This window comes from Bacillus sp. SRI_025 (assembly GCF_057592095.1).
The window spans coordinates 1-56,617 of the sequence record NZ_JBYEGB010000002.1; the positions used below are offsets into that span (position 1 = coordinate 1).

61 protein-coding genes, 6 tRNA genes, 2 pseudogenes, 1 riboswitch and 1 other annotated feature (1 of these 71 cut by a window edge) are annotated in these 56,617 nt (G+C 41.5%); of the genes and pseudogenes, 45 read left to right on the forward strand and 24 right to left on the reverse strand.

Annotated elements, in window-relative coordinates:
• Positions 1-24: 24 nt before the first annotated feature.
• The 6 genes from AC20OE_RS04800 to AC20OE_RS04825 all read left to right on the forward strand — a co-directional run bounded on the left by AC20OE_RS04800 (position 25) and on the right by AC20OE_RS04825 (position 535).
• Positions 25-100, forward strand: a tRNA-His gene (locus AC20OE_RS04800).
• A gap of 11 nt (positions 101-111) precedes the next feature.
• Positions 112-185: transfer RNA gene (locus tag AC20OE_RS04805), tRNA-Gly, on the forward strand.
• Positions 186-202: 17 nt separating this feature from the next.
• Positions 203-279 (forward strand) — tRNA-Ile (locus AC20OE_RS04810).
• 6 nt (positions 280-285) lie between these two features.
• Positions 286-360: transfer RNA gene (locus AC20OE_RS04815), tRNA-Asn, on the forward strand.
• A 3-nt stretch (positions 361-363) separates the two neighbouring features.
• Positions 364-454 (forward strand) — tRNA-Ser (locus tag AC20OE_RS04820).
• A 9-nt stretch (positions 455-463) separates the two neighbouring features.
• A tRNA-Glu gene (locus AC20OE_RS04825) sits at positions 464-535 on the forward strand.
• Positions 536-612: 77 nt separating this feature from the next.
• On the opposite strand, the gene AC20OE_RS04830 is transcribed toward AC20OE_RS04825, so the two are convergent.
• The 3 genes from AC20OE_RS04830 to AC20OE_RS04840 all read right to left on the reverse strand — a co-directional run bounded on the left by AC20OE_RS04830 (position 613) and on the right by AC20OE_RS04840 (position 2,966).
• The gene (locus AC20OE_RS04830) at positions 613-1,089 is read right to left on the reverse strand and encodes a TspO/MBR family protein (protein WP_024424942.1); all 477 of its coding nucleotides are present in this window, start codon (positions 1,087-1,089) and stop codon (positions 613-615) included.
• A gap of 86 nt (positions 1,090-1,175) precedes the next feature.
• A complete protein-coding gene (locus tag AC20OE_RS04835) occupies positions 1,176-1,910 on the reverse strand; it encodes a TraR/DksA C4-type zinc finger protein (protein WP_372555976.1) in 735 nt (244 codons plus the stop codon).
• 117 nt (positions 1,911-2,027) lie between these two features.
• Positions 2,028-2,966: a 1,4-dihydroxy-2-naphthoate polyprenyltransferase gene (locus AC20OE_RS04840; protein WP_039183276.1), complete on the reverse strand. Its 939-nt coding sequence runs from the start codon at positions 2,964-2,966 to the stop codon at positions 2,028-2,030.
• 378 nt (positions 2,967-3,344) lie between these two features.
• On the opposite strand from AC20OE_RS04840, the gene AC20OE_RS04845 reads away from it, so the two are divergent.
• From AC20OE_RS04845 to menC, 6 genes and pseudogenes are all read left to right on the forward strand, one after another.
• Entirely contained in the window at positions 3,345-4,763 is a 1,419-nt protein-coding gene (locus tag AC20OE_RS04845; protein ID WP_372555977.1) for an isochorismate synthase, read from the forward strand.
• A complete protein-coding gene (gene menD, locus AC20OE_RS04850; RefSeq protein WP_487268582.1) occupies positions 4,756-6,501 on the forward strand; it encodes a 2-succinyl-5-enolpyruvyl-6-hydroxy-3-cyclohexene-1-carboxylic-acid synthase in 1,746 nt (581 codons plus the stop codon). Before AC20OE_RS04845 ends, menD begins: the two co-directional genes overlap by 8 nt.
• Positions 6,483-7,310 (forward strand): annotated as a pseudogene (gene menH / locus AC20OE_RS04855) (2-succinyl-6-hydroxy-2,4-cyclohexadiene-1-carboxylate synthase). Before menD ends, menH begins: the two are co-directional and overlap by 19 nt.
• A gap of 14 nt (positions 7,311-7,324) precedes the next feature.
• Positions 7,325-8,143, forward strand: a complete 819-nt coding sequence (menB, locus tag AC20OE_RS04860; protein ID WP_039180914.1) for a 1,4-dihydroxy-2-naphthoyl-CoA synthase — start codon at positions 7,325-7,327, stop codon at positions 8,141-8,143.
• 73 nt (positions 8,144-8,216) lie between these two features.
• Complete coding sequence (locus AC20OE_RS04865; RefSeq protein WP_059375213.1) at positions 8,217-9,677, forward strand: o-succinylbenzoate--CoA ligase; 1,461 nt, start codon at positions 8,217-8,219, stop codon at positions 9,675-9,677.
• Positions 9,664-10,788 (forward strand): o-succinylbenzoate synthase, encoded by a 1,125-nt coding sequence (gene menC, locus AC20OE_RS04870; RefSeq protein ID WP_099663582.1) that lies wholly within the window; start codon positions 9,664-9,666, stop codon positions 10,786-10,788. Before AC20OE_RS04865 ends, menC begins: the two co-directional genes overlap by 14 nt.
• Positions 10,789-10,893: 105 nt before the next feature.
• Here menC and AC20OE_RS04875 read toward each other — a convergent pair whose 3' ends face one another.
• The 4 genes from AC20OE_RS04875 to AC20OE_RS04890 all read right to left on the reverse strand — a co-directional run bounded on the left by AC20OE_RS04875 (position 10,894) and on the right by AC20OE_RS04890 (position 13,738).
• Complete coding sequence (locus AC20OE_RS04875) at positions 10,894-11,085, reverse strand: hypothetical protein (RefSeq protein WP_041086813.1); 192 nt, start codon at positions 11,083-11,085, stop codon at positions 10,894-10,896.
• 25 nt (positions 11,086-11,110) lie between these two features.
• On the reverse strand, positions 11,111-11,269 hold the full coding sequence (locus AC20OE_RS04880; protein WP_008342921.1) for a DUF1540 domain-containing protein: 159 nt from the start codon (positions 11,267-11,269) through the stop codon (positions 11,111-11,113).
• A gap of 68 nt (positions 11,270-11,337) precedes the next feature.
• Positions 11,338-12,384 carry a cytochrome d ubiquinol oxidase subunit II gene (locus AC20OE_RS04885; RefSeq protein ID WP_169510868.1) on the reverse strand — a complete coding sequence of 349 codons (1,047 nt, stop codon included), beginning with the start codon at positions 12,382-12,384 and terminating at the stop codon, positions 11,338-11,340.
• A 22-nt stretch (positions 12,385-12,406) separates the two neighbouring features.
• Positions 12,407-13,738 carry a cytochrome ubiquinol oxidase subunit I gene (locus tag AC20OE_RS04890; RefSeq protein WP_039180899.1) on the reverse strand — a complete coding sequence of 444 codons (1,332 nt, stop codon included), beginning with the start codon at positions 13,736-13,738 and terminating at the stop codon, positions 12,407-12,409.
• Positions 13,739-13,914: 176 nt separating this feature from the next.
• Here AC20OE_RS04890 and AC20OE_RS04895 point away from each other — a divergent pair, with 176 nt between their 5' ends.
• The gene (locus AC20OE_RS04895; protein WP_034665302.1) at positions 13,915-14,157 is read left to right on the forward strand and encodes a type B 50S ribosomal protein L31; all 243 of its coding nucleotides are present in this window, start codon (positions 13,915-13,917) and stop codon (positions 14,155-14,157) included.
• Positions 14,158-14,234: 77 nt separating this feature from the next.
• On the opposite strand, the gene AC20OE_RS04900 is transcribed toward AC20OE_RS04895, so the two are convergent.
• Positions 14,235-15,218, reverse strand: a complete 984-nt coding sequence (locus AC20OE_RS04900; RefSeq protein ID WP_047203536.1) for a metal ABC transporter solute-binding protein, Zn/Mn family — start codon at positions 15,216-15,218, stop codon at positions 14,235-14,237.
• 214 nt (positions 15,219-15,432) lie between these two features.
• Here AC20OE_RS04900 and AC20OE_RS04905 point away from each other — a divergent pair, with 214 nt between their 5' ends.
• A complete protein-coding gene (locus tag AC20OE_RS04905) occupies positions 15,433-15,999 on the forward strand; it encodes a beta-class carbonic anhydrase (RefSeq protein ID WP_024424929.1) in 567 nt (188 codons plus the stop codon).
• Between the two features lies 1 nt (position 16,000).
• On the opposite strand, the gene yidD is transcribed toward AC20OE_RS04905, so the two are convergent.
• Positions 16,001-16,225 carry a membrane protein insertion efficiency factor YidD gene (gene yidD / locus AC20OE_RS04910; RefSeq protein ID WP_041107381.1) on the reverse strand — a complete coding sequence of 75 codons (225 nt, stop codon included), beginning with the start codon at positions 16,223-16,225 and terminating at the stop codon, positions 16,001-16,003.
• A 126-nt stretch (positions 16,226-16,351) separates the two neighbouring features.
• Here yidD and AC20OE_RS04915 point away from each other — a divergent pair, with 126 nt between their 5' ends.
• Together AC20OE_RS04915 and AC20OE_RS04920 are read left to right on the forward strand one after the other, a co-directional pair.
• Positions 16,352-16,825 carry an S-ribosylhomocysteine lyase gene (locus AC20OE_RS04915; RefSeq protein WP_003217624.1) on the forward strand — a complete coding sequence of 158 codons (474 nt, stop codon included), beginning with the start codon at positions 16,352-16,354 and terminating at the stop codon, positions 16,823-16,825.
• A gap of 118 nt (positions 16,826-16,943) precedes the next feature.
• Complete coding sequence (locus tag AC20OE_RS04920; protein ID WP_059375222.1) at positions 16,944-17,381, forward strand: FixH family protein; 438 nt, start codon at positions 16,944-16,946, stop codon at positions 17,379-17,381.
• An 8-nt stretch (positions 17,382-17,389) separates the two neighbouring features.
• Here the strand turns inward: AC20OE_RS04920 and ytzI are convergent, their stop codons facing one another.
• On the reverse strand, positions 17,390-17,536 hold the full coding sequence (gene ytzI, locus AC20OE_RS04925; RefSeq protein WP_059375225.1) for a YtzI protein: 147 nt from the start codon (positions 17,534-17,536) through the stop codon (positions 17,390-17,392).
• Positions 17,537-17,667: 131 nt separating this feature from the next.
• Between ytzI and AC20OE_RS04930 the strand changes: the two genes are divergently transcribed.
• From AC20OE_RS04930 to AC20OE_RS04945, 4 genes are all read left to right on the forward strand, one after another.
• Positions 17,668-18,105 carry a Dps family protein gene (locus AC20OE_RS04930; protein WP_039180885.1) on the forward strand — a complete coding sequence of 146 codons (438 nt, stop codon included), beginning with the start codon at positions 17,668-17,670 and terminating at the stop codon, positions 18,103-18,105.
• Positions 18,106-18,232: 127 nt separating this feature from the next.
• Positions 18,233-18,424: a hypothetical protein gene (locus tag AC20OE_RS04935; RefSeq protein ID WP_024424925.1), complete on the forward strand. Its 192-nt coding sequence runs from the start codon at positions 18,233-18,235 to the stop codon at positions 18,422-18,424.
• 135 nt (positions 18,425-18,559) lie between these two features.
• On the forward strand, positions 18,560-18,964 hold the full coding sequence (locus tag AC20OE_RS04940) for a phage holin family protein (RefSeq protein WP_034279395.1): 405 nt from the start codon (positions 18,560-18,562) through the stop codon (positions 18,962-18,964).
• Positions 18,965-19,007: 43 nt separating this feature from the next.
• Positions 19,008-19,316, forward strand: coding sequence for a hypothetical protein (locus AC20OE_RS04945; protein ID WP_024425787.1), 309 nt, complete (start codon positions 19,008-19,010; stop codon positions 19,314-19,316).
• A gap of 28 nt (positions 19,317-19,344) precedes the next feature.
• On the opposite strand, the gene AC20OE_RS04950 is transcribed toward AC20OE_RS04945, so the two are convergent.
• Both AC20OE_RS04950 and AC20OE_RS04955 read right to left on the reverse strand, forming a co-directional pair.
• Positions 19,345-20,130: an AIM24 family protein gene (locus tag AC20OE_RS04950; RefSeq protein ID WP_099663581.1), complete on the reverse strand. Its 786-nt coding sequence runs from the start codon at positions 20,128-20,130 to the stop codon at positions 19,345-19,347.
• A gap of 22 nt (positions 20,131-20,152) precedes the next feature.
• Positions 20,153-20,764, reverse strand: a complete 612-nt coding sequence (locus AC20OE_RS04955; RefSeq protein WP_257218409.1) for a TerD family protein — start codon at positions 20,762-20,764, stop codon at positions 20,153-20,155.
• A gap of 248 nt (positions 20,765-21,012) precedes the next feature.
• Between AC20OE_RS04955 and ytkD the strand changes: the two genes are divergently transcribed.
• Complete coding sequence (gene ytkD / locus AC20OE_RS04960) at positions 21,013-21,489, forward strand: RNA deprotection pyrophosphohydrolase (protein WP_039180876.1); 477 nt, start codon at positions 21,013-21,015, stop codon at positions 21,487-21,489.
• Positions 21,490-21,521: 32 nt separating this feature from the next.
• Here ytkD and AC20OE_RS04965 read toward each other — a convergent pair whose 3' ends face one another.
• Genes AC20OE_RS04965 through AC20OE_RS04975 form a run of 3 tightly spaced genes read right to left on the reverse strand, consistent with a single transcriptional unit; the run spans position 21,522 to position 24,090 of the window.
• Positions 21,522-22,268: an ABC transporter permease gene (locus AC20OE_RS04965; RefSeq protein WP_369810477.1), complete on the reverse strand. Its 747-nt coding sequence runs from the start codon at positions 22,266-22,268 to the stop codon at positions 21,522-21,524.
• Positions 22,269-22,302: 34 nt separating this feature from the next.
• A complete protein-coding gene (locus AC20OE_RS04970) occupies positions 22,303-23,073 on the reverse strand; it encodes an ABC transporter ATP-binding protein (protein WP_039180871.1) in 771 nt (256 codons plus the stop codon).
• A gap of 15 nt (positions 23,074-23,088) precedes the next feature.
• Positions 23,089-24,090, reverse strand: a complete 1,002-nt coding sequence (locus AC20OE_RS04975) for an ABC transporter substrate-binding protein (RefSeq protein WP_099663579.1) — start codon at positions 24,088-24,090, stop codon at positions 23,089-23,091.
• Positions 24,091-24,264: 174 nt separating this feature from the next.
• Between AC20OE_RS04975 and AC20OE_RS04980 the strand changes: the two genes are divergently transcribed.
• From AC20OE_RS04980 to AC20OE_RS05005, 6 genes are read left to right on the forward strand one after another with little or no spacing between them, the layout of a single operon-like run.
• Positions 24,265-24,993, forward strand: a complete 729-nt coding sequence (locus AC20OE_RS04980; protein ID WP_251180626.1) for a carotenoid biosynthesis protein — start codon at positions 24,265-24,267, stop codon at positions 24,991-24,993.
• Complete coding sequence (locus tag AC20OE_RS04985; protein ID WP_487268593.1) at positions 24,962-25,708, forward strand: lysophospholipid acyltransferase family protein; 747 nt, start codon at positions 24,962-24,964, stop codon at positions 25,706-25,708. Before AC20OE_RS04980 ends, AC20OE_RS04985 begins: the two co-directional genes overlap by 32 nt.
• Complete coding sequence (locus tag AC20OE_RS04990) at positions 25,693-26,820, forward strand: glycosyltransferase family 2 protein (protein WP_487268595.1); 1,128 nt, start codon at positions 25,693-25,695, stop codon at positions 26,818-26,820. The genes AC20OE_RS04985 and AC20OE_RS04990 overlap by 16 nt, the downstream gene beginning before the upstream one ends.
• Complete coding sequence (locus tag AC20OE_RS04995) at positions 26,817-28,298, forward strand: phytoene desaturase family protein (RefSeq protein WP_487268597.1); 1,482 nt, start codon at positions 26,817-26,819, stop codon at positions 28,296-28,298. The genes AC20OE_RS04990 and AC20OE_RS04995 overlap by 4 nt, the downstream gene beginning before the upstream one ends.
• A 26-nt stretch (positions 28,299-28,324) precedes the next feature.
• Positions 28,325-29,119 (forward strand): alpha/beta hydrolase family protein, encoded by a 795-nt coding sequence (locus tag AC20OE_RS05000; protein ID WP_064497790.1) that lies wholly within the window; start codon positions 28,325-28,327, stop codon positions 29,117-29,119.
• Between the two features lie 39 nt (positions 29,120-29,158).
• Complete coding sequence (locus AC20OE_RS05005; RefSeq protein ID WP_025092385.1) at positions 29,159-29,401, forward strand: DUF2584 domain-containing protein; 243 nt, start codon at positions 29,159-29,161, stop codon at positions 29,399-29,401.
• A 41-nt stretch (positions 29,402-29,442) separates the two neighbouring features.
• Here AC20OE_RS05005 and pckA read toward each other — a convergent pair whose 3' ends face one another.
• Entirely contained in the window at positions 29,443-31,029 is a 1,587-nt protein-coding gene (gene pckA, locus AC20OE_RS05010; protein WP_039180849.1) for a phosphoenolpyruvate carboxykinase (ATP), read from the reverse strand.
• A 226-nt stretch (positions 31,030-31,255) separates the two neighbouring features.
• A riboswitch (SAM riboswitch) is annotated at positions 31,256-31,390 on the forward strand.
• A 195-nt stretch (positions 31,391-31,585) separates the two neighbouring features.
• Here pckA and metK point away from each other — a divergent pair.
• Together metK and asnB are read left to right on the forward strand one after the other, a co-directional pair.
• Positions 31,586-32,788, forward strand: coding sequence for a methionine adenosyltransferase (metK, locus tag AC20OE_RS05015; RefSeq protein ID WP_039180847.1), 1,203 nt, complete (start codon positions 31,586-31,588; stop codon positions 32,786-32,788).
• Between the two features lie 148 nt (positions 32,789-32,936).
• Positions 32,937-34,835, forward strand: coding sequence for an asparagine synthase (glutamine-hydrolyzing) (gene asnB, locus AC20OE_RS05020; RefSeq protein ID WP_039180844.1), 1,899 nt, complete (start codon positions 32,937-32,939; stop codon positions 34,833-34,835).
• Between the two features lie 142 nt (positions 34,836-34,977).
• On the opposite strand, the gene AC20OE_RS05025 is transcribed toward asnB, so the two are convergent.
• A complete protein-coding gene (locus AC20OE_RS05025) occupies positions 34,978-35,493 on the reverse strand; it encodes a gamma carbonic anhydrase (protein WP_487268601.1) in 516 nt (171 codons plus the stop codon).
• Positions 35,494-35,538: 45 nt separating this feature from the next.
• On the opposite strand from AC20OE_RS05025, the gene AC20OE_RS05030 reads away from it, so the two are divergent.
• Both AC20OE_RS05030 and AC20OE_RS05035 read left to right on the forward strand, forming a co-directional pair.
• Positions 35,539-36,318: an alpha/beta hydrolase gene (locus tag AC20OE_RS05030; RefSeq protein WP_372555981.1), complete on the forward strand. Its 780-nt coding sequence runs from the start codon at positions 35,539-35,541 to the stop codon at positions 36,316-36,318.
• 30 nt (positions 36,319-36,348) lie between these two features.
• A complete protein-coding gene (locus AC20OE_RS05035; protein WP_058838193.1) occupies positions 36,349-37,428 on the forward strand; it encodes a tetraprenyl-beta-curcumene synthase family protein in 1,080 nt (359 codons plus the stop codon).
• 114 nt (positions 37,429-37,542) lie between these two features.
• Here AC20OE_RS05035 and mnmM read toward each other — a convergent pair whose 3' ends face one another.
• Entirely contained in the window at positions 37,543-38,115 is a 573-nt protein-coding gene (gene mnmM, locus AC20OE_RS05040; protein WP_041086761.1) for a tRNA 5-(aminomethyl)-2-thiouridylate-methyltransferase MnmM, read from the reverse strand.
• The gene (gene mnmL, locus AC20OE_RS05045) at positions 38,112-39,077 is read right to left on the reverse strand and encodes a tRNA modification radical SAM protein MnmL/YtqA (protein WP_017358356.1); all 966 of its coding nucleotides are present in this window, start codon (positions 39,075-39,077) and stop codon (positions 38,112-38,114) included. The genes mnmM and mnmL overlap by 4 nt, the downstream gene beginning before the upstream one ends.
• 152 nt (positions 39,078-39,229) lie before the next feature.
• Between mnmL and AC20OE_RS05050 the strand changes: the two genes are divergently transcribed.
• Both AC20OE_RS05050 and AC20OE_RS05055 read left to right on the forward strand, forming a co-directional pair.
• A complete protein-coding gene (locus tag AC20OE_RS05050; RefSeq protein ID WP_487268605.1) occupies positions 39,230-39,505 on the forward strand; it encodes a YtzC family protein in 276 nt (91 codons plus the stop codon).
• Between the two features lie 154 nt (positions 39,506-39,659).
• Positions 39,660-39,992 (forward strand): hypothetical protein, encoded by a 333-nt coding sequence (locus tag AC20OE_RS05055; protein ID WP_099663564.1) that lies wholly within the window; start codon positions 39,660-39,662, stop codon positions 39,990-39,992.
• Here the strand turns inward: AC20OE_RS05055 and AC20OE_RS05060 are convergent.
• Positions 39,989-40,840, reverse strand: a pseudogene (locus AC20OE_RS05060) (IS1595 family transposase). The gene AC20OE_RS05055 and the pseudogene AC20OE_RS05060 overlap by 4 nt on opposite strands.
• A gap of 193 nt (positions 40,841-41,033) precedes the next feature.
• On the opposite strand from AC20OE_RS05060, the gene AC20OE_RS05065 reads away from it, so the two are divergent.
• The 6 genes from AC20OE_RS05065 to AC20OE_RS05090 are packed head-to-tail and all read left to right on the forward strand — an operon-like array spanning position 41,034 to position 45,494.
• On the forward strand, positions 41,034-41,213 hold the full coding sequence (locus AC20OE_RS05065) for a hypothetical protein (RefSeq protein ID WP_039180825.1): 180 nt from the start codon (positions 41,034-41,036) through the stop codon (positions 41,211-41,213).
• A gap of 17 nt (positions 41,214-41,230) precedes the next feature.
• Entirely contained in the window at positions 41,231-41,623 is a 393-nt protein-coding gene (locus AC20OE_RS05070; protein ID WP_019743690.1) for a GntR family transcriptional regulator, read from the forward strand.
• Positions 41,616-42,494 (forward strand): ATP-binding cassette domain-containing protein, encoded by an 879-nt coding sequence (locus AC20OE_RS05075; protein WP_039180822.1) that lies wholly within the window; start codon positions 41,616-41,618, stop codon positions 42,492-42,494. The genes AC20OE_RS05070 and AC20OE_RS05075 overlap by 8 nt, the downstream gene beginning before the upstream one ends.
• Positions 42,488-43,474 carry an ABC-2 transporter permease gene (locus AC20OE_RS05080; RefSeq protein WP_144494640.1) on the forward strand — a complete coding sequence of 329 codons (987 nt, stop codon included), beginning with the start codon at positions 42,488-42,490 and terminating at the stop codon, positions 43,472-43,474. Before AC20OE_RS05075 ends, AC20OE_RS05080 begins: the two co-directional genes overlap by 7 nt.
• Before the next feature lie 21 nt (positions 43,475-43,495).
• Positions 43,496-44,194, forward strand: coding sequence for an ABC transporter ATP-binding protein (locus AC20OE_RS05085; RefSeq protein ID WP_041086750.1), 699 nt, complete (start codon positions 43,496-43,498; stop codon positions 44,192-44,194).
• Complete coding sequence (locus tag AC20OE_RS05090) at positions 44,184-45,494, forward strand: ABC transporter permease (RefSeq protein WP_487268609.1); 1,311 nt, start codon at positions 44,184-44,186, stop codon at positions 45,492-45,494. Before AC20OE_RS05085 ends, AC20OE_RS05090 begins: the two co-directional genes overlap by 11 nt.
• A gap of 59 nt (positions 45,495-45,553) precedes the next feature.
• Here AC20OE_RS05090 and AC20OE_RS05095 read toward each other — a convergent pair whose 3' ends face one another.
• Both AC20OE_RS05095 and ytvA read right to left on the reverse strand, forming a co-directional pair.
• Positions 45,554-46,252, reverse strand: a complete 699-nt coding sequence (locus AC20OE_RS05095; RefSeq protein WP_099663559.1) for a sunset domain-containing protein — start codon at positions 46,250-46,252, stop codon at positions 45,554-45,556.
• Positions 46,253-46,338: 86 nt separating this feature from the next.
• Complete coding sequence (ytvA, locus tag AC20OE_RS05100; protein ID WP_212043855.1) at positions 46,339-47,142, reverse strand: YtvA family blue-light photoreceptor; 804 nt, start codon at positions 47,140-47,142, stop codon at positions 46,339-46,341.
• 420 nt (positions 47,143-47,562) lie between these two features.
• On the opposite strand from ytvA, the gene AC20OE_RS05105 reads away from it, so the two are divergent.
• The 6 genes from AC20OE_RS05105 to AC20OE_RS05130 all read left to right on the forward strand — a co-directional run bounded on the left by AC20OE_RS05105 (position 47,563) and on the right by AC20OE_RS05130 (position 55,167).
• A complete protein-coding gene (locus tag AC20OE_RS05105) occupies positions 47,563-47,892 on the forward strand; it encodes a DUF4257 domain-containing protein (RefSeq protein ID WP_228280384.1) in 330 nt (109 codons plus the stop codon).
• 103 nt (positions 47,893-47,995) lie between these two features.
• Positions 47,996-48,217 (forward strand) — a binding site (T-box leader).
• 97 nt (positions 48,218-48,314) lie between these two features.
• Complete coding sequence (gene leuS, locus AC20OE_RS05110) at positions 48,315-50,729, forward strand: leucine--tRNA ligase (protein WP_107163196.1); 2,415 nt, start codon at positions 48,315-48,317, stop codon at positions 50,727-50,729.
• A 130-nt stretch (positions 50,730-50,859) separates the two neighbouring features.
• Positions 50,860-51,762, forward strand: coding sequence for a dienelactone hydrolase family protein (locus tag AC20OE_RS05115; RefSeq protein ID WP_487268612.1), 903 nt, complete (start codon positions 50,860-50,862; stop codon positions 51,760-51,762).
• 47 nt (positions 51,763-51,809) lie between these two features.
• Positions 51,810-52,562 carry an NAD-dependent epimerase/dehydratase family protein gene (locus AC20OE_RS05120; RefSeq protein ID WP_247544415.1) on the forward strand — a complete coding sequence of 251 codons (753 nt, stop codon included), beginning with the start codon at positions 51,810-51,812 and terminating at the stop codon, positions 52,560-52,562.
• 219 nt (positions 52,563-52,781) lie between these two features.
• Complete coding sequence (locus tag AC20OE_RS05125; protein WP_487268811.1) at positions 52,782-53,642, forward strand: carbohydrate ABC transporter permease; 861 nt, start codon at positions 52,782-52,784, stop codon at positions 53,640-53,642.
• 25 nt (positions 53,643-53,667) lie between these two features.
• Positions 53,668-55,167: an extracellular solute-binding protein gene (locus AC20OE_RS05130; protein ID WP_039180784.1), complete on the forward strand. Its 1,500-nt coding sequence runs from the start codon at positions 53,668-53,670 to the stop codon at positions 55,165-55,167.
• Positions 55,168-55,212: 45 nt separating this feature from the next.
• Here the strand turns inward: AC20OE_RS05130 and AC20OE_RS05135 are convergent, their stop codons facing one another.
• Positions 55,213-56,055, reverse strand: a complete 843-nt coding sequence (locus AC20OE_RS05135) for an aldo/keto reductase (RefSeq protein WP_180272432.1) — start codon at positions 56,053-56,055, stop codon at positions 55,213-55,215.
• A gap of 10 nt (positions 56,056-56,065) precedes the next feature.
• Positions 56,066-56,617, reverse strand: partial view of an MFS transporter gene (locus tag AC20OE_RS05140; protein WP_487268615.1) — the final stretch only. The gene runs 636 nt beyond the window's last position; only the last 552 of its 1,188 coding nucleotides appear in the window; its start codon lies beyond the right edge, outside the window — the gene reads right to left on this strand; it ends in the stop codon at positions 56,066-56,068.

Sequence of the window (56,617 nt, forward strand, 5' to 3'; positions counted from 1 at the left end):
TTTTATAAAAATATTCATAGTATGGCGGTTGTGGCGAAGTGGTTAACGCACCAGATTGTGGCTCTGGCACTCGTGGGTTCGATTCCCATCAATCGCCCCATACATATTTTTGCGGGTGTAGTTTAGTGGTAAAACCTCAGCCTTCCAAGCTGATGTCGTGGGTTCGATTCCCATCACCCGCTCCATTTGTATATCTGTTCATGGGCCTGTAGCTCAGCTGGTTAGAGCGCACGCCTGATAAGCGTGAGGTCGGTGGTTCGAGTCCACTCAGGCCCACCATGATCTTCCGCAGTAGCTCAGTGGTAGAGCTATCGGCTGTTAACCGATCGGTCGTAGGTTCGAATCCTACCTGCGGAGCCAAATGGAGAAGTACTCAAGTGGCTGAAGAGGCGCCCCTGCTAAGGGTGTAGGTCGCGTAAGCGGCGCGAGGGTTCAAATCCCTCCTTCTCCGCCATTATTGTATGGCCCGTTGGTCAAGCGGTTAAGACACCGCCCTTTCACGGCGGTAACACGGGTTCGAATCCCGTACGGGTCATTTTTAAAAGAGATCTTGTCAAAGATCTCTTTTTTGTTTTCTTCAAAACGAAAGACCGCTATCATGGCGGTCTTTTTTTACATATTCATGGAATAGATCGTATAAGACAAGTATGTCGCAAAGAAGCCCCATAAGACATAAGGGATCAGTAAAATTGGAACGACTTTGCTTAGTTTACGTGAGACGATGACAAGTGCAAGTGCTGTCAGTGCAACGAGCAGGCAGTCGATCGTAGCCACAAACAAATCCTTTTGTGTAAATTGAAAAAAGCTAAAGGCTTGATTGAATACGTAATTTAAAAGAAAAAGAATCCAAAATGGTAAAGTGATTTTTTGGAATCCATATTTTCCATAAATGATCGCTGCGGACAATGAGATGAGTGCAAATAAGACAGCCCACACAGCACCAATCACACCGCCACCAGGTGTCCATTCTGGTTTATTTAATGCGTCATACCATTCTCTGTCGATGGGGAACAAAAATCCGGCAATAGAGAATAGTGCGTATGTAATAAAGAAGACGACAATCGCCCAAATGATACTTTTTCTAGCCATCAAGAATCTCCTCCAATCAAATTCACTCTTAAAGTGATTTCCCAATCATTACATGATATAAACATAAAGCCCCCAATATGAGGGGACTAATGATTTTCTTCTGTATAAGGTTCTTCCTCGAACGGTTTCAAGTCACCAAATACCGTCATGACACCTTCTTCGTCTAATGCTTCTTCATAGGCCTCGTGTGCTTTGTTCGGATACACCTTGCTTGCTTTTCCTTCAATATCAGCAGCTGCGAATCCTTCGTAGTCCTCCACATAATCTTCATCTTCTGATTGTGTATACACATCATCGTATGTCAAAGGTGGGAATTCCATATCAGACGGGGTATCAGAGTTTCCGTAGCGTTCTACGTCTTGGTAGGCATCCTCTCCGTCGTACGCAGCACTTTCTTCATTTTCAAATTGTCCAGCTGGCGGACTTAATAAATCCTCTTCAATCGGACGGTTTTGTGAAACGGTCTGTTCTTTTGAGTGCTCTGTGCATGTGACGGCAGTAGGCAAGGCTTCTAAGCGTTCCTTTGGAATAGGGGCCTTACAGACCTTGCATAGTCCATAAGAGCCGTCTGCAATGGCTTGAAGTGCTTCATTGATGTCTAACATATGTTCATGTTCCAAGCTGTTTAAAGCAATATCTTTCCCACGCTCGAACAGTTCTGTCCCTTGATCACCCGGGTGGTTATCATAGGCAGACAATTCACCGACTGAATCGTAAGGAAAGGATACTTTCTGTTCATCGTCATGGCTTTTGGCTTCAAGTTCTTTCTTTTCATCGAGAAGGCGCTGCTTCAAATGATGTAATTCGTCTTTAGACAACAAAGCGATCATCCTTTCATATCAAACATATTGTTAGTATGAGCAATTTTATATGTAAGACTAGTTCCAAATTGAAGCAATTCCTAATTAAAAAACGCCTGCGGCTGCAGGCGTTCTTTGTTACGCGATATAGTATTGTAAGATCAAAGCGATCGTCAGCAGAAAACCAAAAAATGTATTGGTTTGAGCTGTAGATTTCATGGCATTCATTAATTCAATCGGTTTTTCTTTTTGCTTAAACTCTTTAATGGCTGTATAGGCTTTTGGCACACTGAGTAAAACAAGAAGACTCCAAAGACCGACGATATCTGTGAAGATATAAACAAAAATGAGTACATATGATACCAAAAACATGGAAAGTAAAATGTTCACTGCAGCTTTACGTCCAGCAAGGATGGCAAGTGTTTTTCGTCCATTTTCCTTATCCCCGTCTAAATCACGGATATTGTTCGACAGTAATATGGCACCAACTAAAATAGAAATTGGTAGTGAAATGAGAACCGCTTTAGACGTCAGTGTGCCTGTTTGGATATAGAAACTAATCAGGATGATCCCTAATCCCATAAAAGCACCTGAAACAAGTTCTCCAAACGGTGTATATGCAATTGGTACAGGGCCGCCAGTATAGAAATAGCCTGCTGCCATACAAATAAGTCCTATTAATGCAATCCACCAACTAGACATCATGCAAATATAGACCCCAAGTAATAAAGAAAGTGCAAATAGTGCATAAGCGAGGCTGAGGACTGTCTTTGGCTTCACACCGTTTCTTACAATGGCTCCGCCGATGCCGACAGATTTCTCGTTGTCCAGCCCGCGAACATAATCAAAGTACTCATTAAACATGTTTGTTGCGATTTGGATAAACATAGATGCAAACAGCATGGCTAAAAATAGCCCAACATGTATTTGACCACTTGGAAGTGCTAAAACAGTTCCTAAAGTAACGGGAATAAAAGCCGCTGTTAGTGTATGCGGTCGTAGTAAATTCCACCAAATTCGCCAGTTTTTATCAGGCTTTATTGGTGAAAGCTGATCTGATATCGATTGATGCTGCATAAAATATACTCCTTTAAATAAAAAAATACGTACACGTCCAAATTCCAGTTTAGCAAAGTTCAAAAAGGTGTCAATATATTGATGCGATGAATCGGGAAAAAGATGTTTGCTAATCGTTGCCATATCGAAGGAAAGCTTGATTTTAGAACGGTCCTGCCATTTTGCTTTAGATGCTCTCGTTTCAATAAGCAAGAGCGAAAAAATCTTGAAAGCGTGATATAATAAGGATTCGAGGTTTTAGAAGCTGTTTTCTTTACTAAGTTCATCTGTTAAGGTTTATAATAGAAAAGCAGGTCATTCGACATATTCGAATGTTCATGTATTTTTTCATTATGTTTTTATTTTTTATGTAATTCATGGATTTTGGAGGAATGTATCATGGTGACAACAGTGCAAAGTACTTTCCGGCAGGAAGCGCTTGCGACATTAGAAGAAGCGAATAACGTCAACCATGCTGTTTTGATAAGCTACTCCAGAAGAGTTGACGATCTGGATCCTCTTGCCTTTTTCCAAAGCGGCGAAGCGGATTTTTTAGGCGAGCGGTTTTTTTGGTCTGATCCAGAAAGCCAAATGATATTTTCTGGACTTGGCAGAGCGGCCGTCATTAAATCATCTGAGCAAGGCAAGGAACGATTCGATATAGTCCATCAAGAATGGGAACAGCTCAAGCAGCACATGTTCCATTTTCATGATGAAAAGGAGTTAAAGCAAGCGGCTGTTGGTCCGCTTTTATTTGGAGGATTCTCGTTTGATCCGTATGAAGAGAAGGCGCGTCATTGGGAAGCATTTGGCGAGGCTCATTTTTTTGTGCCATCGATCATGCTGACTGTCTCAAAAGAAGGCAGTTTTCTTACGATCAATGAGTGGAAGCAGGTGGACGGGAATGTTCATCAGCTTATTCAGGAATTAGAACAAAAAGCCTCTCGTTTCGAGACATTGCCAGTACGGACTGGTGGACAAGCTGAACTTGTTCATGTGGAAGAGCTGGATGTGAAGGAATGGATGAAGGCGATCCAAGAAGCGACAGACCACATTCGTGCAAACGAATATGAAAAGGTTGTTTTAGCAAGAGAAGTCTTGCTTCACTATAAAAATCAAATTGAACTCGCTCCACTATTAGCAGAATTATTAAAGCATCAAACAACGAGTTATGTTTTTGCGGTTGAACAGGGAAGACAAGCATTTGTCGGAGCAACGCCGGAACGCTTAGTCAAAAAAAGCGGCGGAGAGGTGTTTTCATCCTGTTTAGCAGGCTCCATTGTTCGCGGAAAAGATGAAGCGGAGGATTACGCTTTAGGCGAGGAACTGCTGCATGATGAGAAGAATTTGATTGAACATCAAATTGTCGTCAATATGATTGAGCAAGCATTTGAAGCCAATTGCCTTCACGTGCATAAACCAAATCAACCAAGTCTTTATAAAACAAAAAACATTCAGCATTTGTTTACACCGATTGTGGGAGAAATTAAAAGCAGCTGTTCCCTCTTTTCATTAATTGAGCAGCTCCATCCGACGCCGGCACTAGGCGGATATCCAAAGGAAAAGGCGGTTGAAGTGATTCGTGAAATCGAACCGCTAAAGCGCGGCTGGTATGCAGCGCCGGTAGGCTGGATTGATTCTCAGGATAATGGAGAATTTGCTGTAGCCATTCGGTCAGGTCTTATTGAGGAAGACCGTGTTCGTTTGTTCGCTGGCTGCGGAATTGTAGAGGATTCCCTTGCAAAGCAGGAGTATGAAGAAACACAAGTGAAGTTAAGACCAATGCTGTCTGCTCTTGGAGGTCATCCTATTGAATAATCACATCATGACAACATATATAGGCAGATTGATGGATGAATTCGTCCAAGGTGGTGTGAAAGAGGCAGTTGTCTGTCCTGGTTCTCGTTCAACTCCGCTTGCGATGCTGGCCCTTGCTCATCAAGACATCCATGTTCATGTTTTAGTGGACGAACGGTCTGCTGCTTTTTATGCGCTTGGTCTTGCAAAAGCAAGTCAATCACCAGTGCTGCTTATTTGTACATCAGGTACGGCAGCTGCTAACTTTTATCCAGCCGTTGTAGAGGCGCATTATTCTCGTGTACCTCTTATTGTTTTAACTGCTGATCGGCCGCACGAATTGAGGGAAGTTGGGGCACCTCAAGCGATTGATCAGCAATTCTTATTCGGTAAGTTTGTTAAATGGTTCACAGACTTAGCATTGCCGGAGGACAGTCAAACGATGTTGCGTTATGTTCAGGCGGCAGCTGCGAGAGCAAATCACATGTCGATGCAGGAGCCAAAGGGGCCTGTTCAGGTCAATGTACCTCTGAGAGAGCCATTGCTTCCTGATCTGTCTATTAATCCTTTCGCGCGAGAAAAAGAGGATACGAAAAAGGTATTAGCATCAGGTCAGGCTTTCCCTAATGATCGGGTGATGTCTGAAATCGTAGCCGTCATGAACCAATCCAAAAAGGGATTGATTGTGGCTGGTGAACTTCATACACAGGAAGAAAAAGAGGCGGTTTTACGCCTTTCGAAAGCCCTGCATTTACCTATTTTAGCTGACCCACTTTCTCTTTTGCGCAACGGGCATGAAAATGAAGATCTCATTATCGATGCGTATGATTCTTTATTAAAAGATGAAGCATTACAGCAGCATCTATTGCCGGATATGGTCATTCGTTTTGGATCGATGCCTGTATCTAAGCCTTTATTCAAGTGGCTGGAAAAACATGCGGAAGTGAAGCAGATTGTTGTAGATGCTGCCGGAGGTTTCCGTGATCCTGGGTTAAGTGCTTCGTACGTTATAGAAAGTCATGTGGCTGCTTTTGTAGATGCAGCATTAAATCAAGAAGTCCAACGTAAAGAGACAAGTTTCTTAAACCGATGGCAGAATGCTAATTCTTCATTCAGAACGCATGCTGCCCACTATTCAGATGAGGATTTGTCCTTTGAAGGGAATGTGTACCGTCAGCTTCAGCACCTCTTGCCAAAAGAGAGTGTCCTTTTTATCGGAAATAGTATGCCGATTCGTGATGTAGATACATTTTTTGAAACTCAGTCCAAGCCTTTTCGAATGATGGCGAATCGCGGAGCAAATGGCATTGACGGCGTTGTGTCTACAGCACTTGGCACGTATGCAGCTTTGAAGCAGCCTGTCACTTTAGTCATTGGAGATTTATCATTTTATCATGATATGAACGGTCTGCTCGCAGCTAAGCTGATGGACATTCCGCTGACAGTTGTTTTAATAAACAATGATGGGGGAGGTATCTTTTCTTTCCTTCCACAGGCGTCTGATGAACCGTATTATGAAAAGCTCTTTGGAACGCCGACAGGACTGAATTTTGAGTATGCATCGAGGTTATATGGGGGAACCTATTCGAAACCCGCAACGAAACAAGAGTTGCATGATGTGTATATGGCGCATATCGATGAACCTGGGCTTCATTTAATTGAAATTGAAACAGATCGTCATTCCCGTGTAGACAAGCATCGTCAAATGATGGATGACATATTGGAAGAAGTGAAAAAAGAATGCCTTCTCTCATCATAAGAATGCGTGATGGGGTAGCGTACGAAGTGGTGGATCAGAACCCATCGGCAGCAAATGCCACATTATGCTTACACGGCTTCACTGGAAGTGCAGCGTCTTGGACGTTCTTGAATGCTAATTTGGAGAATACAAGACTGATTCAGGTCAGTTTGCTTGGACATGGGCGTACGGACTCGCCAGAAAGTGTGAGAAGATATGCGATGTCTCAGCAGCTGGCAGATCTTGCAGAGATTTTAAACCAATTAAAGCTTCACAAAGTGAATATTCTCGGATATTCTATGGGAGGGCGTATTGCTTTATCATTTGCCGCTCGTTATCCAGATCGTGTCAACAAACTGATCCTTGAGAGTACGTCTCCAGGGCTTCGCACATTTAAAGAGCGGATGGCAAGACTGAAGCAGGATCATCAACTCGCCCAAAAAATCAGGCATGAAGGCTTAGTGAAGTTTGTGGATTTTTGGGAGAGCATTCCTTTGTTTGCTTCGCAGAAAGCTTTATCAGCGGAAAAGCAGGCTCAACTGAGAGAAGGAAGACTGAAAGCCAATCCACTTGGGCTGGCTCGCAGCTTAGAAGGCATCGGAACAGGTTCACAGCCGTCTGTTTGGAAGGCATTAAAGCATATTCATTTGCCTGTTTTGCTCATTTGCGGAACTCTTGATGAAAAGTTTTTCCATATCGGCAAACGTATGTAGCAGGAGCTGAAAGGAAGTCAATTCATTTTGGCTGAGCATGCTGGGCATACAGTTCATGTGGAACAACCACAGTTTTTTGGTAAAATAGTAAGTGAGTTTATTTTAGCGCAAGATTAGAGGAGGAAATATTGATGGCTATTGAATGGCAAACTGAGCGTCAGTATGACGAAATTTTATATGAAACGTACAATGGTATCGCAAAGATTACGATTAATCGTCCACACGTACATAACGCGTTTACCCCAAAGACTGTTAGTGAATTAATTGATGCATTTTCACGAGCTCGTGATAATTCAGAAGTTGGTGTGATCGTACTTGCAGGTGCTGGCGGAAAAGCATTCTGTTCTGGTGGAGACCAAAAAGTCCGCGGCCATGGCGGTTATGTAGGAGACGATCAAATTCCACGTCTAAATGTATTAGACTTACAGCGTTTGATTCGTGTCATTCCAAAACCGGTTGTTGCGATGGTTGCAGGTTATGCAATCGGAGGCGGACACGTTCTCCACATAGTGTGTGATCTGACAATTGCAGCAGATAATGCGATTTTTGGACAAACAGGTCCAAAAGTAGGCAGCTTTGATGCCGGTTACGGTTCAGGCTATCTTGCACGTATTGTGGGTCATAAGAAAGCGAGAGAAATCTGGTACTTATGCCGTCAATACAATGCACAAGAAGCGCTTGATATGGGACTTGTTAACACAGTTGTCCCATTAGATCAGCTTGAAGAGGAAACGGTGAAGTGGTGTGAGGAGATGCTAGAAAAGAGCCCGACTGCTTTACGATTCTTGAAGGCTGCATTTAACGCAGATACAGATGGGCTAGCTGGAATTCAGCAATTTGCAGGAGATGCGACTCTTCTTTATTACACAACAGATGAAGCAAAAGAAGGACGCGATTCCTTTAAGGAAAAACGCAAGCCGGACTTCGGTCAGTTCCCGCGTTTCCCTTGATTCAATGATATTAATGAACAACAGCTTAGTGCATCAGACTAAGCTGTTTTCTTTTACGAAAAGGAGGTGTCTCATGATGAAGCAACCTAATTGGCTGCTGCACCGTGCCTATTTAACACCAGATCGAGTCGCACTTATTTATCAAGAGAAAGAGTGGACATTTCACGAATTAGCTCAAGAAGCGGACGAGCTTTCAAATAGACTTGCACAAGCATCATTGAAAAAAGGGGAAACAGTTGCGCTTTTGATGAACAATCATCCTCACATGGTGATGCTTGTACATGCGTGTTTTTTATTAGGATTAAAAATCGTGCTATTGAATAATAAGCTGACAAAAGCTGAAAGGCGCTATCAGCTAGAAGATGCAAAAGCAGCGGCGTTATTAACGGAATCTATTTATGCGAGCGATCATGAGGGTGATTTACCCGTTTATACAATGGAAACTTTACCTCAACCAGGGAAAGGCCATGAAAAAAAGATCGAGAGCGAATTTGATTTGAATGAAACAGCAACCATCATGTATACATCTGGGACAACAGGACGTCCAAAAGGTGTAGAGCAAACGTTTGGCAATCATTTTCATAGTGCTGTTTCCTCTGCATTGAATTTGGGTCTCAGAGAGGATGACCGCTGGCTCATTGCCCTGCCTCTTTTTCATATTAGCGGTTTATCTGCCTTATTTAAGTCTGTAATCTATGGAATGACAGTCGTGCTTCATCAGAAGTTTGACGTTGATGAAGTAAAGGGTTGTATTGAACGGCATCGTGTGACGATGATTTCTGTTGTGCAGACGATGTTATCTCGGTTATTAAGCAGACTAGAAGAATGTCCGTCTTCTTTGCGTTGTCTTTTATTAGGCGGAGGACCTGCGCCATATGCGATGCTCCAAGAAAGCAAAGAGAAGGGCTTTCCTGTTTTTCAATCGTACGGTATGACGGAAACCTGTTCACAAATTGTGACGCTTGCACCTGAATTTAGTGTAGAGAAGCTTGGGTCAGCGGGAAAACCTCTTTTTGGGTGTGAACTGAAAATTCAAGATGGTGATCGCATTTGCCGTCCTTTTGAGCATGGCGAAATTATGGTGAAAGGTGCAAATGTGATGAAAGGATACCTTTACCGTGAAGAAGCGACCGCGGCTGCCTTTCATGAGGGCTGGCTGAAGACGGGGGATATTGGCTATGTGGATGAGGAAGGGTTCTTATTTGTGCTTGACCGCCGTTCAGATTTGATTATTTCTGGCGGAGAAAATATTTATCCTGCGGAAATTGAAGCGGTTCTTCTAACACATCCGCATGTAAAGGAAGCCGGAGTAACGGGTATGTATGATGATAGATGGGGAGAGGTACCGGCTGCTTTCCTTGTAACGGATGATAAGATACCGGAGAATGAGCTCTATGCTTTATGTGAGTCGCATTTAGCCAAATATAAATGGCCCGCCGCTTTTCACTTTGTGAACGAGCTGCCAAGAAATGCATCGAATAAATTGCAAAGGCACAGACTCAGATCAAAGGGGTTTTCAAATGATTCAAATTGAACGAGTAATTTTATATCATGTCACGATGAAGCTTAAACAACCATTTACAACAAGTCTTGGAACCATTTCAGAGCGTGAGTTTATTATTGTTGAAGTAAAAGATCAAACAGGATTGACTGGATGGGGAGAGGTATCTGCTTTTTCTTCTCCTTGGTATACAGAAGAAACAATTGAGACTTGCTATCATATGCTGAGGGCTTTCTTTATCCCGAACGTGCTGACGCGCACCTTTACACATCCTTCAGAAATACCTGACAGTCTGTATCAATTTAAAGGCAATAGGATGGCCAAAGCAGGCATTGAAGCGGCTGTTTGGGATATTTATGCGAAGCGTGAGAATAAGTCTTTACGAGATGTATTAGGCGGCACAAAAGATAGAATACCATCTGGTGTTGTGGCGGGGTTAGGCCCTATTGACGATATGCTTGAGCAAATTCAGCAATTTGTTGATCAAGGCTATCAGCGGGTGAAGGTAAAAATTAAACCGGGACAAGATATTGGACTTCTTCAAAAGATAAGAGAGTCTTTTCCTGATCTGCCATTAATGGCAGATGCAAACTCTGCTTATGAATTAAAAGATATTAGCAAGCTCAAGCAGCTCGATGATATTCGCTTATTAATGATTGAACAGCCTCTAGCTGCAGATGATATTGTGGACCATCGCCATTTGCAAAAACATTTAAAAACGCCGATTTGTTTAGATGAAAGTATTTGTTCTTTAGATGATGCCAGAAAAGCTGTAGAGCTTGGCAGCTGTCAAATTATTAATGTGAAGCCTTCACGAGTTGGCGGACTGACAGAGGCTCTTAAAATTCATACGTTCAGTAAGGAGCATCAAATTCCGTTATGGTGCGGGGGGATGATTGAAACAGGTATTTCCCGCGCGCAGAACGTGGCACTTGCTTCACTTCCTCAATTTACAATTCCCGGTGATATTTCAGCTTCGTCAAAATTTTGGGAGCAGGATATCATTTTTCCTGAAATTAAGGTTGAAAATGGGTTTATTGAGGTGCCTCGCTCGCCAGGAATGGGCGTGGAAGTTGATTACCAAGCGCTCCGTTCGTTTTCAGATAAAATCGACGTGTTTACAAAACATGATTTTGTGAGATAAAAACGAAGAAATCACCTTTTGCTTATCCAATAGAATGGATGTATAGTGAGGGAAAGTTTTTCCTTCCTGTCTGAACAAAAAGAAAGAGCGGTGAACCGCTCTTTCTTACTCTTCTACCAGCTCGCTGTCATAAGCAAGCTGTCCGATATACTGATGCATTTCATTGGGCATGTTTGCTGCATGTCCATATTCATAATCCCAAAGGTTTAAAAAGGAGTGAGCGGCTTGATGGAATGCGGCTTCATCCGCGTCATGAATTTCGTCAAAAAACGTTTGAAGCAGCCGATCGTGTTTCAAATTGAAGCGCCTCCTTTAATGAGACTTAAAGATCTTGTGGTTTAAACGTTTTACAATCCGTTTCTTCACTTTTCTCAGCCGTATTTCCTGTGTGGCTGACGACATAGATTGCATCTGCACCACAGCGGTTTCCAGTATTCCAATAGGAACAGTTATTGACTTCACAAAGGATTTTTTGACTCATACAGATGACCTCCTTTTGAGTATGTCTTTCATCTATAATGTAACCGAAATGAAGCTCGTCCATTCATGTTAATCTTCCTGACGAATATAGCGCTTATCCTTCATAAATAATTTCCAGAAGAAATAGAACCCAGGAAATAAGATGATAAAACCTACAATATAGGTGATAAATAATGCCCTAAATGTGACAGGGTCTGTAAATCCAGACATGATTGTAATATCTGGATAGGCCATGTAAGGCAAGTGAGCACGTCCGTACACGTAGCTTGCTAAGAAATATTGAATGGTAATCGCAATGACGGCAAGGCGTGGTCTCCCTTTCCGATGCTTAAAACGGCTGTTTGGTAAAAATAGAGCTAGTCCTGCTAGCAGGAACATTAGGAGAGATACAAGAAGAATAGGGATGTTCTGCATCATTTTTGTGAACAGCCAATTCGCCTCGCTTCGTAATGTCAGCATGATAAAAAAGGCCATCATGAGTGAAAGTGGACCTGTAATGAGCGCCCCTCTTCTATAAATGCTGTAAGCTTCATCTTCATTAGCTACATTAGAGAAATCAGCTAAAAGCAAGGACGAAAGAAAAAGGGTGCTGAAGATGGCAAAGCCGACAAAAGAATAAACATTTGCACTTGTAAAAACCAGTCCAAGATCTAAAGAGTAGACGTTGTTCTCCTGAAAGATAAATCCACCATGGGTAATTGGGAGAACCATGATCAGGATGGACGGAATGATAAAGCCGCTGATCCCTGAAATATAAGTCACCGCTTTTCTGTATTTCTTAGGCAGTGAATGAGAAAACACGAGAAATCCGCTTCGTAGTGCAAGAAGCAATAAGATGATGCTGCCGGGTATTAATAAAACGGTACCAAGTACAAAGGTCGCACCTGGAAACAGGCTGAACAATGCGACAACGATGGCCACAATAAAGACGTTTGTCACTTCCCATGTTGGAGAAAGATACTTATTCGCGATATTAGCTGCCTTTGTTTGTTCTCTATTCATATAAATCATCGACCAAAATCCTGCGCCGAAATCCATTGATGCCATCACTGCATAGATAAAAACGAATCCCCATAAGATGGTGATTGCAATGAGCGCATCAGTTGTAACATCCATTTGCATCAAGATCGCTCCCTTTTTAAGATTCTGTTAACCGTAGGTCTTCTTCAATCGTATGTTTTCTAAAGTAGTACGTCAGCACAATAACAGTTGCTATGCCTAAGATGAGATAGACAATGGCAAAAAGGATAAAAAGTGTCCCGATCGAGCCAGATGATGTGACAACCTCTGAGGTTTTGAGCATTCGATAAATGACCCATGGCTGACGGCCTGTACATGCAAAGATCCAGCCAAATTCAATAGCCAAAAGACTAAGAGGCCCGCCGAATAAGTAAAGAAAAAGAAGCCACTTCGGGAATTTTTCCCGTTTTAAAATTTTACGATAAAGCAGTGCTAATACCGCAAATAGAATGAGCACCGATCCAATAATGACCATGCCGTTAAATAATGTGTGTATAAATAAAGGCGGCCACTCGTCACGGGGAAAATCATTTAAACCTTTGACCACCGTATCGAAGCTATTTCCTGCGAGAAAACTAAGCGCCCAAGGAATTTCGATCGCACCTTTAATTTCCTGCGCATCAGCATCCGTAAAACCACCTATTGCAAGAGGCGCATGTGATTGCGTTTCAAATAAACCTTCAGCTCCAGCCAGCTTTTCAGGCTGATATTCATACAGAAGCTGAGCAGATTCGTGGCCATTTAAGGCTGTGAGAAAAGAGAAAAGTCCTCCTACAATGAGTCCAAGAAAAAGGGCTTTTCGATGAAATGTATAGAGCTTCTCATTTTTTTTAGTTTTGAGCATTTTAAAAGCTGCAACGGAAGCAATGACAAAAGCACCTGTTGTAAAAGCAGACAGCACAACATGTGTAGCAGTCACAGCAAAGCTTGGATTGAAAAAGGCCTTCCAAGGCTCGATGTTTGTGATTTCTCCATTCACCATCTGAAAGCCAGCAGGTGTCCCTTCAAAAGCATGTACGTTTGTAATCAGAATCGCTGATGCAGCTGCACCAATGACGATAAAAATAACCGTAATGATGCGCATTGCATTTGATAGGCGATCCGCTGCGTACACATAAATAGACATAAATAATGCTTCTATAAAGAACGCATAGATTTCAATCTGGAATGGCAGTGACATGACTTTTCCGATAACCTCCATAAAACCTGGCCATAAAAGGGCAAGCTGCGTACCAGCAATAGTACCTGTTGGGATGGCGACCCCTAATAGAACAGCTTGTGCTTTTGTCCATCGCTTGGCCATGATGGCATAATGCGGGTCCTTTGTTTTTTGAAAGATGAGTTCAGCTAACAAAATCATTAGCGGGATGCCAACGCCAAGCGAGGCATAAATAATATGAAAGCCCATGGTTGTGCCGAACAGGCTTCTAGCTAAAACGAGATCAGTCAATTTTTTCTCCGCCTTTCTTATCGCTTCTCTTTTTCATGATGCTTATTATTCTCCACCATTTTTAGATTATTCTTCCTGACTAAGAAAGCTTGTTTTTTGACAAGTTGTATAAGAGGGAGTAGAATATAATTATAAAACGTAATCATTACGTTTTGATAACGAAAGGAGTTTTGACATTGAAAAGAGATATTCATCCAACCTCACATGAAGTTGTATTTATGGACGTAAACAGCGGTTACCGCTTCTTGAGTAAATCAACAAAGACATCAAATGAGACAGTAGAGTGGGAAGATGGGAAAACGTATCCTGTCATTAAAGTAGAAACAAGCTCTGATACGCATCCTTTTTATACAGGACGCCAAAAATTCGGAGAAAAAGGCGGAAGAGCCGAGCTGTTTAAGAAAAAATATCAAATGTAATCAAAAAAGCACGCCTGATAACGGTGTGCTTTTTTACAGCAAAAAACCCCGGCTGATAAAGCCCGGGGTTCAAAACATTAATCATTTAAAGCGGTGTTTAAGGTCTTTAAGTTTTGTTTCATTAAGCTGACGTAGCTTTCGCCATTTTTGGCATCATCTTCAGTAATGGATTCTAGATTTTTAAGGGTTAAGCTTTTTGCCCCAATTTCACTGCGGATCGTATCTGATACTTTGCTGCTGACGTTGTTTTCAAAAATAACGTATTGAATGTGATGCTTTTCCGCTTTTTGTACAATGTTTTCGAGCTGCTTTTGTGAAGGCTCTTCGGAAGCAGATAATCCTAAAACGCTGATTTGCTCAATGCCATAGCGCTTTTCCCAATAACCATAAGCTGCGTGGGAAACAAGAATTTCTTTATGTTTGGCTTTAGATAACGTTGTTTTGAATTCTTGATCTAGGGATTGTAAATCTTTTTTTAGATTTTCATAGTTTTTTGTGTATTCTTTTTTATGATCTGGATCTAATGAGACGAGTGTGTCTTTAATGTTTTTCGCCATTTGCTGCGCATAAACTGGGTCTAACCATGCATGAGGGTCTTTATCTCCGTGATCGTGCCCGTCATGGTCGTGGTCTTCACCTTCATGATCGTGATCTTCGCCTTCTTCATGTGCATGTTCTTCATTTGTCGATAACAATTTGATGCCTTCGGCTGCTTTGACTGTTTTCACACCTTGGTCTTTTAATGTGGCAGCAGTTTTGTCTGCGAATGCTTCAGCCCCTGTGCCGCTGTAGATAAAGGCATCACCTTCAGCCATTTCAACCATCGTTTTCGAACTTGGTTCAAAACTGTGTGCATCTGCATTGGCAGGATACACGCTCTGAGCATGAACGTGAGAGCCGCCTATCTTTTCAGTGAAATCTTGAATTGGGAAGATCGTGGTGTAAATGATTAGTTTCCCGTCTGCCTTTCCTTTTGAAGCATTAGTGCCCGCACTGCTTGAGCACGCGGCAAGGCCGATCGCGAATAAAGCAGCTGTTAAAATAAAAAAGATTTTTTTCATGTAGTAAATGTCTCCTCTCAATCTAATAGATAGAAATGATTACGATTTAATGTCCTGAGTTATTGTATCGTAATAATTACGATTTGAAAAGGGGAAAATAAAAAATTTTCGTCAGCAGATGTTTCCTCTAAAAAAATAAGCTGCAAAACGTGACGAAATTTCTTACATTGTGCTATATTTATTTTTAAAAAAAGATAAAGGAATGGACAAACGTATGAAACTTTTAGATGAAATCATCGAATATAATCAACAATTTATTGAAGAAAAGAAATACGAAGAATTTACAACAACAAAGTTTCCACAGAAAAAAGCTGTCATTCTATCGTGTATGGATACAAGACTTGTTGAACTGCTTCCGCGTGCAATGAACATGAAAAATGGCGATATTAAGATTGTCAAAAGTGCTGGAGCGCTTGTTTCTCATCCATTTGGAAGTATTATGCGAAGCATTTTAGTTGCTGTGTATGAATTAAATGCTGACGAGGTATATGTCATTGGGCATCATGATTGCGGGATGAGCAAAATTGATAGCCAGACACTTTTAAATAAAGCCGTTGAGCGTGGTATTCCAGAAAAGCGTATTGAAGTACTGGAATACTCAGGAATTGATTTTAAACAGTGGCTCAAAAGCTTTAGTTCAGTTGAAGAGAGCGTGAAGGACAGTGTGTCTGTTGTAAAAAATCACCCGCTTCTTCCATCAGATGTACCTGTACATGGGCTTGTCATTGACCCTGGAACAGGGAAGCTTGACTTAGTTGTCAACGGATATGAAGAAAAGTAAGTTACTTTTCCTTTTTAGGCGGAACAGGATCGATGCCGCCAGGGTGAAGCGGATGACATTTCAAAATCCGTTTTATGGTCAGCCAGCCGCCCTTGATCGCGCCATGCGTTTTGATCGCCTCAAGTCCATAGTTTGAGCATGTTGGATAAAACCGGCAGCTTGGCGGTGTAAGTGGGGAAATACATTTTTGATAAAAGCGTATCATGCCGATAAAAATTTGTTTCATAGAGGTTCCTCCTTGTCTGTCTTCCACAGTATAAGAAAAAAGGACAAGGAAGGAAAGTTTTATATACTAAACTGGTCGGAGAAATATGTTATAATATAGGAAATTGCAATTATAGGAGTGGTGATTATGCCTTCAGTTGAAAGCTTTGAACTTGATCATAATGCTGTAAAAGCGCCATACGTTCGTCATTGCGGCGTTCATAAAGTGGGATCAGATGGGGAAGTAAATAAATTTGATATTCGTTTTTGTCAGCCTAACAAGCAGGCGATGAAACCTGATACGATTCATACATTAGAGCATTTGCTTGCGTTTAATATTAGAACACACTCAGAGAAATATGACCATTTTGATATCATCGATATTTCTCCAATGGGCTGCCAGACAGGCTACTATTTAGTTGTCAGTGGTGCACCAACTCCAAAAGAAATCGTTGAACTTCTTGATGCAACATTCAAGGATGCAGTTGAAGTAACAGAAATTCCTGCTGCAAACGAAGAACAATGCGGCCAAGCGAAGCTTCATGATCTTGAAGGAGCAAAACGTTTAATGCGTTTCTGGCTTTCTCAGGATCAAGAAGAGCTTTTAAAAGTATTTGGTTAATAGAATGATGAACCGGACATTTAGATGTCCGGTTTTTTATTTGAATTCCAACAGTGATGTCAAAATAGGGGATATTTGTTAAAATGGACATGTCAGTAAAAGAAGGGGGAAACGCACGATGCGAAAAATGTTGGGAATAATTCTGATGCTCACGTTATTAAGTGCATGTGGAAACTCTGCAGCAAACAGCGGAAAAGGGGAAGTGCCTGAGTTATTAGAAGTAAAGCTCACAGGTCCTGAGCAAGTGGAGAAAAATGAAAGCGTTATAGTAAAAGCAGCTGTCACATACGGTGATACGCCTGTTGATGATGCAGATGATGTTCAATTTGAAGTGTGGAAAGATGGCGACAAGGATAACAGCAAGATGATTCAGCCAAAGAAGGAAAACAAAGGTGTATACGAATTGCACACAGCCTTCAAAAAAGATGGCCTTTATATCATACAAGTCCATGTGACAGCTAAACAGCAGCATAATATGCCGAAAACGAACATCCACGTAGGTGAGGTGAAAAAAGAGAGTTCATCTACTGAAGATGAAGAAACCTCACATCATTAAAAGCGGTTTCATTTTGGATTAGGACGTTGGTTTGGTTCAGTATCTTGTGGTGAATCGACTTTATGCTTATATTCATAAGCCTTCGATGTCGTCCATAATGATAAAAAGACAACGATTGAGATAATGATAAAGCTGATAATCCCAAGTAACAGCATCTAACTCCCTCCTTATTTCCATATTAACATATATTTCATGCAGTCAAAATAGAAGAAATTGACGGCAGGTTTCAGTATAATAAGAAAAGGGTATTCTCATACTAAACGCAATTACATAAGGAGGAATAAACATGTCTGAAAATTTATTAAACGTTGTCAATAAACAAGTAGCTGATTGGACTGTGCTTTACGTGAAATTACATAACTATCATTGGTATGTAAAGGGGAAAGATTTCTTTACACTCCATGAGAAATTTGAGGAACTATATACAGAAACAGCTACATATATTGATGATTTGGCTGAGCGTATGCTTGCTTTAAATGGACAGCCTGTTGCGACAATGAAAGAGTGCTTAGAAATTTCCAGCATTCAAGAAGCAGAAGGCAAAGAATCAGCGGAGCAAATGGTGAAAAATCTATATGATGATTTCTCTAATATCGCTGAGGAATTAAAGAAAGGAATGGAGCTGGCTGCAGAGGTTGGCGATGAAACAACAGGTGATATGCTGCTTGCGATTCATCAATCCATTGAAAAACACAACTGGATGCTTAAAGCATATTTAGGATAATACACGTATGGGAAAAGAATGTCGGTCATATATCGATCGACATTCTTTTTTTATTGGAATCGGGACAGACAGCCCATTGAAATCATAGGGCTTTCAGCCGAAGAGAAAAGAGAAGGGAGGGAAGAAGATGTCTTCTATTGCAGGAATGATGAGTCAGCAAGTAGCGAGCATTCAAAAGACACTCAATATTAGTTTGTTGAATTCACAGCTTGCTACAAATACAGCACAAGCTATGGTGATGCTGGATCAAGTGCAGCAGCAGCCTCAAGCTGTTCAGCCAAAGGATTCAGATGCAAGCTTTATTGATGTTAGGGTCTAGGAAGTAGCCGCCGCGCAAGGCGGCTTTTTCTTGTCAAAAGAAAGCGCCTTTATTTTTTGTCGTCCAAGCTATTGCGAAAATCCTGCATATACTATTGAGGTAAGGAGTTCCACTTTGAAAGGATGTTGATGCCAAGTGAGCAAGGATTTAGGCATCTTTTCGTTGGTTACAGTGAGTTTGTCGGCGATGGGCTTTCTGTTTGGTGGAGCAGGATATTTATTGATGATTTTAGTAACGTTGATGGCTATTGAATTAATTTGTTCAAGCCTAAGAGAATCTTTGACTGGACAGCTCACAATGAAGCGGTTTTTTACGCGGCTTGTTCGAAAGATTGTGACAGTCTCCTTAATATCGATGGCGCATTTCTTCGATGTCATGCTGAAGACAAATGGGACGATTAAGGATTTAGCGATCATCTTTTATATTATTTATGAATCTTACCAAATCGTCTCGACAGCCAGAGCCCTTGGAGTTCCCATTCCACAGTTGTTTATTGATGTATTGGACATGTTGAAAAATAAATTGCGCAAAAAGCCGTAATTTCCTCATATCTGGTCATACTAAAGGAAAAAGGATGATTCAGATGGCGAGACACACATACTATGTATCCGTACAAGATGGATCGATATCGCAGCATAGAGATGCAGCGGCTTGGCAATTTCAAATAGAAGCAGATGATGATCAAATTTTGCAGCTTAGAGACTATTTCGATGAACAGTATATGACAGATTGGAAAGGCTTCTTTCGGGCACATGTTCCGTTTCTTGAATATCATTATGATAGTCCAAATGATGAAATGGATAGAAAAAGAAAAGAGATTTACACAATGATTTATGAGCTCGGCAATGAAGAGACAAGGAGCTTTATTGAGACAAATGGTTTGATGAATTGAAAAAGCATGTAGAGAATCTCTACATGCTTTATTTTCGCGGTTGTAAAATGCCTCCGATCAGATCACTGATCCCGCCGCCTCTATTTTCTTGCTGTGAATTGGTGAATTCCTGAGAAGAGCTCTGGCTCTGAGGCTTATAGCGATTATCATCTAAGCCAACCCGTAACCCAGATGTGCGCTCAAATGGCTGGATAATGACGATTTGATCTTGTTCCTGGAACTCAAATAAATAGGATTCACCAGATGTTTGTCCGATGAAAGTTTTCCAGTTCACATCTAATTTGACCTTTGGTGCTTTGCCCGTCCAAGCGACAATTGCGTCAGGGTCTACACGGCAGGGGGCTTTTAAAATGAGCGGATTTCCATTCGTTTTGATGGCGACCTGCGCTCCGTGCCCTTGATAAGAGAGTTTTGATGTAAACAGTCCTTTCTGCGATAAAATACCAACGCCTACTGGTGTGACACCGTAATGGCATTCCTCAGTAAAGGCAAGTAAATCTTCACTTTCTACACTTACATGCTGCCAAGGACCGCTTGGCTCAAGATTAATCACTGTTACATGCTCGCTTGAATCAGCCAGATAGCAAGTACCTTGTCCACTCACTTCCATCATCTCAAGGTTTTCACCTGTGAATTTCCTGCTGATATGGTTAAATACTTGGCTGACCATATTTCCTTTATTCGTTCCAAGTAATCGCTTGCGGTATTGGAAACTTCCTTGATCGGCAATCATTGCGCCCTTTTTGGCAAAAAAGATTCCGCTGCCTTCTGCTTGTAAGGTAAGTTCTTCTATTGTGACGAAATGAAATCCCATGGGTGCCGGCTCCTTTCCTGCGTCAAGATATGAATCCATAGATGCGGCATAAATCATGTAAATCTAGAGTAGTCCCTTGCCCGGTTGCAGTGATTTTCCATTCCTCCTGATCTCTCGTGAGTTCTGCGCATATAATGGATGTACAATACGAATAATCTTCTGTTAACTGAAAGGTACAAATCTCTTGCTGTGAGATTTGATCAGTAAGGCGCACATAGGCATTAGTGACTTGTCCAAAATGATGCTGGCGTTCGTGTGCATCATGTATTGTGGCTGTGACGACAATTTTATGAATATCAGGTGAGACTCTGCTTAATTGCATAATAATCATTTCGTTGTCTCGATACCCTCCGCCAACTTGATGATCGCCAAGATGACGAACAGCTCCGTCTAAGCTTTGCTGCTGGTGATAATAGATCAGATGCTTAGGAGACAACAGTTTGTCCTCTTTATTTAATAGAAACACTTGCGTATCTAAATCAATTGGCTGACCGGCCAGGTCCCAGCCAAGCCCGATATGAATTTGGTCGACCGCTGGATTGTCTTTTGTTAAATCTAACTTTTGCCCTTTCAGAAGGTGTTTCTTGATCACCTCATGGGGTGCGTCTTGTTTTGACCCATTTTTTATACTCATGCTGATTTCCTCCTCGTTGTCATAGGACAAACACTGATTCATTTACGTCATATAGGGATAAAAGGTTTCATGATTAAAATTGGGTGAAGTTGGAGATGATAAAAAGGTTTTAGCAACAATACCTCATTTTAGATACAGACGAGTTGGAACCACTCGTTTGTTTCACTTTTGATAAAAATTCTTCAGATAAATGTGATCTGTGGTATGATGTTTTACAAGAAGCAAGGACAGGATATGAGGGATTTCACATGCATGTATTTAAAGACTATTATCATAATACGGTCAAGCTCTCTTTTGAGGGGAAGCCTTTTTCAAGTCATCCTAAGCATGTTTGGGCCATCTGCCGCTACCAAGGGAAATGGCTGCTCACTGAACATGAGGATCGGGGCTATGAGTTTCCAGGAGGGAAAGTTGAGCCGGATGAAGAAGCAGACCAAGCCGCTATACGGGAGATTCAAGAAGAGACGGGTGCTGTTGTTCGTGAATTAACGTATATTGGTCAATATCAGGTGCTGGGCAGAGAAAAGGTCATTGTCAAGAATATTTATTTCGCTGATATTGAAAAGCTAGTGAAGCAAGACACGTATTTTGAAACGAAAGGACCCGTTCTTTTCGCAGACTTGCCAAGATCCATCGCAAAAAATAAGAATTTCAGTTTTATTATGAAAGATGATGTGTTAAGACAAAGTCTTGCTTATTTAGAAAAAAACGGTTTGATTCGTTAAAAAAAGCGCAGGGAGACATTCCCTGTGCTTTTTTATTTTTGAAGAAAGCGGCGTTCGAGCCATTCCACAAGCTGGTACATGATAGTCGCAAACACAGCAATAATGAAAAGACTTAAGAACACGAGTGTAAAGTTAAAGACTTGAAAGCCGTAAATGATCATGTAGCCGAGCCCTTTTGAGGAAACAAGAAATTCCCCTACAATAACTCCAACCCAAGAAAGGCCGACATTGACTTTGATCGCAGAAATCATCGTTGGAATACTAGCTGGCAAAATGACCTCGCGAAAGACGACGCTTTTTTTCGCACCAAAGGTTTTCATCACCTTTAAATAATTCTCATCGACCTCTTGAAAGGCTGTATAAATGACGATCGTCGTAATGATCACACTAATGATTGCGCCCATGGCAACGATGCTGATCATGCCAGGCCCAAGGGCAACAATTAAAATCGGGGCGAGGGCAACTTTTGGCATGGCATTTAAAATGACTAAATAAGGATCAAGAACGTTTGCCAGGCGGGTGGACCACCATAAGGCGGCAGCAAGCAAAATACCGCAAAAGGTACCAAGTAGAAATCCGAGTACTGTTTCAAATAATGTAATACTCATATGATTCACTAAAGACCCATCGGATATTTTTTGTACAAACAATTGGCAGACCGCAGATGGTGAACTAAATATCAGTGGATCGATGAGACGAAAATGACTGGCAAGCTCCCAAAGCGAAAAGAAGCTGGCGAAAATAATGAACTGATAGATTCGGGTCATGCGTTTTTCCATTCGGTATTTTTTGCGATAGGCTTCATGTAAAAGATCACTGTGTTTCAACGGTTTTCAGCTCCTTCCAAATCGTTTGAAAGAGCTCTTGGAAACTCTGGGTCTGTCTTGCTTCGAAAGGAGAAAGAGTCCTCAGATCATCTGGAACGGTAAAAATCCGCTGAATCGAGCCAGGATGCTTTGAGAATAAGAAAATGCGGTCACTCATCGCAATGGCTTCGCCAATGTCATGTGTCACAAGGACCGCTGTTTTTTGATAGTTTTTGAGTGTATGAAAGACGAGATCCTCTAAAGTGAGTTTGGTTTGGTAGTCTAGAGCTGAAAAGGGTTCATCTAGTAAAAGCAGACCGGGATTCACTGCAAGCGTTCGGGCGAGAGCCGCACGCTGCCTCATACCGCCTGACAGCTCTTTCGGGTATTTTTCCTCTACATCATGAAGGCCAAGCTTAGGCAGTAAGCCTAGAGCGGCGGAGGTGGCTTCATGTGAATCTTGTTTGGTAATTTTCAATCCGAGAATGATATTTTCCTTGATGGTTTTCCAAGGGAACAAATAATCCTGCTGGAGCATGTAGCCGATTTGATGCTCCTTTTGATTCGGTTCTTTTCCTTCGATTAAAATTCGGCCTTCAGAGGGTGGCGTTATTCCTGCAATGATAGACAGCAGGGTGGTTTTTCCGCACCCGCTGGGACCAATAAATGAAATAAATTCTCCTTGGTCTATCTCCATATTGATGTGCTGTATGGCCGTTGTTTTTTCTTTTAAAGAGAAGTACGTGTGGGTCACATGGTCAATTTGAAGGAAAGACATGTGCTACCTCCTATTCTATTTATGTTCTGTGACCTTCTTTGCAATGGATGAATCGACAAGTTGTTTGTACGGGATAAATTTCGGCAATTCATCGCTCTCCTTCATAATTTCCTGCAATTTGTTCCATTCCTCTTCATTCAGAAGGGGGTCTGTTGCATAGGATTCCTGCTGTTTGTAGCGTTTAATGGCTGTTGATAAGACATCAAGTGCTGTGTCAGGAAAATGAGATTGAATAGTTTTGGCAATCTCCTCCGGCTGCTTGGCTTCCACCCATTTCTGCGCTTTGTAAATGGCACGAGTGAAGGCTTCAGCTGTCTCTTTGTTTTCCTCTAAGTAACTTTTCTTTGCCATGAAGGTGGTATAAGGCACCTTTCCGGAAGCCTCTCCAAAGGAGGCGGTGATGTACCCTTTGCCTTCTTTTTCAATTAAGGATGCTGTCGGTTCGAATAACTGCACAAAATCGCCAGTTCCAGAGGAGAAAGCACCTGAAATATTGGCAAAATCAATATTTTGAAGCATGCGGAGATCCTTTTTTACATCAATGCCTTCCTTTTTCAGGACATATTCACCGACCATTTGCGGCATGCCGCCTTTCCGCTGTCCAAGAAAGTCTTTTCCTTTTAATTGATTCCAAGAGAATTCGCTCACTTTCTCCCTTGAAACAAGAAATGTACCGTCTGTTTGTGTCAGCTGTGCAAAGTTGATGACAGAGTCTTTTGAGTCTTGAGCCTCTACATAGATAGAGGATTCAGAACCGGTCAGGGCAATATCTGCACCACCGGATAAGAGAGCTGTCATCGTTTTATCGCCGCCCCAAGTCGTTTTTAATTCAACCTCTAGCCCTTCTTCTTTGAAGAAGTCCTCAGATAAGGCAACATATAGCGGAGCATAAAAAACCGAATGGGTCACCTCGGCTACTTGTACGGTCTGCTCTTGTTCTTTTTTACAGGCGACAAATGGAATAAAGAGCAGGACAACGACGATGAATGCCAGTCTGACTTTGATGGAACGATTCAAGAGTAATTCGCCTCCTTTGTTCTAGATCACTAATTAAAGTATGTCAAAAGGGATTTTTGGTGAGTGCCTAGATGAAAATAAGAAACGCATTGTTTATTTATAGAACGTGTCTTTTTTTCTATACTAGAAGCATGAATACTTTCTTGAATTTGGAAGAAATAAAGGGGCGGTTTCGTGTATAGAGTGAGTTGGGTATTTCTTGGGTGGTATTTAATAGGGCTCATATTAATGGTCTTTTTTGAGGTGCCAGCATGGCTTCAATTTGCAAATGGCATTTTCCTTGTGCTGTATGCCTGCTGTGTGATAGAGATTGGGCGAAATATTTATGGATCATGGGGAATGGTGATCAAACGGGCAGCCATTGTCGGCGTGCTGACATTTACGGTTGAATGGATTGGGATCACAACCGGGTTTCCTTTCGGGGCTTATGACTATTATCCAACGTTAGGTTTTCTAGTGGCAGGGGTGCCTTTAACCATTGCTTTTGCATGGGTTGGAGTATTTTTAAACAGTCTTTTTTTATCTAGTCAGCAGTCGAAGTGGAAACGAGCGGTCGAAACGGGGTTATGGATTGTCTTGCTTGACCTCATATTAGACCCAGTAGCAGCTGAACGGAAATTTTGGGTGTGGTATGACGGCGGTGGTTTTTATGGTATTCCTTTTGAGAATTTTGTGAGCTGGGGTATGATTGGAGCAGGACTTTCCTTTCTCTTCCCGCTTGTTCAGATTGATCAAAAGGCTCTGAGCTGGACGAGCCGTATTTATCAGGCAATGGTGTTCTTTTTTGGTGTGCTGGCATTAAAGGGCGGGCTCGAGGTTATTTTTTATTTAGCACTGATCATTGTTATTTTGTGTGAAGGAAGGGTTCAATTTGAAAGAAAGCGACAAAAGCCGATCGTTTAGACGTATATTTTCTCTTTATCTTGATCTGTATTTACTTCATAAACATTTTCGCTGCGTGATGATGAAAGGCGCTGTGGACCCAAACGAGAAGCTGCCTGTTCTTTATCTCGCCAATCATAGCTCATGGTGGGATGGACTCATCCTTTTTCTTTTAACAGAAAAAGCGTCCGAACTCGATCACTATATGATGATGGAAGAGAAGCAGCTGAAGCAATATGCCTTTTTTCGTAAGCTAGGTGCCTTTCCGGTTCAGAAAGAGAATCTGAAAAGTGTGAAGCAAGCATTAATGACGGCTAGAGAAAACATGCAGGCTGGCGGGGCTGTATGGCTTTTTCCACAGGGGAAAATCATGCATCAGGACATGCGGCCGCTTGAATTAGAGGGCGGGGCTTCATTTTTAGTGAGACAATTTGAGCAAGTCGTGGTGAAGCCTGTGACCTTGCATTATACATTTAATCAATTTCAAAAGCCGACAGTATCTGCTTTGTTTGGTGAAGATACCTTAGTATCTGGCGGGGCACTTCGAAGCAAGGACGTGACGCATCTGCTCAGAGATCTGCTTGAAACGCAGTTAAACGCACATCAAGCACAGGTCATCGCAGATCCTGATTTTTCAAACAATCAAGAATTTAGACAGATGACAAGGACAAGTCAGTCAACAAGTGATGCGTTTGATTCCTTTAAAAAGTGGGTGAAAACATGGCGGTCTTCCTAATTGTGATCAGTGTACTCTTGCTCTGTCAGTTTATTTTCACCATATGGAATATGAGGCAGCTTCCTGTTTTAAAGCCAGCATCCTTTCCGCCGGGTGAACCGATTTCATTATCAATTCTGATTCCAGCGCGAAATGAGGAAAATCGGATCGAAGCCTGTCTTCAGTCGATCGTTGATCAACGTCTTTACCCGAAAGAGCTCATCGTCCTTGATGACCATTCGACAGATCAGACAAGAGCGATGGTGGAACGCTTTGCAGAAAGATATCCGTGGATCCGTGTCCAGTCAGGTCAACCATTAAAGCGCGGCTGGCTTGGTAAATCATATGCCTGTTCTCAGCTCGCGGAAGCTGCTGCTTCTGACTGGCTGCTATTTTTAGATGCGGATGTCCGGTTAAAAAAAGGGGCAGTTGAATCAGTGTACAAGCAGTTATGCATGCAAAAAACGGGCATGCTGTCAGGTTTTCCAGAACAGAAAACAGGTACATTTTTTGAGCATCTTGTGGTTCCTATGATGATGTTTACCATTGGCTGTCATCTGCCAGTGAAATGGGTAAGAAAATCTAAGAACCCCGCTTTTGCCGCAGCACATGGCGGTTTTATTGCCATTGAAAAGAATTGTTATCACGACATTGGCGGGCATGCAGCGATCAAGGATTCATTAGTTGATGATATGGCCTTGGCTAGACGGGTGAAGGAAAAAGGCTTTCCGTTCACACTTGCAAGCATTCATCCATTTGTGTATATGAGAATGTATGAGAGTGGGCAGGAGGTTTGGGAAGGTTACCGGAAAAATTTATTCCCAGGTGTGAATCGAAGCATTGCTTTGTTAAGCAGTGTCTTTTGTTTATACACCCTCCTTTATTTGGTTCCTGTCATTTGTTTCATGATCGCATTGTTTCAGCTGGATGTTTTGAGCATATGCTTAGCGATCCTTTGCTATGGGCTGGGTGTGTCGATTAAAGCGGCAATAGATACTGAAAATGGTCGGACATCTGCGATGGCTTTTATATTGCCGATCAGTATTTTAAGCTTGATCGCCATTGGCTTTGCTTCTATGAAAATCGGTCTGAAAAAAGAAGGGTATGAATGGAAAGGGAGAAGGTACGAATGAAAAAAGTGATCATCATCGGCGGCGGACTTGGCGGATTATCAGCCGCGATCCGTCTCCAGTCACGCGGGGTTCAGGTCACCATTTTAGAAAAAGAAGCGGCTTTAGGCGGGAAATTGCAGCGCCATCACGAGGCAGGCTACTCTTTTGATTTAGGACCGAGTACCATTACAATGAAGGCATATTTTGAAGAAGTGTTTACATCCTGCCATAGACGGATGGAGGATTATGTGACCTTCTATCCGATTTCTCCACTGACCAAAAATATTTTTTCAGATGGCCATATGGTCGAGTTTACGCCGAATATTGAGCAAATGGAATCACAAATTGCTGCATTCAGTCCTGAAGATGCGAAGCAATACCGCGCATTTTTACAGGAATCAAAGACGCTTTTTCAAAAGGCAGAGGAGCAGTTTTTAAATCGTTTGTTATTGAGCTGGAAGGATAAGGCGGATTTAAAGCTGATGAAAGCACTTCTCGCTGTCAAACCGTTCACATCCGTTCAGCGGCTGCTGCGTCAATATTTCCGTCATCCCCATACATTGGCGATGTTTGGTCGGTATGCCACTTATATCGGCTCTTCTCCCTACGAAGCGCCGGCTATTTTTAACATGATGGCATATTTAGAAGGGGAGAAAGGGATTTATGGAATACAAGGCGGTACATATCGTTTAGTTGAGGCATTTGAGACACTGGCAAAAGAATTAGGCGTTCAGATTCACCTCAATGAACAAGTGAACAAGATTCATGTGAAGGATCGGCGGATCAAAGGAGTGGAGACGGATCAGCAGATGTATGAGGCAGATCAAGTCATTGCAGGAGCAGATGCGCTGACTGTATACCGTCATCTTATAGATGAAAAAGACCGTCCTCGTTTTTTAAATCAAAAACTGGCTGGTATTGAACCGTCGTTGTCGGGCTTTGTTCTCTTATTAGGTGTACCTAAAGTCTATGAACAGCTCGCTCATCACACTGTGTTTTTCCCTGAGGATTATGAGCAAGAATTCAAAGATATTTTTCAGAAAAAACAACTGCCTCAAGACCCGACGCTCTACATATGCTATTCAGGTCATTCAGAACCAGCTTTAAGCGGAGGACTGGGAAGAAGCAACCTGTTTGTACTGGCCAATGCACCTTATGTGACAAAAGAGCAAGATTGGGACATGCTAAAGGAGACATATCGTCAGCATGTAAAAAACAAATTAATGGAAAAAGGGCTTTTTGATTTGGATGAGCTGATCGAATATGAAGCGGTTCAAACTCCGCTCGATCTGCAGCAGAAAACGGGGGCATATCGTGGGGCCATTTATGGCATGTCTTCAAACTCGTTCAAACAGGCGTTCTTTCGCATCAATAATCAGTCAAAGGACATTGAAGGACTTTGGTTTGTTGGAGGAACAAGTCATCCAGGCGGCGGCACGCCAATGGTGACAAAATCAGGCCAGCTTGTCGCAGAAGCGATGCTGAAGCAATGGACGTAAACAGAGATGAAAAGGAGAGAAATCGAGTGATTGTGGAAAAAAGAAGGTTTCCGTCGCCCCATCCGCATATTCACTTATATACAGTGACCTATGAGGCAGATGGACTTCGGATGAAAGGGCTGCTCGCTGAGCCGGCCGGAGAAGGTCTCTACGACGGCTTTTTGTACTTACGAGGCGGCATTAAAAATGTGGGGATGGTCAGACCTGGCCGGATTGTGCAATTTGCCGCGCAGGGTTTTGTCGTCTTTGCTCCCTTTTACCGGGGAAACCAAGGAGGCGAAGGGAACGAAGATTTTGCCGGAGAAGATCGAAAAGATGCTTTTGCTGCCTTTCAGCTGTTAAAGCAGCACAAAAAAGTGAAGAAGGATCGCATTCATATCTTTGGTTTTTCGCGAGGCGGTATTATGGGCATCTGGACCGCTGTAGAAATGAAACAGGAGGCGGCTTCCTTTGTCACATGGGGAGGCGTCAGTGACATGAAACTGACTTATGAAGAGCGTGTGGATATGAGACGGATGATGAAACGTGTGATTGGCGGTCCGCCGCATAAGGTGCCAGAGGCATATGAAAACAGAACCCCTTTAAATGATGTGGATAAAATTGAAGCACCTGTCCTTATCATCCACGGAGAAGAGGACCAAAATGTTTCGATTGAGCATGCATATTTGTTAGAAGATGCACTGCGCCAGCACGGGAAGTCTGTGGAGACGTGGTATTTCCATGGATACAACCACTATTTCCCGCCGCAGCATAATCGAGAAATTGTGAGAAGGCTGACCACATGGATGCACAGCCGAAAAAGCGGAAATGTGTTAAAATAAGCATTATAACGAAATATAGAAAGTAGGGGGATTTTCATTATGGGAATGCCTGTTGAATTTAATACAATGATTGTCACAAAGGGAAAAGAGACAAGAATTGAAGAAAATGTATTTGAACTCATGAAGGATGGATACCGCATTTATCCGTTAAATATTCCACTTGAGGTGCGCAAAACGAAAGACGGAGAAAAAACTGGGACAGCACATGTTGAAAAGCTGGAGCTGACAGACAATGTCACGAAGGTGACGTACCGTCTTGTGTCATTGCATTCAACAAACTAAAAAAGCTGAGGGATTGAATCTCCTCAGCTTTTTTCATTTGGTTATACGAGTGGTCCGCCTTTGGCTTCAATGTCACTTGCCGCGTGACTGAATTTTTGGAAGTTCTTTTTAAATTCATTGGCAAGGAAGTGTGCTTTTTCTTGATAAGCCTTTTGATCATCCCATGTTTTAGCAGGTTGAAGCACTTCATCTGGTACACCAGGAATATGAAGCGGGATGTGTAATCCGAAGATGTCATCAGTAATCATTTCAGCATTGTCAAGGTCACCTTCGATTGCTGCCTGAACCATTGCTCTTGTATGAGCGAGATTCATTCGTTTGCCTGTACCATAGCCTCCGCCAGTCCAGCCTGTATTCACAAGGAATACTTTAGCACCGTGCTCATCAATCTTTTTGCCGAGCATTTCAGCATAGACGTGAGCTGGAAGCGGGAGGAATGGTGAACCGAAGCAAGTTGAGAATGTCGTTTCTGGTGATGTGACACCGCGCTCAGTTCCAGCTAATTTACTTGTGTACCCGCTCAAGAAATGGTACATTGCCTGTTCTTTTGTTAAACGGCTGATTGGAGGTAAGACGCCAAACGCATCAGCTGTTAAGAAGACAATGGCAGATGGATGTCCTGCGATACTTGGTTTCACGATGTTATCAATCATTTCGATTGGGTAAGCAGCGCGTGTATTTTCAGTAAAGAATGTATCATCGTAATCCGCTTCACGTGTTTCTTCATCAAGCACAACGTTTTCAAGAACTGATCCGAAGCTGATCGCTTTGTAGATCTGTGGTTCTTTTTCTTCACTTAAGTTCACACATTTCGCATAGCATCCGCCCTCGATATTAAAGACCCCTGTGCCAGACCAGCCGTGTTCATCGTCTCCGATCAGCTTGCGGCTTGCGCTTGCAGAAAGCGTCGTTTTCCCAGTACCTGAAAGTCCAAAGAATAAGGCTACATCGCCTTCTTGACCTACGTTTGCTGAGCAGTGCATGGATAAAATATCTTGCTCAGGAAGCAAGTAGTTCATCACAGAGAAAATGGACTTTTTCATTTCTCCTGCATATTCTGTTCCACCGATAAGAATCGTGCGTTTTTCAAAAGAAACGATGATAAACGTTTCAGAGTTTGTGCCATCTGTTGCAGGATCTGCTTTGAAGTGCGGTGCAGATAAGATGGTGAAAGGTTTTTCGTTTGAAGAAGGTGTTGACCCGTCAGGTCTGATAAATAGCTGCTTGGCAAAAAGATTGTGCCATGCGAATTCGTTTACAACTGTAATCGGCATACGATATCTTTCATCAGCGCCTGCAAACCCTTCAAAGACGAATAGTTCATCACGTTCTTTTAAGTATGACACAACCTTTGTATATAAACGGTCAAATGCTTCTTTGGAGATCGGCTGGTTGACTTGACCCCAATCGATTTTATGCTCAGAGCTTTCTTCTTTGACGATAAATTTATCTTTAGGTGAACGTCCTGTGTAGGCTCCAGTTGTCGCGCGGACAGCTCCTGTTGATGTTAAAACGCCTTCATTACGTGCCAAAATCTTTTCAACAAGTTTCGGAACAGATAAATTTTGGTGCGTATTTTCTAATGAGAGCAATGACTGCAAATCTTCTTTTAAATCCACTGAGTTCATAAAAAAACCCTTCCTTTACCGTTGAATTTGTTTGTTTCGATTAGTATAACACATTAATAATAATAGTCTATACTATTTAAAAATTTTTGTGTGTGTTTTTTCATTTCTGCTATGAAAATATGCTTTTTGGTGATGCTAATGGTGAGGAGAAAAAAGAGGGAGATAATTCTTATGAAGCATTGACATGACGCAAGGGTTTAAGATAAGATATCTTATTGAACGGATACTCTTATCCCGAGTTGGTGGAGGGACAGGCCCGATGAAGCCCAGCAACCGGTTTCTTATGAAAAAGGCATGAACATGCTGAGAAACCAAGGTGCTAACCTGATGCAAGGTACAAGAACACCTTGAGCGATAAGAGTGAAAGGCATGCGATCTCAGACCCTTTCCTCGCAATGAAGGAAATGGTTTTTTTATTTTTGGGATATCATATGAACAAATTGCCAATAACATCTCTAATATAAACGTTATTAAATATAAGAGGGAACGAGTTCCGTATCATATTGGAGGCCTCATCTTGGGATGATGTGGTCTTGTACAGGAGGAAATAGCCATTATGAGTCAAAATCGTCGTTTATTTACTTCAGAATCAGTGACAGAAGGACATCCGGATAAAATCTGTGATCAAATTTCAGACAGCATTTTGGATGAAATTTTAAAGAAAGATCCAAATGCACGTGTTGCCTGTGAAACTTCTGTTACAACCGGTCTCGTATTAGTAAGCGGTGAAATTACAACGTCTACTTATGTCGATATTCCAAAGACGGTGCGTGACACAATTAAGGAAATTGGCTACACACGTGCGAAATATGGTTTTGATGCGGAAACATGTGCGGTCCTTACATCAATTGATGAACAGTCTGCTGATATTGCGCAAGGTGTAGACAAAGCGCTTGAAGCACGTGAAGGAACAATGACTGAAGAAGAAATTGATGCGATTGGTGCAGGTGACCAAGGATTGATGTTTGGTTTTGCCAACAACGAAACCGAAGAGCTCATGCCGCTGCCGATTTCCCTAGCGCATAAATTATCTCGCCGTTTAACAGAAGTACGTAAGAATGAGACACTTGCATACCTTCGTCCAGACGGAAAAACACAAGTCACAGTTGAATATGATGAGCAAAACAAACCAGTTCGTATTGACACAGTGGTTATTTCTACGCAGCATGCACCAGAAGTGACGCTTGAACAAATCCAAAGTGACTTAAAAGAGCATGTCATCAGCCCTGTCGTTCCAAGTGAACTGATTGATGAACAGACAAAATACTTTATTAACCCAACTGGCCGTTTCGTGATCGGTGGACCTCAAGGGGATGCTGGTTTAACTGGACGTAAAATCATCGTTGATACGTATGGCGGATATGCTCGTCATGGCGGCGGTGCTTTCTCAGGTAAGGATGCAACGAAGGTTGACCGTTCTGCGGCATATGCTGCTCGTTACGTAGCGAAAAACATCGTAGCTGCCGGCCTTGCAGATTCTTGTGAAGTACAGCTTGCTTATGCAATTGGTGTTGCACAGCCTGTATCGATTTCAATTGATACATTCGGAACAGGAAAAGCTTCTGAAGAAAAATTAATTGAAGTGGTTCGTGCAAACTTTGATCTTCGTCCAGCTGGCATTATTAAAATGCTTGACCTGCGCCGTCCGATCTACAAACAAACAGCTGCATACGGACATTTCGGCCGTCACGACTTAGATCTTCCGTGGGAAAAAACGGATAAAGCCGAAACACTTCGTAAAGAAGCATTGGGACAATAACAACATAGAAAACCGCTTATTTTAAGCGGTTTTCCTTTTGATTAAAAAAAAATCTGTAAAAAGCGAAAAAATGTGAAACAAAATCGGACAAAATACTGTCTAATTATAGGTCTACTTTTAAGAAATAACATAACGTGGAGGCAATAATATGTGTGGGTTTGTTGGTGTATTTAATCACCGTCCATTGTCCGAAACTACTGAACAGGAAGAGCTAATTAAACAAATGAATCGTCTCATCGTTCATCGCGGTCCGGATGATGAGGGTTACTTTCATGATGAGCATGTAGGATTTGGATTTAGACGTTTAAGTATTATAGATGTTGAGCACGGAAAGCAGCCGCTTTCTTATGAAGATGAAAAGTACTGGATTATTTTCAACGGAGAAATTTATAACTATGTGGAGCTGAAGGAAGAGCTTGTGAAAAAAGGCTATTCATTCAGCACAGATTCAGATACGGAAGTACTTCTTGCCACATACCGTCATTATAAAGAAGAAGCGGCTTCAAAGCTTCGCGGCATGTTTGCATTTTTAATTTGGGATAAAGAAGCGCAATTATTATATGGCGCAAGAGATCCTTTTGGCATCAAACCGCTTTATTTTACACAAATGGATGAGCAAGTGTACTTTGCGTCTGAACGCAAAAGCTTGATGGCAGTGAACGAGAACATTTTATTTGATGAGACATCCTTACAGCAATACATGTCATTCCAGTTCGTACCTGAGCCAAATACACTTGATCAAAAGGTGCACAAAGTAGAGCCTGGTCATCAGTTTACTTTACGCCCAGGACAGGAGATTGAATTTAAGACTTACTGGAAAGTTCAATTCAAGCCTGAACAAACACAAGAACAAAAGCTGATTGAAGAAGTCCGCGATGCAATCTATGATTCTGTGAAAATTCACATGAGAAGTGATGTTCCTGTTGGTTCATTCCTATCAGGTGGTATCGATTCTTCTTTCATCGTATCTGTCGCAAAGGAATTTCATCCTGAGTTGAAGACGTTTTCTGTTGGTTTCCAGCAGGATGGCTTTAGTGAAGTTGATGTGGCGAAGGAAACGGCTGATAAGCTGGGCTTACAAAACTTCAGCGCTGTGATTTCTCCTGAGGAATATATGAATGAGCTTCCGAAAATTGTTTGGCATTTAGATGATCCTTTAGCTGATCCGGCGGCGATTCCATTGTACTTCGTGGCAAAGGAAGCGAAGAAACAAGTGACGGTTGTTCTTTCTGGTGAGGGAGCAGACGAGCTGTTCGGTGGATATAATATTTACCGTGAGCCGCTTTCTCTTAAACCATTTGAATCTGTTCCATCTATGCTGAAAAAGCTTCTTCTTCGTCTGGCGCGCTTAATGCCAGAAGGAATGAAAGGAAAAAGCTTTATCGTCCGCGGCTGTACACCATTAGAGGAGCGTTATATCGGTAATGCGAAAATCTTTGAAGAGCCAGTAAAGAAAAATCTCTTAAAGCAGTATGATCCGAACATTACATATCGTGATGTGACGAAGACATACTTCGAGGAAAGTGCAGGCTACAGTGATATTAACAAAATGCAATATGTTGATATTCATACGTGGATGCGCGGTGACATCTTATTGAAAGCAGATAAGATGACAATGGCGAATTCTCTTGAGCTTCGTGTTCCATTCCTTGATAAGGTCGTATTTGAAGCGGCTTCTAAAATTCCAGAAGAGCTGAAAACAAAAGATGGCACAACGAAATATTTATTGCGTAAAGCAGCAGAAGGCATTGTGCCTGATCACGTGTTAAACCGCAAGAAGCTGGGCTTCCCTGTTCCAATTCGTCATTGGCTGAAAAATGAGATGAACGCTTGGGCGAAAGACATCATTAAAAACAGTCAAACGGACGAATATATTAACAAAGCGTATGTGCTTGATTTATTAAATGAACATTGTGCTGGTAAGGCAGATCATAGCCGTAAGATTTGGACCGTTCTGATCTTTATGATTTGGCACAGCATTTATGTGGAGCGCAGTATTGATCCAGAGCAATTGAATCATCAACCAAAAGAAGTCATCTTCAGTTAATGAAAAAAGGTTTTCAGCTTTGTGCTGAAAACCTTTTTTGTCATGATAGAAAGCGGTGGAAAAGGGTAAAATAACAAGCGGTTCATAGTTATTGCTTAATATCCTGAAAAAAACATGATAAAGTGAAGATACACGTATGATGTTAACGAGATAAAAGGGAACGATAGTATTGTCCTTTTTCTACATATTCTCTGCGGATTCGGTCCATGTCTTGAATATCTTCATCTGTTAAGAGCCGAACGACTTTGGCTGGACGGCCAAAAGCGAGTGATCCTTTTGGGATGACCTTTCCTTGAGGGACAAGACTTCCTGCACCGATAAAGGCGCCTTCGCCGATCTCCGCACCATCGAGAATGATGGACCCCATGCCAATGAGGGCATTTTTTCGAATGATTGAGCTATGTAATGTGACTTGGTGTCCAATGGTAGCACCATCTTCAATAAGAAGTGTTTTTCCAGGACTTTGATGCAGGCACGATAAATCTTGAATGTTGACGTTCTTTCCAATTCTCACAGGTGCGACATCGCCTCTGATGACAGTTTGGAACCACACGCTCGAATATTCTCCAATTGAGACATCACCGGTAATGGTGGCGTTTTCTGCGACAAAGACCGATTCATGAATCTCAGGTCTAAACTGATGATATGGATAAATCACTTTTTCGACTTCCTTTCTTAATACAACATTTGTGAGGTGTTTACTTTGTGGACTTGGCATGCTGAAAGACCAGTTGGTACAATTGTGATAGTACATGGTGCGAGTGAATATCACGGCCGATATAAATGGCTGATTGAAATGTGGCGGAATGCAGGCTATCACGTCGTCATGGGTGACTTGCCTGGGCAAGGCACATCGACACGTGCGCGAGGCCACATTCGTTCATTTCAAGAATACATTGATACAGTCGATGAATGGATTGAACATGCGAAATCATTCAAGCTTCCTACATTTTTACTTGGACACAGTATGGGTGGACTCATTTCAATTGAGTGGATGAAGCAGTATACCCATACGAAGTTGAATGGCCTTATTTTATCATCACCTTGTTTAGGTCTGCAATTTAAACCGAAGAAGCTGATGGATTTTGCGTCAAAAGGTCTAAATATGCTGGCACCGTCTTTTAAAGTGGAGTCAGGGCTGTCGATTGAACTAGCGACACGAAATCAGGCGGTCATTGAGGCAGACTCAAATGATTCTCTTTACGTGACAAAGGTGTCGGTTCGCTGGTATCGAGAGCTGATCAAAAATATCGATGCGGCGATGCAGCCGACGAATGTCTTTAAATCGATCCCGCTCCTTTTAATGCAGGCGGGTGATGATAAGATCGTCGATAAAACAAGGGTGATCAAATGGTTCAATGGCATAGAATCAACCAATAAATCATACCGTGAATGGGAAGAGCTGTATCACGAAATTTTTAATGAACCGGAAAGAGAAGATGTATTTAAGGCGGCAAGAGCCTTTACCGATCAATATATTTGATTGCGAGCTTTAAGTTGGGGGTGGAGTGATTTGTCAGTACCAGAGCGTCCTTTTGCACTGATGACAAAGGTGTATAAAGATATTTTTCCGCTTGTTCATCAGGAGCTGAAAAAGTGGCGGGCTCATGCAGAAATGATTGAAAATGAAGAACTGAGAACGCAGGCACTAGCGAGCATATCTAGTAAAACGTTTCACTGTGAAGGCGGAGGTATTTTATCACTTCTAGCAGGTGAAGAGAAAGAAACGTGTATTGAATTCATCGTGGCATATCAAACCATCAGTGATTACTTAGATAACCTATGTGACCGCAGCACGTCGCTTGATCCAAAGGATTTTCATATGCTGCATCAAGCGATGAGAGATGCGCTTGATATTCATGCTGAGCTCAAGCCATATTATCAATTCCGTGAGGATCAAGAGGATCATGGATACTTACATGCGCTTGTCCGCACATGTCAAGACGTGCTTGCGCGCGTTGAGCATTATCCAATCATTCAGCCATATTTACATACGCTGTGTGATTACTATAGTGATCTGCAAGTACATAAGCACGTTGTTCCTCATGAGCGTGTGCCAAGGCTAGAGTCGTGGTTCCGCCAATATGAAAAGGATTTGCCGAAGATGGAATGGTATGAGTTTTCAGCTTGTGCGGGATCAACGTTAGGGATATTCTGTCTTGTGGCGTATGCGCTGCAGCCTGATTTTACAGAAAAGCAGGCGAAGCAAATTTACGAAAGCTATTTCCCTTATATTCAAGGTCTGCACATTTTACTCGATTATTTAATTGACCAAGAAGAGGACCGGCTTGGGGGAGATCTGAACTTTTGCTCATACTATGACTCTCATCATGAGATGATGGATAGACTACAGCATTTTATCGAAAAAGCAGATGAGCAGCTGAAAGGCATTCCGCATGAGAACTTTCACAAATTGATTAACAGAGGATTACTCGCGGTCTATTTGTCCGATGAAAAAGTGACAGCCCAAAAAGAGATGAACAAGCTGGCAAAAAGGCTGATCAAATCAAGCGGGAAAACATCGTTCTTTTTCTATATTAACGGAAGAGCCTATCGGACCTATCAGAAAATGCCTTGGATGAAATCATCATAAAAAAGCTCAAATCCATTAGGATTTGAGCTTTAGCATGTAGACAAACCATCGCGTTCGGTGTCAGGTCTGCAAAGGTTTTCTATCATGCTGAAAAGAAAAAAGCTAAAATGCACATCATTTTAGCTTTTTTTCAATGGCGACCACAAAAGGCGGGTCGTTTTGAATATTCATGTATTGATATGATAAAACTTGTACTTCTTCATGAGACAGTGATCTGCAATAGTCGAGAAGCACTTCTTTTTCTCTTTTACCTTCGGGATGTCCATGGTAGATCACAAGGACGATCAGTCCTCCGGGTTTGAGCCATTCGAGGAGTTGTTTAATCGCTTCAATGGTTGTATGCGCCTGAGTGGTAACGGCTTTATCGCCTCCGGGCAGATACCCAAGGTTAAACACTGCACCAGATATATGTCCATAAACATCCTTCGGCAGATGATCCGCCAGTTTTTCATGTCCATCATGGATCAGGTGAACGTAAGGATATTGATCGCCAAGCCTTTTGCTTGTCTGCTGCAAGGCTTCCTCTTGCACGTCGAATGCAAACACTTGTCCATCAGTTCCTACAAGGTCAGCTAAATAGAGTGTATCGTGGCCGTTCCCCATTGTTGCATCTATGACGATGTCGCCTTTTTGACACGCGCGTTCTAACAGCTCTTTACTAAAAGGAAGCATGCGTTTCAAAATCATTTTGCTGCTTCTTCCAATCTGACGAAACGTTTCCCTTGGTAGCTGTTACGTCTTTCAAGCTCAGCATTAATGGCATTTAGTACTTCCCACTTGTTTACACTCCACATTGGACCAACCATTAATTCAATTGGGCCGTCTCCTGTAATACGATGAATAATCATTTCTGGCGGCAGAATCTCCAGCTGATCACAAACAAGCTGAACATATTCCTCCTGGCTTAAAAACTCAAGCTTTCCTTTTTCATATTGCTTGACCATTGGGGTTCCTTTTAAAAGGTGAAGCAAATGAATTTTAATTCCTTGCACATCTAAATCCGCAACAGCTTTTGCTGTTTCCATCATCATGTCCCGGTTTTCAAGAGGCAATCCGTTGATGATATGCGAGCAGACACGAATTCCGTGTTTTCTCAGCTTTTCTACACCTTCAACGTAGCATTCATAATCATGAGCACGGTTAATGAGCATCGCTGTCCGTTCATGTACCGTTTGAAGACCGAGCTCTACCCATAGGTAAGTGCGTTCGTTTAATTCGGCTAAATATTCCACTACGTCATCCGGCAGACAGTCAGGTCTTGTTGCAATGGATAGACCTACGACACCATCCAGGTTCATGACGGTTTCATATTTTTCTTTTAGGACAGGAAGCGGCGCGTGTGTGTTTGTATACGCCTGAAAATACGCCATGTATTTTCCGTCTTTCCATTTTGTATGCATCCGATCTTTGATTTCATTAAATTGAGTGATGAGATCATCAGCCCGGTTTCCTGCAAAATCACCAGAACCAGCGGCACTGCAAAATGTACAGCCGCCGTGGGCTACGGTACCATCACGGTTTGGGCAGTCAAAGCCGCCGTCTAAGGCTACTTTAAATACTTTATGACCAAAATGTTCACGCAAATGGTAGTTCCATGTGTGATAACGTTTTTCGCTGTTTGAATATAAAAAAGGGTTATGCTGATCCAAGTCAGTAACCTCCTTGCATAAGAATAGGCATCCTTAAAGTTTAACAAAAATCACGAAGGAGGACAATTGAATCTGTCCAACATTTTCTTTAGTGAAAAAGCTTTATATGGGCAAAATAGGCGGGAGCGATGATGAAATGGAGGGAATGTAAGATGGCAACAAGGCAGTCGATCGATGAATTTATCCAAAAAAGTACTGAAACTCTTGAGTTTGCAAGTGAGCAATTTGATTTGAGCGCACGACAGGAACATTATAATGAGGAAGAGTTTTCTAAAGCACAGCTCATGCTTGAGAATACGGTCAATGAATTAGAAAAATTAAAAGATGTCGCCAATGACCAGCAAAGAGAACGGTTAGACAGGGCGCGTGTTCAAATTCAAAGCTTGCAAAACCAAATGATATTAGGAATTTCTTACGATAATGTTTGATGAACAGATCCTTCTTAAAGGGTCTGTTTTATTTTTTGGATGTTTTCGCAAAGATTGTTGTTTTTGGATATATATTTGTAATTGGTTTTCATTCTGTTAAAATATGTTATATATAAAGCAATTGAAAATTTCTTTAATCAAGGGGGTAGAAAAAATGTTGGAGACCCTTCCTAATTGGTTTTGGGCATTATATTACTTATTTTTCTTAGCAACATTAGGAACTGCAATATTCAGTGTTGTGAAAAAGAAACATAGGGGATTGTCCATTCTAACCATTGTATTTACTGTTACAATTCCAATTATTAGCCTGATAAATAGCATTGGTAGAGTAGAAGGAATGAATGAATTTGAACACTTATTTAGTCAATTGCAACAGGGGGCAGTTTGGTCTATCTATACAGTTATAGGCTATATATTTTTAATAGTATGGTGGGTGCTAATCCTGTTCAAAAGCAAGTCCAAAAACCAAGTAATAGTATCTAATTAAAACCTTGTAGAGACCTTAATATTGGGGTCTTTTATTATGCACTTCTCAACTGTACTATAATTAGATTTTTGACACGCTAAAATAAGCCTTTGCTCTACTCGTTTTTCAAATGCTAAATTCTTTTCCTTATCAAGCCATCGGAACCAGTAGAGGTAGTTGTCCAAATATTTTGTTGCAACTCCTTGAGAACGCTCCATCCACTTTTACAGGCGATTATGAAAAATTATTAACGTGTTAAATGTGGTAAATCCCCTTCTTTACACGCTGTTTTTGACGCTCATGGACTGTTCATGTTGTAATCCTGTTATCTTGGCGAACTTTTTATAATTTGTTGCTGTATCAGTGCATAGCAAATCAGAAGGGTGAATATACTCACCCTTCTGATTTAACACGACCTGTTCCTGCCTTACGAGCAATTACACTTCCATTACGGTCTTGTGCTACGACAACAGCAATTTTAAGGTTAGAATTACCTCTCTTTTCGTCATTTTCTCCACGCTTTTTGGCTTTTCTATGGGTGATTTCTCGCCCCTTCATAGACTCACGAAAGAAAGTTTCATCACTTTCAACGATACCTTATAGTTGATTAAATCCGAAACTGCCTGATGCGTTCAAGATTTTATGTCTCCAATAAAATGCGGTGGAAATTTGTATTTTAAGGCGTTCAGCAATTTTGGGTAGAGTATAACCCTCAACCATAAACCAGAAGCAAATCTGGCTTCACGAATGCTTTTAAATAGTTTCGTCATTTTATCTGGTTCGTCTGGAACTTGTTTCATTACGTTAAACAAGGCTAATTGCTCTGATTTGGTTAAATTGCTGAACTCTTCATAAACATTTTCCCACATACTTAAACGCCTCCCGAATGCCCACTGTAACAACCTTTTAACAGTATAATCAAGAGAGCAACAATCTTTACGAAAACAGCCTATTTTTTTCTAGAGTCTCTTGACTTTTCAATTAAGTGTCTATATTGTATTAAGTGTACTACATCAACTAATACACTACAGACACTTAAAAAGTGAAGAAAGGTGTTCAACCATGAAAAAAGAAAAAAAGCCAATCAATTTGAAGTGGATGGTGCTGGCTGTTGCGTTAGCCTGTACATTTTTTTTCGTTCTCGTTTTCATTGGTTTTGAAGTTCAAAAAGATTTGATACCCAATTCGGTCCCTTTAATGCAAGGACATGAACAAGCGATAGGACTGCAAAAGCATGAATGAGGAAAGAGGGAGCCATCATGATCCAAATAGATCCAAGAAGCGCTGCGCCAATATATGAACAAATCATTGAGCAGCTCAAAATTTTATGTTTAAAAGGCGTGATGAAGCCAGGTGACAAACTGCCCTCTGTCAGAGAGCTCGCCACCATTATTATTGCCAACCCAAACACCGTGAGCAAAGCGTATAAAGAACTTGAACGGGAAGGGATTATTGAAACGCTAAGAGGCCGTGGAACGTATGTGACAGAAGGTGCACAGTTAAAGCTGAATGAAGGGAAGGTGCTCGAGATGAAAGAACAGTTAAGACAACTCATCATAGAAGCTCATTATGCCGGTATTGATATTCATCAACTGAAGGAATGGCTAGAAGAGATCGGCTCAAGTCTTAAAGGAGGAAAACAAGTTGATTGAGGTCAGAAATGTATCAAAAACTTTAAATGGACGCCAAGTCCTCAGTGACGTTTCCTTCAAAATAGGAAAAGGTGAGATCTTCGGTCTGTTAGGGCGGAATGGCTCTGGAAAAACAACGCTTCTCCGATTGATACAGCAAATTCTTCTTCCGGATGAAGGAGAGATTTATTTCAAAGACGTGCTGGTGAAAGACCACCCGCTAGTCAAGCAAAATATTGTGTATATGCCGGTCGTAAATCCTTACTTTGACAGGTACAATTATGGACAGCTTGTAAAGCTTTTAAAACAACTGTATCCAAAGTTTGACGTGACATATGCCAATGAGCTTGTGAACCGGTATGAGATCCCGGAAAAAGTGAAATATCGTGAATTGTCGACAGGACTAAAGAAACAGCTGTCGCTCATTTTAAGCTTTGCGATCAAACCAGCGGTCATTTTATTGGATGAGCCGACTGATGGAATCGACGCTGTGACAAGAAATGATGTGCTTCAGCTCATGATCGACGAAGTGGCAGAACGTGAAACATCGATTCTCATTACATCTCACCGTTTAGAAGACATTGAGCGTATGTGTAATCGAATCGGATTTTTAGAAGGAAATGAACTCACAAGTGTCATGGATTTAGATGAATTAAAGGATGACTATGTCAAAATCCAAATGGCCTTTGAAGAAGATATGAACTTAAGTATTCGTAAAAATGGCGTTGCGATTTTGGATCAAGCGGGCGTTTTCTATACAGCGCTTGTTCTTAAAACCGACGTGGAGGCTAAAGAATACTTGAAGTCACTAAAGCCAAAAGTATGGCATGAACTGCCTGTGAATTTAGAAGAAGTATTCATTGCGAAGTTTGGAGGGAAACGCAGATGGTAAAGCGGCAATTATTATATAAGGAGTGGAAGCAGTCTGAGCTGACATTCATTTTAGTGATGCTCGTTGCTGCGCTTGCGACACCCTTCGCATTCTTAATGGAATATTCTTCTTTTCAAACGTGTCTAAACGATACAGAGTGTATTGTCGATTCACCGCGTTTTTCATATTTCTTTAATACAGATGCTTTCCTCTCCCTTTCTTGGTTAATGGGGCTCTTCTTTGCTGTCATTCAGCTGGGATTTGAGAGAAATAAAGGGCATATGGACTTTACCTTATCTTTACCATTTAGCAGAAGTGCAATTTATCACACAAAGTTTTTCTTAGGTGCTGGAATCATTGCAGTCGTTCATGCCGTTTCTTATGTTCTTACTTATTTACTTATTTTAGGACTTAACCCACTAGAGACACCTGGCTTTCATAGCGGTTATGTCATTTCGCTTGTGTCCTCCTTGATGTTTTATAGTTTATTTTTTGCAGCGGGTACTTTAACCGGAAGTTCCATTGCGCAAGCAATTGTTGGGTTCAGCACAGCTATTTTACCCTTTTTAGTGATCGGATTACCGCTTGTTCATTTAGATTTTATTATAAAGACAAGTGGAAGTTGGTTAGATAAGAGCTTCGCTTATTTGATATCGCCTATGTCTCCAATCAACTATATTATAGACGAACCTTTCCGATCTGATTATCCTCTTTGGTTCTCAGGCGAAAAAATCATTATACCTATTGTCATGATGGTTCTGTTCTATCTAATTGGCTTAATTAGCTTTATAAAACATCCAATTGAACGAAATGGCCGCTTCTTTCTTTATCAAAAGATCGATCGACCAATTCAAATTATGGTCATTGTCTTCGGAGTTCTAGGATTTGGCTGGGTTGGATTTTCTTCAGACAATTCCATATTTGGTTATATTGCTGGCATGCTCATCGGTGGAGCTGTGGGCGCACTAACGAGTTATTTCTTAATCTATCGAAAAAGATAAACAGAGAGCAGGGGAGTAGAGATGATTCAGATTCAAGCATTAGATCATGTATTTAAAATTGGTAAAAAAGGCAGGGAAAATGAAATTCCTGTACTAAAAGGGATTGACCTGTCCATCAAAAGAGGCGATATTGCTTGTATTGTTGGACGAAGTGGTTCAGGGAAATCGACTTTGTTGAACTTAATATCAGGTTATATTACGCCAACGAGTGGACAAATTACCATTGATGGCACCAATGTGACTGGCTTTAATGAAAAAGAATGGGCAGACTTTCGCTTAGATCACTTTGGCTTTATCTTTCAAAGCTTTCAGTTGATCGGGAGCTTAACAACGTATGAGAACGTTGAACTTCCGCTCACTTTAAAAGGTGTGAAGCCGTCTGAACGAAAAGCGAAAGTAAAAGAAATGCTGAAACGAGTAGGTCTTGAACATCACGCAGGACATTACCCAAATGAGCTGTCAGGCGGACAGCAGCAGCGTGTGAGTATTGCAAGAGCCTTGATTTTAAATCCATCTATTATTTTAGCGGATGAACCAACAGGGAGTCTCGATTCAGAAACTGAAGGAGAAATTCTAGCCTTTATCCAGCAGCTCAATCGTGAAAAAGGAATTACATTTGTCATCATTACACATGACGATGAAGTCGCTTCAATCGCAGACACAACGTTCCAGCTTCACGATGGTGTATTAAAGAAAGGGGAACAATCCATTGAAATTTAGAGATCAGGTCAAATTCATAAGAAGAAACATGAAGAAAAATAGATTGCGTGTGTTTATGACCATTCTTGCGACGACAATGGCATGCTCTTTCTTAATCGTTTTAGCGTCTGTCGGTTTTGGTTTGCAAAAATCAGCTCAAGATGAAATCATGAAGCAGCAAATCATCACAGAAATTAAAGTGTTAGGAAAAGAAAAAGGAGACGTCAAGATTGATGATTTAAAGAAATATGATCATGTGAAATCTGTCGTCTCAAGAACATCGATCATTCCATTGGTTAACGTCGAGCTCGATGACCGTTCAAGTGAAACACATGCTGCTTTAACCGATATGAAAGAAGAAAAAGAAGCAGGGCTTGAACTAGACCGAGGAAAAGTCCCAACGTCAGCGAACGAAATTGTGGTTGGGTATCATATGGCGCAGCAACTGTGGACAAAAAAAGAACGCGAAGCCTATGAAAAAAAATTAAATCAGACGTCAAATGGGGAAGAAACACCGAAGGAGCCTAAAGGCTACACGAAAGATATTTTAAATAAAGTGATTCAAATCAAAGTGCCAAAACTAAATGAAGAAGATGAAGTCGTTAAAGAAAAAACATTTGATTTCCGTGTAGTAGGTGTTTTGAAAAAGCCGAATTTGGAGTGGCAGGAGGATCATAAAATTCTGATTCCGAATGCTTATGAAAAAGAATTTGGCCAAATACTCGACCTGTCTCCTGAAGCAGGAAATGTCGAGAAAATGACCTCTGTTTATGCAGATAAATTCGACAATGTCGGTGCACTCACGGATAAACTAACAGATGAGGGCTACCAAGTCATCTCTGTGACGAATCAGCTAGAAGGAATGGCTATGTTCTTTACAGTCTTCAAAATTGGACTTATTTTTGTCGGATGTATTGCAGTCATTATTTCTGCCATCGGTATTTTCAATACGATGACCATGGCGGTAACAGAGCGAACACAAGAGATTGGGATTATGAAAGCCATTGGCGCGAATCCATCCATTATCAAGCGAATGTTCCTAATGGAAAGTGCTTATATTGGAGTCATCGGATCAATCATCGGTATTATCATCTCATATATCATTAGTTTCGCCGTTAATTTAATCATCCCAGCCATTTTATCATCCATGTCTGAGGGAGGATCAAGTGATCAATTCTCGATTACTTTTTCATATATTCCACTCAGCCTTGTGATTACAGCAACAGTGATCAGCGCAGGGGTAGCGATCATCTCAGGGCTGAACCCGGCACGTAAGGCAACAAAAACGAATGTATTAGCAGCTTTAAGAAGAGAAATCTAAAAAAGAACCTCCTGAAAACCCGATTGGGCACTCAGGAGGTTCTTTTTAATCAAACATCGCTATTGCTTAGGTGCCCTGTATCCGGCACGCTCAGCCTCTTCTACGGAGCAGAACATTTTGGTTACATTCTTTGTTCTAGAGTAGTATCTGCTGCTTGGTGTGTGATAAATACCGTTGACACTCCCTTTAATGTTACAGGCAGCTGATTCTTTTTTTGTTTCCTTTTGTGATTCATGACCGCCTGTGTTTTTTCCTTCATCTTTAGGAGCAGAGCGCTGGACGGTGGAAGACTTCGTATCGCTGCTACTTTTCTTGTTTTCTTGTTTGAGTGTTTCATTGTTGGAGGTAAGCTTGTCTATTTTCTTTTCAAGCGATTGAATGGTCTTTTCTTGCTGTTTGACCGTTTCTTTTTCTGAGGTGATCGTTTCTAGCTTTTTTTCCAGCTTTTCTTTTTCCTTCTCCGCGTCTTCTAAAGAGGAGGTAAGCGACTCTTTATCAGCTTTTAAGCTCGAAATGTCAGCTGAGAGCTCCTTTTGCTCCTTTAAAAGCTGTTCGGAAGATGGATCGGCTTGTGCTTTTGGTGAATTTGCAGCAGCAAGCGGTAATGACATAATGGAAAAGAAGAGACCAATGATCAAAAAAGGATAAAAAAGTTTCTTTGAAAAAATCAGCTCGTTCTGGTGTTTGAGTAAGAAGAAATTGACGGCATATCCGATGGCAAAACAGACACATAAAAGACCTATGATGAGTAACAACATATCTAACAGCCCCCCTAAATTGCTATTTACACCTATCATACCTCATTTTTCCATTTTGGGGAGCGGTTCAATTAAAAAAACCCTGTTTACACAGGGTTTTCAGCTAATGGTAATCCTTTTATGGCTTCTTTTACTGTTAAATAAGTGATCGTATTCTGGAAATCTGTATCGAGGTCTTTCATTTTCATCGCAAGCTGCGGTTTGATTCCAGTGATGATTAGTTCGGTTCCCGTTAGATTGAGAAGATGATGCAGTTTGAAAATGCGTGCTGCGACGGAATCATCGACTTCGATTAAACCAGAAAGGTCGACAATTAAATAATCATCCTTTGAATCATCTAATATACAAGTTAACTTAGCGACAATGGCATCAAAGCGTTCTTCAGATAATTTCCCGATAAGCGGAAGGGCAGATACACCATTTTTGATTGGGACGATTGGCGTCGAAAGAGAGGTGACTTCCTGTAAGGAATCTTCTAGGAGCTGTTCATATTCTTTCTGTTTCGTAATATCCTTTTGAAAACCAATGAAAAATGTTTTGTCATCTTGTTCAATGTATAGAGGATCTATATTGAGTTCATTCCAAAAAAAAGTGCCGTCTTTTTTATAATTTTTTAGCTGTGTGGTAATAGGTGTTTTGTTTTGAATTCCATGACGAATTAAAGCAAGCTGCTTTTGATCCGTGTCTTTTCCTTGAAGGAATCGACAATTACGCCCAAGAATCTCATCTGGTTTGTATCCAGTCATTTGTGTAAAGCCATGATTCACATAAACGATAGGGTTATCCTCTATGGAAGGGTCTGTAATGACAACACCGATGCGCGCATGATCCAGCGCTTTTTTGATGAGTTCAAGCTGTTTTTGCAAACCGAAAATGTTCGAGCTGACCATATTACCCTCCTTTGCTGCTATAAGACATATCAAATGGTTGTCTTTTCACCAAATGAATCCTTATAAACGTAACATAACATATGTTCTGTTTCAACGATTGAAACGCTTTGTTAAATTTGTCATCATAGTTTGTCCTCCATTAGAATAGAGTAAGTAAGGAGACTTTTCATTAGAAAAAGAAGGAATAAATTACTCAACATTCATAAAATGACAAAAATAGTTAATATGGATTAGGTAAAAATGATTCCAATGCATCAAGATTGTTTTTAGGTCATTCACATATAATGGAAGAAACAAGCTTTTTTTCTTCGTTAGAGAGAATAGACCTTTTACATGGATTATGACGGAACAGCAGAATGGCATTACAGGGGGCTGGACAGCCTGAAGTCGCTTTACTATTCTAAGGGCTTTAGGAAGGTGATGAAAATGCTGCAACAAGTCATTATTGCTTGCGCCATTGGAGGGGTCATGGGCATTCTCGGTCACGTAAAGAAAAAAGGCAGGCTAGAGAAGCCCAGAATGACAAAAAAGTTTATTTACTTAGGGTTTATTGAAGATTGGCTCGTTGGGATGATTGCCGCTACACTGCTTGTCTTATCCTCAAATCCCGAATCTAGTCTGCACTTGATCATCTTATCAATTATTTCAGGTTACGGAGGAGAAGCAGTTCTGCGAAGCTTTGATTTTGTAAGAGATCAGCGTTCACAGGATGCAGACTCCAGCCGTCATAACCGATCTCCACACGAATAATATCCTCTACTTTACCCTAGTCTAGGGTACATTCCCATTGTATACAAACCTGCTTGCACTTATGATCATAATTCTATAAAATACTACTTAGATGACGGTTACGATAAGAACAGTGAAGAGGAGTAGTAGGAAAGCAGTATTTGTCTTTAGAGAATTGACGGCTGGTGAAAGTCAATCAAATCTGCTTCTGAACTCGCCTCAGAGTTGCAGTTGCGTTAAAGCTTCTGTCGCATGTCTGCGTTAAAGATATTAAGTGAGCGTACGAACAGCATGTTACGCTAACAAGGGTGGTACCGCGGGAACCAAAAAATCTCTCGTCCCTTTCCAGGGATGAGGGTTTTTTGTTGATTTTAGAAAAATCTGAATTCTTGCAGTGGTCATCTAAGCAGATAAAGCCGTACATATTAAAGGAGGTTTTCACATTGAGTTTTCAGCATCGGGAAATTGAAAAGAAGTGGCAGGATTATTGGCTGACACATAAAACATTCGCCACATCTGACTCGGAAGATAAACCGAAGTTTTATGCGCTTGATATGTTTCCATATCCATCAGGAGCAGGGCTTCATGTCGGGCACCCTGAGGGCTATACAGCAACGGATATTTTATCACGCATGAAACGTATGCAGGGATATGATGTTCTTCATCCAATGGGATGGGACGCATTTGGTCTCCCGGCAGAACAGTATGCACTTGATACAGGGAATGACCCGGCGGCCTTTACAGAAGAGAACATCAATAACTTCCGCCGCCAAATTCAATCACTAGGGTTCTCGTATGATTGGGATCGAGAAATCAACACGACAGATCCGAATTACTACAAATGGACACAATGGATTTTCTTAAAATTGTACGAAAAAGGATTGGCCTATATCGATGAAGTACCAGTGAACTGGTGCCCAGCGCTTGGCACAGTGCTAGCAAACGAAGAAGTCATTGATGGAAAAAGTGAACGCGGAGGCCATCCTGTTGAAAGACGTCCTATGAAGCAGTGGATGCTAAAGATTACAGCATATGCGGACAGGCTGTTAGAAGATTTAGAGGACATTGATTGGCCTGAAAGCATCAAAGATATGCAGCGTAACTGGATCGGACGCTCTGAAGGTGCGCACGTTCATTTTGAAGTAGAAGGGCATAACGAACAGTTTACGGTTTTTACAACGCGTCCTGATACACTATTTGGTGCAACTTATGCGGTGCTTGCTCCAGAACATGCACTAGTTGAAAAAATCACATCAGCTGCTCAAAAAGAAGCAGTCGAAGCATATATCAAAGAAATTCAATCGAAGAGTGATTTAGAGCGGACAGATCTTGCCAAAACGAAAACGGGTATTTTCACAGGGGCGTATGCCATCAATCCGTTAAATGGTGAAAAAATGCCGATCTGGATTGCAGATTACGTGCTGGCGACTTATGGGACTGGAGCTATTATGGCGGTTCCTGCTCATGATGAACGTGATTATGAATTCGCTAAAACTTTTGATCTTCCAATCAAAGAAGTTGTAGAAGGCGGAGACATCGAAAAAGAAGCCTACACAGGTGATGGAAAGCACATTAACTCTGATTTCCTAAATGGCTTAGGAAAAGAAGAGGCGATTGAAAAAGCGATTGCATGGCTTGAAGAACATCAAAAGGGTGAAAAGAAAGTCACATATCGTTTAAGAGACTGGCTATTTAGCCGCCAGCGCTACTGGGGTGAACCGATTCCAATCATTCATTGGGAGGACGGAACATCTTCAGCTGTTTCAGAGGAAGAGCTTCCACTGATCTTGCCTAAGACGACTGAGATTAAGCCAAGTGGTACAGGTGAATCACCATTAGCCAATATTAAAGACTGGGTTGAGGTTGTAGATCCTGTAACAGGTAAGAAAGGCCGCCGTGAAACGAATACAATGCCGCAATGGGCAGGAAGCTGCTGGTATTTCTTACGTTATATTGATCCTCATAACTCAGAAGAGCTTGCATCTCCTGAGAAGCTGAAGAAATGGCTTCCAGTTGATGTGTATATCGGCGGAGCAGAACACGCTGTACTGCATCTTCTATATGCACGCTTCTGGCATAAATTCTTGTATGATATCGGTGTTGTTCCAACAAAAGAACCTTTCATGAAATTGTTCAACCAAGGCATGATTCTTGGGGAAAACAATGAAAAAATGAGTAAATCAAAAGGAAATGTGGTCAACCCGGATGATATCGTAGAATCTCATGGTGCAGATACATTACGACTTTATGAAATGTTCATGGGACCTTTAGATGCGTCAATTGCTTGGTCTGAAACAGGACTTGATGGTGCTCGTCGTTTCCTTGATCGTGTATGGCGTCTATTTACAAATGAAGATGGCTCACTCAGTGATAAAGTGACAGAGCAATCTGGCGGCGCATTAGAACGCAGCTATCATGAAACCGTCATGAAGGTAACTGATCATTATGAAGGCTTGCGTTTCAATACAGGCATTTCACAATTAATGGTGTTTATCAACGATGCCTATAAGGCTGATACACTGCCGAAAGAATATGCAGAAGGCTTTGTAAAGCTTCTTTCTCCAATTGCACCGCATCTTGCAGAAGAGCTTTGGAATAAACTTGGTCATGAAGGGTCTATTTCTTATGAAGCATGGCCTCAATATGATGAGTCAAAGCTTGTCGACGATGAAGTAGAAATTGTCGTACAGCTTAACGGTAAAGTGAAAGCAAAATTAACCGTTCCTGCTGATGCAACAAGGGAGCAGTTAGAAGAGCTTGCGAAAAATGATGCACGCGTAAAAGAACAGCTTGAAGGGAAAACCATTCGCAAAGTGATTGCGGTTCCTGGGAAGCTTGTCAATATTGTTGCGAACTAATGATGACACCCATCGGTATGAACCGGTGGGTGTTCTTTATTTCCCGGGACATAATTTTGTCGAAAACAAGGTGATTCCTGCATCGGTCTCGTATTTTAACAGGTGATCAAGAAAATGAGGAGTGACGTCAATGGAAAAGGAAAGCAAACGTGAACAACTGCTCAGTCTGTTAGGAGAAATGCCAGAGCGTCATCGCGTGGAGGCTTATACGTTAAAAATGGAGGAACGTGAATCATATGTAGTGGAAACACTCATTCTCTCCATAAATGGCGTAGAGGAAGTCCCTGCTTATTTCGTGAAACCGAAGGATACGGTGAAAAAAAGACCCGTAGTACTGTTTCAGCACTCTCATGGCGGTAATTATGTCAACGGGAAGGAAGAGCTGTTAGAGGGTGCTCATTATTTGCAAGCGCCTTCATATGCAAAAGAGTTTACGTCAAAAGGATATAGTGTACTGGCCATTGATCATGCAGGGTTTGGTGAGAGAAGGGGAAGAACAGAAAGTGAAATTTTTAAGGAAATGCTTTTAACAGGAAAAGTGATGTGGGGCATGATGCTCTATGAAAGCATGTGTGCGATTGATTATTTGATGTCTCGATCTGATGTACTGGCGGACCGGTTAGCTGTCTTTGGGGTGTCAATGGGCGGTCTCCTTTCCTGGTGGACGGCTGCACTTGATGAGAGGGTAAGTGTGTGTATTGATCTTTGCGCACAGGTGGATCATCATACATTAATTGAAACGAACAATTTGGATAGGCATGGCTTTTATTACTATGTACCGAGATTAGCAAAGTATTTTACAGCAGCGGACATTCAAGAAATGATTTTTCCAAGACCGCATTTAAGCTTAGTTGGAAAACTTGATCAGCTCACGCCTGCTGAAGGCGTTGGAAGGATTCAAAAGGTATTGAGTCAAACCTATCAAGCTGCTTCATTGAAAGAACGATATCAGCTTGCCCATCTTCATGCAGGTCATTTTGAAACAGCCGCTATGCGTCACGAGGCGACACGATTTTTGAAAAAGTGGCTGTAATCAAGAAAACGCTTGGACATACTACGTCAAAAGAAAGGAGGAGACAGATGAAAAAAATCACCATCATTGGCGGGTGCGGTGTAATTGGACGCCTTTTAACAAAAGCGCTCTCTACTGAATACAGTGTCACGATTATTGATCTGACGAGCTGTGTAGAAGGAGTCATTTTAGCCGATGCAGCGAATGAACAGAATGTATATGAGGCAATTCCGCGGGATACAGATGTCATCTTGCATCTTCTAAACATTGACATGACGCATGATGTGATGGATCATGAAGAATTTGCAAAAATGACTGATATTTTTTGGAGGAGTACCTATTATATGTTTCGGTCAGCCGCGCGGCTTGGCATACGAAAAGTCATTTTTGCAAGCAGCAACCATGTGACGGATCGTTATGAAGAGGATGGACGCTCCTTACTTGGACGGCAGATTACAACTGACGATGTGCCTGCGACTAAAAATGTCTATGGCATTTTAAAATTTGCTTCCGAACAGCTGGGGCGTTTGTTCCACGATCAAACGGGAATGTCTGTCATCAATTTACGGATTGGAACAGTTGTGACAGATGAGATGAAGGCATTACACAAAAAGCAAAGAACAAAAAGAACGCTGCTGTCACATGAGGATCTTGCAGGTATGACAAAAGCAGCGATTGAATCGGATATTCCCTTTGGAACCTATTATGCTGTATCAGAGAATGAAGAAAAGCCATGGTCTACTGAGAAAACGAAGCAGGAGTTAGGCTACAAACCAGATGTCAATACGGCGGAACTCCTTGGAGAAAATGATCAGACATAGGGCATAATCATGTCATGAGCTAATGATCCTATTCTTTTGTTTCATGAGCATAAAAGCACGGCTGACATGATCTTTCCAGTTGGACTGTCAAGATGATTATAGACGCTTTCTTCCCTCGTTTGTTACATTTTAATCACGATATCGTCACAGGCTGCAGCTTACTTTCAGTTGAAATGATAACGCTTTCAAAGAAAGGGCGTGATGAACATAGATCGTTCTATTAAAGGCCGATTGTTCAATTTATTTAATTACTCTTTTCTACTCATGTTCGCATTAATATGTGTGCTTCCGTTCATCCATGTCATTGCCGCCTCTTTTGCAACAGTAGAAGAGGTCATCACGAAGAAGTTTATCCTGCTCCCAACGACGTTTTCTTTAGAGGCATATCGATACATTTTTTCTACAGATATTGTGTATCGCAGCCTCATTGTGTCCATTCTTGTGACGCTTGTTGGAACAGCTGTCAGCATGTTTTTGTCCTCGCTTATGGCATACGGGCTGTCTCGCCAGGAGCTAAAAGGCCGAAGAACACTGATGTTTCTCGTTGTCTTCACGATGCTGTTTAGCGGAGGTATGATTCCGACGTTTATTGTGGTGAAAACACTTGGTCTGCTTGATACGTATTGGTCACTTATTCTACCGGTTGCAATCAATGCGTTCAATTTAATCATTTTGAAAAACTTTTTTCAAAACATACCGGCAAGTCTTGAGGAATCAGCGAAGATGGACGGCTGTAACGATTTAGGGATTTTCTTTAAAATTGTGCTGCCACTTTCTTTGCCAGCCATTGCAACCATTTCACTTTTTTATGCCGTGACGTATTGGAATACGTATATGACCGCTATTCTGTATTTAAATGATTCAGTGAAATGGCCGATTCAGGTGTTGCTGAGACAGATTGTCATTGTCTCAAGTGGAATGCAGGGAGATATGTCGGATATGGGCTCATCCACACCACCGCCAGACCAAACGATTAAAATGGCTGTCATTGTTGTGGCGACCATTCCGGTTCTGCTTGTCTATCCATTTATTCAAAAGCATTTCAACAAAGGGGCATTACTAGGTTCTGTAAAGGGTTAAAAAGATGGAACAACGGAGGGATCTTATGGGGAGAAAGAAATTATGGCTGATTGCGTTTGTCCTGTTATTTGCAGCAAGCGGTATTTTGTCAGCATGTTCAAGTAAAGGGGCAAACTCATCAGATGAGAAGGTTGATTTAGACAAAAAGGTAAAGTTGACATGGATGGCGATTTTATATCATCAGCAGCCGCCGAAGGATTCCGTTTTAAAAGAGATTGAGAAGCTTACAAATACAGAGCTTGATATTACATGGGTGCCTGATGCTGTGAAGGAAGATCGGTTAAATTCCGCACTTGCAGCAGGGAATTTGCCGCAAATTGTGACGATTCAAGACATTAAAAATTCGTCTGCGATTAATGCGTTCAGATCAGGCATGTTCTGGGAAGTCGGTCCGTATTTAAAGGATTATCCAAATTTAAGTAAGATGAACGAACTGATTAATAAAAACGCCTCTATAGACGGCAAGCTTTATGGCATCTATAGAGAAAGACCACTTTCAAGACAAGGGATTGTCATTCGAAAGGATTGGCTTGAAAATTTAAATTTGGATACACCAAAAACATTGGATGATCTATATGAAGTAGCCAAAGCCTTTACTGAAAAAGACCCGAATCAAAACGGAAAAGCGGATACAATTGGCTTTACGGATCGGAACGATTTAATTTATGGAGCATTTAAAACACTTGGTTCATATGAAGGTATGCCTACAGACTGGAAAGAAGAAAACGGCAAATTCACGCCAGACTTTATGACAGATGAATATATGAATACAATGAAATACATGAAAAAGCTGCGTGATAATGGCTATATCAACAAAGACTTCCCAGTGACAAGCAAAACACAGCAGCAGGAATTATTCTCACAAGGAAAAGCAGGCATCTATGTTGGAAATATGGTAGATGCCGTGAACCTGCGAGATGATGCGACAGATAAAAACATGAAAGTAGATATTATCAACCGAATCAAAGGCCCAGATGGCAAAGAACGTGTGTGGGCATCAGGTGGTCATAATGGCATCTTCGCATTCCCTAAAACAAGCGTGAAATCAGAGGCAGAATTAAAGCGGATTTTGGCCTTCTTTGACCGCATTGCCGAAGAAGATGTATATGGTCTCATGACGTACGGTATCGATGGCCAGCATTATAAGAAAGAAGAAGGGAATACATTTGTCAGGGAAGAAAGCCAAGTGAAAGGCTGGCAGACAGATGTCCAGCCGCTTGTCAGTCTTGTAGGAATTGATAAACGGTACTTGAAAAATAAAGGGGATGCAGTTCGTTCTAAATATGAAGAGCTAGAAGAAGACAATAAAAACATTATCGTTGCCAATCCTGCTGAAAGCCTGTATTCAGAAACAGCATCAGAGCGTGGAAACGAATTGAAGAAAATCATCGATGATGCGACGTATAAGTTCATTCTTGGAGACATCAGTGAAGATCAATTTCAGAAAGATGTAGAGAAATGGAAATCAAATGGTGGGAATAAAATCATAGAAGAATATGAGGCTTCCTTTAAAAAATCAAAATGATCAATAGGAACACCCCCGCAAAGCAAAAAAGCGGGGGTGTTTTGATTAAAAGTCGAAGTTGTCTGGATCTGGACCGATACGTTTGTTTTCATTTAAGTCAGAAAGACGTTTCATATCCTCATCAGTTAAGACAAAATCAAATATATCAGCGTTCTCCTTTAAACGATGTGCTTTCGTTGATTTTGGGATGGTGATGACGCCTTTTTGTACATCCCAGCGCAAAATAATTTGAGCAGGTGTTTTACTGTATGTGTCTGCAAGCTCTGTGATCAGCGGGTGATGCAGCAGTTCACCCTGCATCAGCGGTGACCAAGCTTCCATTTGAATGCCATGAGAGTTCAAATACGTATAGAGTGTTTCCTGCGTTAGCTTTGGATGAAATTCTACTTGATTGATAGCTGGTTTGATCTCTGCATCTTTTAATAGCTCGTCTAGGTGATGCGGCTGGAAGTTGCTCACTCCGATAGCTCTGACCTTTCCTTCACGATACAAGGTTTCCAGTGCACGCCAAGCTTCTTTGTATTTTCCTTCAACTGGCCAATGGATTAAATACAGATCAAGGTAGTCAAGCTGAAGTTTTTTCAAGCTTTCTTCGTATGCATGAAGGGTAGATTCATATCCTAAATCGGCATTCCACACTTTTGATGTGACAAAAATGTCCTCGCGGCGCAGTCCTGTTTCTGCTAAACCAAGCTGTATGCCTCGTCCAACACCTTCTTCATTTCCATAAATAGCTGCTGTATCAATACTGCGATAGCCTAATTGAATGGCTGTTTTGACAGCATCAACTAATTCTGCTCCATCTTCCACCTTGAATACACCAAGGCCAAAGCCTGGCATGCGGACTCCATTGTTTAATGTTTTTGTACTTTGTAAATGTTCCATAATAAAAACTCCTTTAGTTGGTTTGTATTTGTTCTTTTTGTTCCATTTGATAACTGATCATCGTAAGAATGGCTGCGATGAGGACCATAATGCCGCCGACCCAGCCTGTATGAACAAGACCAAGTGAATCTGTCACGATGCCGCCTAAAAATGAGCCAATGGCAATACCGGCATTAAAGGCAGCGATATTCATAGCAGATGCGACGTCGACTGCTCCAGGGGTGTATCTTTCGGCAAAATCAACGACGGCTACTTGCAGTCCAGGTACATTCATGAAAGCAAACAGCCCCATCAGCATGACGGTTCCAATGCCTAATACTGTGAATCCTGCAGTGAAGCTAAGGATAAACAAGATGATGCTTTGGATAATAAACATATAGATCAGTGCTTTCATTGGCTGTGCATTAGCAGCTTTTCCGCCAATGACATTTCCAGCTGCGATCGTGATGCCGTATAAAAGCAGGATCAACGCCACAGCCCCAGGCGCAAGACCTGTGACATGCTGCAAGAGAGGAGATAAATATGTGAAGACGACAAAGGTTCCTCCGTACCCTGTGGCTGTAAT

Coding starts and splice junctions, on each gene's coding strand:
- AC20OE_RS04845 (WP_372555977.1), top strand. CDS start 3,345: ATGGTGACAACAGTGCAAAGTACTTTCCGGCAGGAAGCGCTTGCGACA.
- ytzI (WP_059375225.1), bottom strand. CDS start 17,536: ATGCTGTTACTTGGGATTATCAGCTTTATCATTATCTCAATCGTTGTC.
- AC20OE_RS04865 (WP_059375213.1), top strand. CDS start 8,217: ATGATGAAGCAACCTAATTGGCTGCTGCACCGTGCCTATTTAACACCA.
- AC20OE_RS05065 (WP_039180825.1), top strand. CDS start 41,034: ATGAAAAAAGAAAAAAAGCCAATCAATTTGAAGTGGATGGTGCTGGCT.
- AC20OE_RS05120 (WP_247544415.1), top strand. CDS start 51,810: ATGAAAAAAATCACCATCATTGGCGGGTGCGGTGTAATTGGACGCCTT.
- asnB (WP_039180844.1), top strand. CDS start 32,937: ATGTGTGGGTTTGTTGGTGTATTTAATCACCGTCCATTGTCCGAAACT.
- AC20OE_RS04950 (WP_099663581.1), bottom strand. CDS start 20,130: ATGGGATTTCATTTCGTCACAATAGAAGAACTTACCTTACAAGCAGAA.
- AC20OE_RS04955 (WP_257218409.1), bottom strand. CDS start 20,764: ATGAGTATAAAAAATGGGTCAAAACAAGACGCACCCCATGAGGTGATC.
- metK (WP_039180847.1), top strand. CDS start 31,586: ATGAGTCAAAATCGTCGTTTATTTACTTCAGAATCAGTGACAGAAGGA.
- AC20OE_RS05080 (WP_144494640.1), top strand. CDS start 42,488: ATGGTAAAGCGGCAATTATTATATAAGGAGTGGAAGCAGTCTGAGCTG.
- menB (WP_039180914.1), top strand. CDS start 7,325: ATGGCTATTGAATGGCAAACTGAGCGTCAGTATGACGAAATTTTATAT.
- AC20OE_RS04930 (WP_039180885.1), top strand. CDS start 17,668: ATGTCTGAAAATTTATTAAACGTTGTCAATAAACAAGTAGCTGATTGG.
- ytvA (WP_212043855.1), bottom strand. CDS start 47,142: ATGGTCAGCTCGAACATTTTCGGTTTGCAAAAACAGCTTGAACTCATC.
- AC20OE_RS05005 (WP_025092385.1), top strand. CDS start 29,159: ATGGGAATGCCTGTTGAATTTAATACAATGATTGTCACAAAGGGAAAA.
- AC20OE_RS04900 (WP_047203536.1), bottom strand. CDS start 15,218: ATGAAAAAAATCTTTTTTATTTTAACAGCTGCTTTATTCGCGATCGGC.
- AC20OE_RS04990 (WP_487268595.1), top strand. CDS start 25,693: ATGGCGGTCTTCCTAATTGTGATCAGTGTACTCTTGCTCTGTCAGTTT.
- AC20OE_RS05115 (WP_487268612.1), top strand. CDS start 50,860: ATGGAAAAGGAAAGCAAACGTGAACAACTGCTCAGTCTGTTAGGAGAA.
- AC20OE_RS04995 (WP_487268597.1), top strand. CDS start 26,817: ATGAAAAAAGTGATCATCATCGGCGGCGGACTTGGCGGATTATCAGCC.
- AC20OE_RS05085 (WP_041086750.1), top strand. CDS start 43,496: ATGATTCAGATTCAAGCATTAGATCATGTATTTAAAATTGGTAAAAAA.
- AC20OE_RS04880 (WP_008342921.1), bottom strand. CDS start 11,269: ATGAGTCAAAAAATCCTTTGTGAAGTCAATAACTGTTCCTATTGGAAT.
- AC20OE_RS04945 (WP_024425787.1), top strand. CDS start 19,008: ATGGCGAGACACACATACTATGTATCCGTACAAGATGGATCGATATCG.
- AC20OE_RS04970 (WP_039180871.1), bottom strand. CDS start 23,073: ATGTCTTTCCTTCAAATTGACCATGTGACCCACACGTACTTCTCTTTA.
- AC20OE_RS04840 (WP_039183276.1), bottom strand. CDS start 2,966: ATGCAGCATCAATCGATATCAGATCAGCTTTCACCAATAAAGCCTGAT.
- AC20OE_RS05070 (WP_019743690.1), top strand. CDS start 41,231: ATGATCCAAATAGATCCAAGAAGCGCTGCGCCAATATATGAACAAATC.
- AC20OE_RS04935 (WP_024424925.1), top strand. CDS start 18,233: ATGTCTTCTATTGCAGGAATGATGAGTCAGCAAGTAGCGAGCATTCAA.
- AC20OE_RS04915 (WP_003217624.1), top strand. CDS start 16,352: ATGCCTTCAGTTGAAAGCTTTGAACTTGATCATAATGCTGTAAAAGCG.
- AC20OE_RS04965 (WP_369810477.1), bottom strand. CDS start 22,268: ATGGAAAAACGCATGACCCGAATCTATCAGTTCATTATTTTCGCCAGC.
- AC20OE_RS04905 (WP_024424929.1), top strand. CDS start 15,433: ATGAAACTTTTAGATGAAATCATCGAATATAATCAACAATTTATTGAA.
- yidD (WP_041107381.1), bottom strand. CDS start 16,225: ATGAAACAAATTTTTATCGGCATGATACGCTTTTATCAAAAATGTATT.
- mnmM (WP_041086761.1), bottom strand. CDS start 38,115: ATGATTTTGAAACGCATGCTTCCTTTTAGTAAAGAGCTGTTAGAACGC.
- AC20OE_RS04885 (WP_169510868.1), bottom strand. CDS start 12,384: ATGGATGTTACAACTGATGCGCTCATTGCAATCACCATCTTATGGGGA.
- AC20OE_RS05130 (WP_039180784.1), top strand. CDS start 53,668: ATGGGGAGAAAGAAATTATGGCTGATTGCGTTTGTCCTGTTATTTGCA.
- AC20OE_RS05050 (WP_487268605.1), top strand. CDS start 39,230: ATGGCAACAAGGCAGTCGATCGATGAATTTATCCAAAAAAGTACTGAA.
- AC20OE_RS04920 (WP_059375222.1), top strand. CDS start 16,944: ATGCGAAAAATGTTGGGAATAATTCTGATGCTCACGTTATTAAGTGCA.
- AC20OE_RS05095 (WP_099663559.1), bottom strand. CDS start 46,252: ATGTTGTTACTCATCATAGGTCTTTTATGTGTCTGTTTTGCCATCGGA.
- ytkD (WP_039180876.1), top strand. CDS start 21,013: ATGCATGTATTTAAAGACTATTATCATAATACGGTCAAGCTCTCTTTT.
- AC20OE_RS05055 (WP_099663564.1), top strand. CDS start 39,660: ATGTTGGAGACCCTTCCTAATTGGTTTTGGGCATTATATTACTTATTT.
- AC20OE_RS05105 (WP_228280384.1), top strand. CDS start 47,563: ATGAAAATGCTGCAACAAGTCATTATTGCTTGCGCCATTGGAGGGGTC.
- menC (WP_099663582.1), top strand. CDS start 9,664: ATGATTCAAATTGAACGAGTAATTTTATATCATGTCACGATGAAGCTT.
- AC20OE_RS04830 (WP_024424942.1), bottom strand. CDS start 1,089: ATGGCTAGAAAAAGTATCATTTGGGCGATTGTCGTCTTCTTTATTACA.
- pckA (WP_039180849.1), bottom strand. CDS start 31,029: ATGAACTCAGTGGATTTAAAAGAAGATTTGCAGTCATTGCTCTCATTA.